Annotated in this window: 53 protein-coding genes and 3 pseudogenes (2 of these 56 only partly in view); 30 read left to right on the top strand and 26 right to left on the bottom strand. The window is 71.1% G+C overall.

Annotated elements, in window-relative coordinates; all coding sequences use genetic code 11:
• On the bottom strand, positions 1-1,230 hold the 5' portion of the coding sequence (locus tag HB370_RS01590) for a glycosyl hydrolase family 18 protein (RefSeq protein WP_078637647.1). Its footprint begins 3,522 nt before the window's first position; only the first 1,230 of its 4,752 coding nucleotides appear in the window; it begins with the start codon at positions 1,228-1,230; its stop codon lies beyond the left edge, outside the window.
• Positions 1,231-1,467: 237 nt separating this feature from the next.
• Between HB370_RS01590 and HB370_RS41600 the strand changes: the two genes are divergently transcribed.
• Entirely contained in the window at positions 1,468-1,734 is a 267-nt protein-coding gene (locus HB370_RS41600; protein ID WP_342450984.1) for a DUF6343 family protein, read from the top strand.
• A gap of 139 nt (positions 1,735-1,873) precedes the next feature.
• Here the strand turns inward: HB370_RS41600 and HB370_RS01595 are convergent, their stop codons facing one another.
• The 5 genes and pseudogenes from HB370_RS01595 to HB370_RS01615 all read right to left on the bottom strand — a co-directional run bounded on the left by HB370_RS01595 (position 1,874) and on the right by HB370_RS01615 (position 6,787).
• A complete protein-coding gene (locus HB370_RS01595; protein WP_030787187.1) occupies positions 1,874-3,067 on the bottom strand; it encodes a trypsin-like serine protease in 1,194 nt (397 codons plus the stop codon).
• Between the two features lie 982 nt (positions 3,068-4,049).
• Positions 4,050-4,345: pseudogene (locus HB370_RS41605) on the bottom strand (hypothetical protein).
• A gap of 54 nt (positions 4,346-4,399) precedes the next feature.
• Complete coding sequence (locus HB370_RS01605) at positions 4,400-4,732, bottom strand: hypothetical protein (RefSeq protein ID WP_208974365.1); 333 nt, start codon at positions 4,730-4,732, stop codon at positions 4,400-4,402.
• Positions 4,733-4,754: 22 nt separating this feature from the next.
• Positions 4,755-5,864, bottom strand: a complete 1,110-nt coding sequence (locus HB370_RS01610) for a transposase family protein (RefSeq protein ID WP_244405348.1) — start codon at positions 5,862-5,864, stop codon at positions 4,755-4,757.
• 188 nt (positions 5,865-6,052) lie between these two features.
• Positions 6,053-6,787 (bottom strand): alpha/beta hydrolase, encoded by a 735-nt coding sequence (locus HB370_RS01615; protein WP_030787198.1) that lies wholly within the window; start codon positions 6,785-6,787, stop codon positions 6,053-6,055.
• A gap of 914 nt (positions 6,788-7,701) precedes the next feature.
• On the opposite strand from HB370_RS01615, the gene HB370_RS01620 reads away from it, so the two are divergent.
• The 3 genes from HB370_RS01620 (at position 7,702) to HB370_RS01630 (ending at position 10,045) form a co-directional block, all read left to right on the top strand.
• On the top strand, positions 7,702-8,892 hold the full coding sequence (locus tag HB370_RS01620; RefSeq protein ID WP_030787201.1) for a cytochrome P450: 1,191 nt from the start codon (positions 7,702-7,704) through the stop codon (positions 8,890-8,892).
• Positions 8,889-9,116, top strand: a complete 228-nt coding sequence (locus tag HB370_RS01625) for a ferredoxin (protein ID WP_037702455.1) — start codon at positions 8,889-8,891, stop codon at positions 9,114-9,116. Before HB370_RS01620 ends, HB370_RS01625 begins: the two co-directional genes overlap by 4 nt.
• Positions 9,117-9,460: 344 nt before the next feature.
• Complete coding sequence (locus HB370_RS01630) at positions 9,461-10,045, top strand: hypothetical protein (RefSeq protein WP_157855617.1); 585 nt, start codon at positions 9,461-9,463, stop codon at positions 10,043-10,045.
• 168 nt (positions 10,046-10,213) lie between these two features.
• Here HB370_RS01630 and HB370_RS01635 read toward each other — a convergent pair whose 3' ends face one another.
• Positions 10,214-10,405: a hypothetical protein gene (locus HB370_RS01635; RefSeq protein WP_157855618.1), complete on the bottom strand. Its 192-nt coding sequence runs from the start codon at positions 10,403-10,405 to the stop codon at positions 10,214-10,216.
• A 77-nt stretch (positions 10,406-10,482) separates the two neighbouring features.
• Here HB370_RS01635 and HB370_RS41610 point away from each other — a divergent pair, with 77 nt between their 5' ends.
• Positions 10,483-11,016 carry a DUF6207 family protein gene (locus HB370_RS41610; RefSeq protein WP_244405991.1) on the top strand — a complete coding sequence of 178 codons (534 nt, stop codon included), beginning with the start codon at positions 10,483-10,485 and terminating at the stop codon, positions 11,014-11,016.
• On the opposite strand, the gene HB370_RS01650 is transcribed toward HB370_RS41610, so the two are convergent.
• The 3 genes from HB370_RS01650 to HB370_RS01660 all read right to left on the bottom strand — a co-directional run bounded on the left by HB370_RS01650 (position 11,006) and on the right by HB370_RS01660 (position 13,437).
• Positions 11,006-11,584: a hypothetical protein gene (locus tag HB370_RS01650; RefSeq protein ID WP_157855619.1), complete on the bottom strand. Its 579-nt coding sequence runs from the start codon at positions 11,582-11,584 to the stop codon at positions 11,006-11,008. The genes HB370_RS41610 and HB370_RS01650 overlap by 11 nt on opposite strands.
• Positions 11,585-12,184: 600 nt before the next feature.
• Positions 12,185-12,868 carry a hypothetical protein gene (locus HB370_RS01655; RefSeq protein ID WP_051815982.1) on the bottom strand — a complete coding sequence of 228 codons (684 nt, stop codon included), beginning with the start codon at positions 12,866-12,868 and terminating at the stop codon, positions 12,185-12,187.
• Entirely contained in the window at positions 12,859-13,437 is a 579-nt protein-coding gene (locus HB370_RS01660; RefSeq protein WP_030787230.1) for an RNA polymerase sigma factor, read from the bottom strand. Before HB370_RS01660 ends, HB370_RS01655 begins: the two co-directional genes overlap by 10 nt.
• Before the next feature lie 154 nt (positions 13,438-13,591).
• Between HB370_RS01660 and HB370_RS01665 the strand changes: the two genes are divergently transcribed.
• The 6 genes from HB370_RS01665 (at position 13,592) to HB370_RS01690 (ending at position 16,952) form a co-directional block, all read left to right on the top strand.
• On the top strand, positions 13,592-14,080 hold the full coding sequence (locus tag HB370_RS01665) for an Asp23/Gls24 family envelope stress response protein (protein ID WP_030787233.1): 489 nt from the start codon (positions 13,592-13,594) through the stop codon (positions 14,078-14,080).
• A gap of 48 nt (positions 14,081-14,128) precedes the next feature.
• Positions 14,129-14,296 (top strand): hypothetical protein, encoded by a 168-nt coding sequence (locus HB370_RS01670; protein WP_030787236.1) that lies wholly within the window; start codon positions 14,129-14,131, stop codon positions 14,294-14,296.
• Positions 14,293-14,697 carry an Asp23/Gls24 family envelope stress response protein gene (locus HB370_RS01675; RefSeq protein WP_030787239.1) on the top strand — a complete coding sequence of 135 codons (405 nt, stop codon included), beginning with the start codon at positions 14,293-14,295 and terminating at the stop codon, positions 14,695-14,697. Before HB370_RS01670 ends, HB370_RS01675 begins: the two co-directional genes overlap by 4 nt.
• A 52-nt stretch (positions 14,698-14,749) precedes the next feature.
• Positions 14,750-15,433: a DUF6286 domain-containing protein gene (locus HB370_RS01680; RefSeq protein ID WP_244405350.1), complete on the top strand. Its 684-nt coding sequence runs from the start codon at positions 14,750-14,752 to the stop codon at positions 15,431-15,433.
• 22 nt (positions 15,434-15,455) lie between these two features.
• Positions 15,456-16,058, top strand: coding sequence for a hypothetical protein (locus HB370_RS01685; protein WP_030787245.1), 603 nt, complete (start codon positions 15,456-15,458; stop codon positions 16,056-16,058).
• 690 nt (positions 16,059-16,748) lie between these two features.
• Positions 16,749-16,952 (top strand): cold-shock protein, encoded by a 204-nt coding sequence (locus tag HB370_RS01690; protein ID WP_030787248.1) that lies wholly within the window; start codon positions 16,749-16,751, stop codon positions 16,950-16,952.
• A gap of 494 nt (positions 16,953-17,446) precedes the next feature.
• Here the strand turns inward: HB370_RS01690 and HB370_RS01695 are convergent, their stop codons facing one another.
• Positions 17,447-17,749: a relaxase domain-containing protein gene (locus tag HB370_RS01695; RefSeq protein ID WP_106980727.1), complete on the bottom strand. Its 303-nt coding sequence runs from the start codon at positions 17,747-17,749 to the stop codon at positions 17,447-17,449.
• A 344-nt stretch (positions 17,750-18,093) separates the two neighbouring features.
• Between HB370_RS01695 and HB370_RS01700 the strand changes: the two genes are divergently transcribed.
• Together HB370_RS01700 and HB370_RS01705 are read left to right on the top strand one after the other, a co-directional pair.
• Positions 18,094-18,726 (top strand): RNA polymerase sigma factor, encoded by a 633-nt coding sequence (locus HB370_RS01700; RefSeq protein ID WP_030787251.1) that lies wholly within the window; start codon positions 18,094-18,096, stop codon positions 18,724-18,726.
• A complete protein-coding gene (locus tag HB370_RS01705) occupies positions 18,719-19,753 on the top strand; it encodes a CU044_5270 family protein (RefSeq protein ID WP_051815984.1) in 1,035 nt (344 codons plus the stop codon). The genes HB370_RS01700 and HB370_RS01705 overlap by 8 nt, the downstream gene beginning before the upstream one ends.
• A 78-nt stretch (positions 19,754-19,831) precedes the next feature.
• Here the strand turns inward: HB370_RS01705 and HB370_RS01710 are convergent, their stop codons facing one another.
• From HB370_RS01710 to HB370_RS01725, 4 genes and pseudogenes are all read right to left on the bottom strand, one after another.
• Positions 19,832-20,119 (bottom strand): hypothetical protein, encoded by a 288-nt coding sequence (locus HB370_RS01710; RefSeq protein ID WP_030787257.1) that lies wholly within the window; start codon positions 20,117-20,119, stop codon positions 19,832-19,834.
• 831 nt (positions 20,120-20,950) lie between these two features.
• Complete coding sequence (locus tag HB370_RS01715) at positions 20,951-22,237, bottom strand: MFS transporter (RefSeq protein WP_157855621.1); 1,287 nt, start codon at positions 22,235-22,237, stop codon at positions 20,951-20,953.
• A 97-nt stretch (positions 22,238-22,334) separates the two neighbouring features.
• On the bottom strand, positions 22,335-22,793 hold the full coding sequence (locus HB370_RS01720; protein ID WP_030787263.1) for a hypothetical protein: 459 nt from the start codon (positions 22,791-22,793) through the stop codon (positions 22,335-22,337).
• 852 nt (positions 22,794-23,645) lie between these two features.
• Positions 23,646-24,118 (bottom strand): annotated as a pseudogene (locus HB370_RS01725) (MarR family transcriptional regulator).
• Positions 24,119-24,264: 146 nt separating this feature from the next.
• Between HB370_RS01725 and HB370_RS01730 the strand changes: the two are divergent.
• The 5 genes from HB370_RS01730 to HB370_RS01750 all read left to right on the top strand — a co-directional run bounded on the left by HB370_RS01730 (position 24,265) and on the right by HB370_RS01750 (position 28,379).
• Entirely contained in the window at positions 24,265-25,470 is a 1,206-nt protein-coding gene (locus tag HB370_RS01730; protein WP_030787266.1) for an MFS transporter, read from the top strand.
• Between the two features lie 56 nt (positions 25,471-25,526).
• A complete protein-coding gene (locus tag HB370_RS01735) occupies positions 25,527-25,961 on the top strand; it encodes a heme-binding protein (protein ID WP_030787269.1) in 435 nt (144 codons plus the stop codon).
• The gene (locus HB370_RS01740) at positions 25,958-26,314 is read left to right on the top strand and encodes a nuclear transport factor 2 family protein (RefSeq protein ID WP_030787272.1); all 357 of its coding nucleotides are present in this window, start codon (positions 25,958-25,960) and stop codon (positions 26,312-26,314) included. Before HB370_RS01735 ends, HB370_RS01740 begins: the two co-directional genes overlap by 4 nt.
• Positions 26,315-26,330: 16 nt before the next feature.
• A complete protein-coding gene (locus HB370_RS01745) occupies positions 26,331-27,164 on the top strand; it encodes an aldo/keto reductase (protein ID WP_030787276.1) in 834 nt (277 codons plus the stop codon).
• Positions 27,165-27,341: 177 nt separating this feature from the next.
• Positions 27,342-28,379 (top strand): TIGR03571 family LLM class oxidoreductase, encoded by a 1,038-nt coding sequence (locus tag HB370_RS01750; RefSeq protein ID WP_037702437.1) that lies wholly within the window; start codon positions 27,342-27,344, stop codon positions 28,377-28,379.
• Positions 28,380-28,945: 566 nt separating this feature from the next.
• On the opposite strand, the pseudogene HB370_RS41620 reads toward HB370_RS01750, so the two are convergent.
• A pseudogene (locus HB370_RS41620) lies at positions 28,946-29,187 on the bottom strand (hypothetical protein); the annotation flags it as partial.
• A 405-nt stretch (positions 29,188-29,592) separates the two neighbouring features.
• Between HB370_RS41620 and HB370_RS01760 the strand changes: the two are divergent.
• Positions 29,593-29,946 carry a hypothetical protein gene (locus HB370_RS01760; protein ID WP_157855622.1) on the top strand — a complete coding sequence of 118 codons (354 nt, stop codon included), beginning with the start codon at positions 29,593-29,595 and terminating at the stop codon, positions 29,944-29,946.
• Between the two features lie 64 nt (positions 29,947-30,010).
• Here the strand turns inward: HB370_RS01760 and HB370_RS01765 are convergent, their stop codons facing one another.
• Positions 30,011-30,178, bottom strand: a complete 168-nt coding sequence (locus tag HB370_RS01765; RefSeq protein WP_157855623.1) for a hypothetical protein — start codon at positions 30,176-30,178, stop codon at positions 30,011-30,013.
• A gap of 270 nt (positions 30,179-30,448) precedes the next feature.
• On the opposite strand from HB370_RS01765, the gene HB370_RS01770 reads away from it, so the two are divergent.
• A complete protein-coding gene (locus tag HB370_RS01770; RefSeq protein WP_030787283.1) occupies positions 30,449-31,870 on the top strand; it encodes a hypothetical protein in 1,422 nt (473 codons plus the stop codon).
• Positions 31,871-33,855: 1,985 nt separating this feature from the next.
• Positions 33,856-36,948 carry an AfsR/SARP family transcriptional regulator gene (locus tag HB370_RS01775; protein ID WP_167345755.1) on the top strand — a complete coding sequence of 1,031 codons (3,093 nt, stop codon included), beginning with the start codon at positions 33,856-33,858 and terminating at the stop codon, positions 36,946-36,948.
• A gap of 396 nt (positions 36,949-37,344) precedes the next feature.
• On the opposite strand, the gene HB370_RS01780 is transcribed toward HB370_RS01775, so the two are convergent.
• The 8 genes from HB370_RS01780 to HB370_RS01815 all read right to left on the bottom strand — a co-directional run bounded on the left by HB370_RS01780 (position 37,345) and on the right by HB370_RS01815 (position 46,507).
• Positions 37,345-38,616, bottom strand: a complete 1,272-nt coding sequence (locus tag HB370_RS01780) for a methylaspartate mutase (protein WP_030787294.1) — start codon at positions 38,614-38,616, stop codon at positions 37,345-37,347.
• Positions 38,616-39,083, bottom strand: coding sequence for a cobalamin-dependent protein (locus HB370_RS01785; protein WP_342450985.1), 468 nt, complete (start codon positions 39,081-39,083; stop codon positions 38,616-38,618). The genes HB370_RS01780 and HB370_RS01785 overlap by 1 nt, the downstream gene beginning before the upstream one ends.
• Positions 39,080-40,402: a histidinol-phosphate transaminase gene (locus HB370_RS01790; RefSeq protein ID WP_030787300.1), complete on the bottom strand. Its 1,323-nt coding sequence runs from the start codon at positions 40,400-40,402 to the stop codon at positions 39,080-39,082. The genes HB370_RS01785 and HB370_RS01790 overlap by 4 nt, the downstream gene beginning before the upstream one ends.
• 27 nt (positions 40,403-40,429) lie before the next feature.
• Entirely contained in the window at positions 40,430-41,704 is a 1,275-nt protein-coding gene (locus tag HB370_RS01795; protein WP_051815987.1) for an ATP-grasp domain-containing protein, read from the bottom strand.
• 67 nt (positions 41,705-41,771) lie between these two features.
• A complete protein-coding gene (gene upp, locus HB370_RS01800; RefSeq protein WP_051815988.1) occupies positions 41,772-42,452 on the bottom strand; it encodes a uracil phosphoribosyltransferase in 681 nt (226 codons plus the stop codon).
• Between the two features lie 13 nt (positions 42,453-42,465).
• Complete coding sequence (locus tag HB370_RS01805) at positions 42,466-43,656, bottom strand: cytochrome P450 (protein WP_030787308.1); 1,191 nt, start codon at positions 43,654-43,656, stop codon at positions 42,466-42,468.
• Positions 43,646-44,467, bottom strand: coding sequence for an alpha/beta fold hydrolase (locus HB370_RS01810; RefSeq protein ID WP_208974366.1), 822 nt, complete (start codon positions 44,465-44,467; stop codon positions 43,646-43,648). The genes HB370_RS01805 and HB370_RS01810 overlap by 11 nt, the downstream gene beginning before the upstream one ends.
• A 6-nt stretch (positions 44,468-44,473) precedes the next feature.
• Positions 44,474-46,507: an amino acid adenylation domain-containing protein gene (locus tag HB370_RS01815; protein ID WP_030787315.1), complete on the bottom strand. Its 2,034-nt coding sequence runs from the start codon at positions 46,505-46,507 to the stop codon at positions 44,474-44,476.
• A gap of 276 nt (positions 46,508-46,783) precedes the next feature.
• Between HB370_RS01815 and HB370_RS01820 the strand changes: the two genes are divergently transcribed.
• The 7 genes from HB370_RS01820 to HB370_RS01850 are packed head-to-tail and all read left to right on the top strand — an operon-like array spanning position 46,784 to position 54,340.
• Positions 46,784-47,674 (top strand): acetaldehyde dehydrogenase, encoded by an 891-nt coding sequence (locus tag HB370_RS01820; RefSeq protein ID WP_030787320.1) that lies wholly within the window; start codon positions 46,784-46,786, stop codon positions 47,672-47,674.
• Positions 47,671-48,744, top strand: a complete 1,074-nt coding sequence (gene dmpG / locus HB370_RS01825; RefSeq protein ID WP_030787323.1) for a 4-hydroxy-2-oxovalerate aldolase — start codon at positions 47,671-47,673, stop codon at positions 48,742-48,744. The genes HB370_RS01820 and dmpG overlap by 4 nt, the downstream gene beginning before the upstream one ends.
• Complete coding sequence (locus tag HB370_RS01830; RefSeq protein ID WP_030787326.1) at positions 48,738-50,018, top strand: DegT/DnrJ/EryC1/StrS family aminotransferase; 1,281 nt, start codon at positions 48,738-48,740, stop codon at positions 50,016-50,018. Before dmpG ends, HB370_RS01830 begins: the two co-directional genes overlap by 7 nt.
• A complete protein-coding gene (locus HB370_RS01835; RefSeq protein WP_030787329.1) occupies positions 50,015-51,184 on the top strand; it encodes an FAD-dependent oxidoreductase in 1,170 nt (389 codons plus the stop codon). The genes HB370_RS01830 and HB370_RS01835 overlap by 4 nt, the downstream gene beginning before the upstream one ends.
• Before the next feature lie 30 nt (positions 51,185-51,214).
• A complete protein-coding gene (locus HB370_RS01840) occupies positions 51,215-52,900 on the top strand; it encodes an AMP-binding protein (protein WP_030787332.1) in 1,686 nt (561 codons plus the stop codon).
• Complete coding sequence (locus tag HB370_RS01845) at positions 52,897-54,129, top strand: cytochrome P450 (protein ID WP_030787337.1); 1,233 nt, start codon at positions 52,897-52,899, stop codon at positions 54,127-54,129. Before HB370_RS01840 ends, HB370_RS01845 begins: the two co-directional genes overlap by 4 nt.
• A 16-nt stretch (positions 54,130-54,145) precedes the next feature.
• Positions 54,146-54,340, top strand: coding sequence for a ferredoxin (locus tag HB370_RS01850; RefSeq protein WP_030787340.1), 195 nt, complete (start codon positions 54,146-54,148; stop codon positions 54,338-54,340).
• Between the two features lie 82 nt (positions 54,341-54,422).
• On the opposite strand, the gene HB370_RS01855 is transcribed toward HB370_RS01850, so the two are convergent.
• Entirely contained in the window at positions 54,423-55,049 is a 627-nt protein-coding gene (locus HB370_RS01855) for a 2OG-Fe(II) oxygenase (protein ID WP_030787343.1), read from the bottom strand.
• A gap of 233 nt (positions 55,050-55,282) precedes the next feature.
• Here HB370_RS01855 and HB370_RS01860 point away from each other — a divergent pair, with 233 nt between their 5' ends.
• A complete protein-coding gene (locus HB370_RS01860; RefSeq protein ID WP_030787348.1) occupies positions 55,283-55,939 on the top strand; it encodes a 2OG-Fe(II) oxygenase in 657 nt (218 codons plus the stop codon).
• 32 nt (positions 55,940-55,971) lie between these two features.
• Positions 55,972-56,908: the 5' portion of a radical SAM protein gene (locus HB370_RS01865; RefSeq protein ID WP_030787351.1), read on the top strand. It continues 428 nt past the right edge of the window; the window shows 937 of its 1,365 coding nt (coding positions 1-937); its start codon is at positions 55,972-55,974; its stop codon lies beyond the right edge, outside the window.

A 56,908-nucleotide genomic window follows, 5' to 3' on the forward strand; every position in this document is an offset into this window, starting at 1 on the left:
CAGATCGGCCGTGCCCGCGATCAGGGTCATCATGTTCGGCCGCAGTGTTGTCAGCGCGGGGATCGTCTGGGCCTTGATGTCGTCGATTCCCTTGCCCACGAACCCCATGTGGTCGGGGTCACCGCGCTTGCCGTTCTTCTGCTCACCGACGAAATCCGTGCGCCCGAAGATGAGACTGAGCGCGCCACCGAACAACGCGGCGATGGTCATGCCCTCCGCCTGGGTGCTCAGTCCGTCCCGGTAGCCGGTCTCGTCGGTGCTGTTCGCGCCGACCGTGATCCCGTCACCGACCGGCATCACCCGGAGCTCTTCGATCGGGCTGGCGGCGGGCGACGGAGTGGGCCCGGCCGCGTTGAGCCGGCCGAACTGGACCGGCCGGTGGTCGGAGTCGCCCTCGGAGCGGACATCGACCGCGGTATCGAGATTCAGGTGGGTGGTGACGAAGTAATCCAGCTCATGACCTCCCTGGTGGGTCGCCCTACCCGAGCTGCGGATCTGCATGCCCTGCGGGAAGTTGGCCCGCGCGGAGAGGTCCTCCGGCTCGACATTGAAGTCGCCACCGACCGTCGCGTGGTAGGTCACACCACGCTGGGTCCCGAGGGCCGTGATCCAGTCGTTGATGGCTCTCAGCATCGGCGCGGAGTCACCGCCACCGCCGGACAGGCCATGGAAGGTGAAGTACCACTCGTTGCCGAACCGCGCCCCGAGCGCGTTCCGGCCGGCGTCGACCGGGTTGCCGACGACTGTCATCTCGTCGGGCCCCTCACTCAGGACGAGCGCGACGTTGACCCGGCCGCCGATCCGGCGCGGGTTGGTCGCGTCGTCGTCGGTCGGCAGGAAGTAGACCTCACGGGTCGGGATGGGATTGCGCCAACTGGAGTCGACGACCCAGGTGTGGTGCAGCACGGTGTGCTGATGCGTGTTGCCCTGGCTGTCGACCGTGGTGAAGGTCTCGTTGGGCTGTGCGGTACTGCCCACTGGAGGCTCCGGGCCGGCCTCCTGAACCATCACGATCGGCACCTGCAACGCGAACTGCCGGACCGTGTTGGTCCACTTGCTGCCCGTCGGTGCGCCGTTGTTGGCCCCCTGCATGTTCCAGGAGACCAAGGGCGTGGTGGCCGCAGGGAAATCGGTGGCGGAGGCCGGAACGACAAGTGCCGTTGCCAGCCCGGCCATCATCACCACTACGGCGATTAATCGGCGGAACAAAGAGTTCCTCCCGTTTCTCATGTCCAACGGATCGGGAACAACCGATCGCTGGTCACTGGTTGAGTTCTCAAGGTACGCTCGGTCGTTCCCGATGCTACGTCGAGTTATCGGTCACTCCTGGGTGTTGAGTGCCGATGGCCTACCGGAGTCGGGGCAGGCTGAGCCCGGATCCACCGTCTTGATTCAGGAGTGGTCATTCCGGGGGGCTCGTCGGCACCTCCCGTCCGCTCCGGAGCGACCGGCCGCCGCTCAGTGCGGGTGCGCACCGGCAGTGAGCCGACGACCGCGCGCAGCCCGCTGGGCTTGCGGATGGCATTGTCCGCCGTCTTCCCGCCCCTCTTCGCCGCCGCTACAGCAGGGCTCGCCGTGTGGGCCGCGCACCAGGGGCCCGGCGACAGCCCGAACCGTGGCCCGCCGACCGTGCTCGCGGTGATCTGTGGAGGGCTCACCTCGGCAGCCGCTGCCGACCTCATGATGGTCAGGACACGAAGGCGGCAGCACGAGCGCACCGACGACAGTGCATGACCGTGACAGCAAGGCACGGCCGCGCGCCCCGCCCGCGCTGCGGCTCGCCGAGGCCGCCGCGACGGAAGCCGGCGTCCTCCCGGCCTTCACGGCCGCCGAGGACGCCGGGCGGGCCCTGGCACGGGCCGCGAGGACGGATCTACCTGTTGATCCAGATGCCGAAGTCCCGCGTGGCCGTGTAGAAGTCCTGGAAGCCCAGGCGCGCCCCCGCACTACGGGTCACCGTGCCCTTGGCGATCGCGCCGCCGGCGGCCGAGGCGGTGTAGATCGGGCCGCCGCTGTCACCGCTGCGGGCCGCCTCCCGGCCGTCCATCTGCTCCGCCTCCACCAGGTCTTCGGAGTCGTTGTAGAAGAAGAGGACCTTCATGTTGCAGACCGGGCCGCCCGTGGCCCGTGCGCTGGTGATTCCGGACTGGCACAGGTACTCACCCGGGAAGACGTGGTCCCAGCCGTCCACCCGCACGCCCGCGTCGCTGTCGGGTCCCCCGGTGTACATGAAGTTGTCGGAGTTCGTGGGGATGAGCATCACGTCGTGGGCGTCACTGGACTTGGTGGAGGTGCCGATGTAGGTGCCCTGCGGGTTGGTGAACCGATTGCCGCTCCGACCGCAGTGCTCAGCGGTGAGCAGGTAGGTCGCGCTTGCGTCACGCACACCGAACCCGGCCGTGCACGCCCCGCCATCGAAGTTTATCTGTGCTCCGCCCGACCACGGCGCACCGTCGTTCACACGCGAGCGTTCCTGGAGAGGCTCCTCGCTGATCGTCTTCACGGACACGCCGGCGATCCGGTCGACCGTGCTGTGGTCCTGCGCGACAGAGGCGGTGCGTGCTGCGCGGGTGGTGTCCTGTGCCAGGACCAGTCCGCTGCCGTCAGTGGGGATCTTGACGCTGTGGCCGAGCGAGGGGTCCTTCTCCAGCCGGGCTTGTAACAGCTCGGAGGCGTCCTTGAGTTCGGCCAGCGAGTGGTCCGCGGCGACGATGTGCACGGGGGCGGTTCTGCGGGCCTGCTCCGCGGCCCGCTGTACGGGCTCGGGCAGGTCGCCCTTCCACCACAGGGTGACGTGGTCCTCCTGAAGGCCGATGCCCGTGTAGCCCTCGTAGTGGCCCCGCTCCTGGGCCTTGGCCAGGATGCTCGCAGCGGCGACGAGGGGTCGCTGCTCGTTCATCTTCCGCAGGTTGTCGGCGCCGACAACCTGTGAGATCGGGACGCTCTTCTCGCTGTTACCGTCGCGCTGCTGCTCGGCGCTGGCGCCCGGGGCGAGGGTGCCGACGAGCGCCATCGCCGCGGCCAGGGCCGAACCCGCAGCCCACAGGCTGGTTCTGCCGTATCTCATGAGTATGCCTTTCCTCTTGGCGTAGCAGTCTGTGATCAGACGGCACAGGCATCCTCATGGGCCCCGATTTACATTCGATCTACAAATGATTAATATCAACCAGATATTCTGGGGTCGGAAGTGAAACACGGAATTGCACGTTGCAGCCGGGTGCGGTGCCGGGAGAGCCACCTTCTCGACGGACTCCGTGAAGACGTACCGCTCGACGTCCACGCACGGCTGGACGCCGACCGGATACCGTCGAACCGAGTGCCGTGCCGGGTCCGGTGCGACCGGCAGGGAGCCCGGCTCCACCGCAGCGTGCTCTCCACCGCCGTCGGCCGGAAGACGGCCGGACCCCACGCCCGTCATACCGACTTCCTGCGCACCTGACGGACGGACAGCCGGATCTCAGGGAGCGCGCCGACAACTCTCTGCGACCCTCTGCGAAAGGGCTTCGGCAAGCGTTTCACCTGCGGCGTTCGGTCATGGCGGCACCGCGACGGATTCCTGTGACGCCTTCGACCGCCAGGCCCGCGTCCGGCATCTCGCAGAGCAGAACACTGCCGACCGGCGAAGCTCGTCACCAATCGACCACTCCCGGCCGCACACCGGGCACACGGCCTTGTCCCCACGCTGTATGGCAGCCACCCGCCGACGCGTCTGCTGCAAAGCCCGCCACCGCCTCGACCTGCACCTACTTGAACAAAACGCTGCTGCCGCCGACTTCGTCGGCGGCAGCAGCACCCCACACTCCCGGCAGTACCGCCGAACCACCCCGCCCAATGCCATAGCACCCAGGACCCAGACCACCGGATCCCCTCGCCAGAGATCTCAGACAGGCACTCACCAACTGACCGGCCACCGGGCCCCCGCCTGGCCGTGCCGGGGGATGCCGCCACTGGATGATGTGGTTCGCCGGACCGGTTTCGCCGCCACGTGCTCGTTCCTCGCAACGGCGCGGCCAACGTGGGTGCGGGACCGCCTCATTCCGTCGCCGTGGTCAGGGCATTCGCCGACAATCGTAGAAGCGACAGCCCACCCCGGGGCCGGGAGAACGCACCTCGCCGGGGCGCGGATCGTACAAGGCCCGGCCGCCTGGCCATCGGGAGAGCTCGGTGGCCAGGCGACACCGTCGTCGACTTCCTTGGTCCGCCAGCCGTGGATGTCCAGCAGCAGACCGTCCAGTGGCCCGCCGACCAGTTCGGCGTAGGTCCGGTGCGGCAGCGGGCCGGGGTAGGGGTAGTCATGATCCGCGCCGTGGACGCGCCGTTTCAGCAGCTGCTCGTCTCCGTTCATGCGATCAGCTTTCCAGCCGCCACCGACAACCACCCCGGCCTTCGAGCCCGTCCGTTACCGGCGACGCCCGATGCGGAACCGGCTGCGGGGCTCCACGGCGGGTGCTTCAGCTGCCGCGCGTTCGGCTTCCTCCGCCCGGCGGCGTGCGACGCGCTCAGCTTCCGCACAGTCGGCGGCTTCCCTCTTGCACGGCCCGCACAGCCGGTCCCATTCGCCAGGCCACGCGGACCGCTTGGTCTCCTGCCGGCGCTCGTCGGTGAACTTGATGCCGCACTGAGTGCACACCGGCCGCTGCGCCTCCCGCTCCGCAGCTTCGCGCTCCGCCTCGCGCCGGCGGACCTCGCGGAGCTGGACCTGATACAGCCGCACACCGTCCGGGTTGTCCACGGCCTCACTCAGCGTCTGCCACTCATCGCGCCCGCGCCTGCGCCACACCGCGCCCGCGGCCCCGGCCGGGTCGGCGGTGATCCGCTCCATCTCGGTGACGACCACGGGCACCGCCTGGTGGTAGTCGACCGACGTGAACCCCTCGCCCCGGTGCGGGGTGCCGACGCGAGTGGCGCCTCGGGTGGAACGGACGGAGTAAGCCTCCGCCAACTTGAAGTCGCAGGTCAAAGGGCTGGTGTGACCGGTTATCAGGGTCCTCACGCTGGTCGCGGGCGGCTGTCTGAGGAGTAGATCGTCTGTCAGCGGTTGACTTCGGGTTCGTCAGAACGAGCAGGGCGCGCAGGAGGTGGGTGGCGCGGGCGGGGTCGGTGCGGAGCTTGGTGAGGATCCGCCAGTTCTTGAGGTGGGCGGAGCCGTGTTCGACCGGTGCGTGTCCGACGGCGAGGACACGGTTGGCGGTCTTCTGGAGGGGGGTGAGCTTGTGGGTGCGGCTGGCGTGGAAGCCTGTGACGACCACGGGGTCGAGTACGTCGTTGTCCAGGCCGCGGAAGCCGAGGTCGGCGAGAGTGCCGAGGCCGGCGGCGCGCAGGTGGGCCAGGATGTGGTCGTGTCGGGCGGCGGTGTTGTCGTGGGTGCGACCGGGCCGGGCTGCGGATATCCAGATCAGCTGGCCCCGCTCGTCGGTCAGGGCGAGGAAGTGCAGGCCGTGATGGTGGTGTTTGCCGGAGTAGCTGCGCCGGTCGGCCTTTCCGGTGCGGCGCTGGGTGGCGAGGAGAGTGCCGTCGATCAGGACCACCTCCCCGCCCTGCTTGGCGACTTTCGTCAGGGCGCGGTCCAGGCGCGGGGCCTGGGCTGTGAGGAGGGCGATCAGCTCGTCGCGCCAGCGGCGGACGGTGGACTCGGACACGTCGTCACCGCCGGCCATGTCGGCCAGGCGCTGGTCGTGGCGCAGCACGGCCAGGACGATCACCGCGATCTTTCCTGGCGGCAGGATCCGCCACCTGGAACGGATCACTTTCAGGTGACGCCGCAGCAGATCGGCAAGGTGGTTGACGGTCCGCGTGGACAGCGGCAGACGGCACTGGTAGACAAGCAGACAGGTGTTCTCGGCGTGCTTTTTGGTTTTCGTCACACAATTCCAACGGCCGCACTCGAAGCTCTGCAGACGTCGAGCAATGCATCGCTTCAGACAGCACGGGCCCCTGCCAAGAGTCTGGCAGGGGCCCGTGGTGCAGAGAACCCAGGAGGGCCGGGACCTGTCCCTAGATGAGCATCCTGGCCAACACGGCTACCGTCTGCCGGTGGCCTGACGGCCCGGCGTCACTTCAGGTGTCGGGTGAAGAACCGGGCCGCGGCATCCCCCGCGAACTGCGGGACGCCGGTGTGCCCGCCCATATTGGCGTGCAGCGTCTTCTCCTTGGAGCCGAAGGTGTCGAACAGATCCAGGGCCGCCTGCCGGTCGTTCCGTTCGTCGTCCCACTGCAGCAGGACATGCAGCGGAATGGTGACCTGGCGGGCCTCCTCGAACATGGCGCGAGGGACGAAACTCCCGGCGAACAGAACAGCGGCCGAGATGCGCGGCTCGACCACCGCCAGCCGGGTCCCAATGGAGATCACTCCCCCCGAGTACCCGACCGGGCCGCCGATCTCGGGCAGCGACAGGAGGGCGTCCAGAGCGGCCTGCCATTCCGGGACCGCCTTGTCGACCAGCGGAAGGATGAGGGCATCGATGATCTCGTCGGTGACCGGCTCGCCGGCATCCATAGCCCGGCGCAGATCGGCGAGGGCCTGCTCGGCGGCGGGCCAACGCGGCCGGTCGCCGCTTCCGGGGAGCTCGATGGTGGCCGTGGCGAAGCCGTCCGCCGCAGCGTGCCGGGCCCGGGCCACCAGCCGGGGGTACGCCTTGCGCAGCCCGAGAGGAGGGGGGCTGAGCAGGATCAGCGGCGCCGGCGCGGATGCGGATCCGGGCGTCCACAGGATGCCGGGGATCTCACCGAGGGTGAACTCGCGCTCGAGGACAGCGCCGTCGAGACGCTGTTCAGAAGTGAAGTGCATGGTCGTGCCTTTCAGGAGTGCCATTGAACGGCGCTCCCGGACGACCTATCGCCCGACCGTGACCCCGGAGGGGAGCACCCATGTCGATACGTTCACGGGTACCACCTCCTCGCTCTCTTGCACGGCCTCCGAAAACGTAGCAGTGGCTGCCGTGGTTCCACCAACGGGTTTTTGCGGAAGCCCTGGGCCGAACACCACGGCGTCGGAGTCACGCCTGTCACTGGTCGGGAAGCGCGCGTCCGCCACCGCTTCGAGCACCCAAGAACCGGCAATCAACCGCTGACAGACGATCTACTCCTCAGACAGCAGCCCACGACCAGCGTGAGGACCCCGATAACCGGTCACACCAGCCCTTTGACCTACGACTTCAAGTTGGCGGAGGCTCACTCCCGTGCATTCCGCCCGGTGCGGTCGGCGGGAGCGCGGTGCTTCGTCGGCCGGCGCACCGTCACCGCCCCGGTGCGCGCGATGAATCGCGCCGCGCTCCGGATGCCGGGATGTCCTGCGCTCCCCCACCGGATGGTGCGCACCGGAGTGGAGTCCACCCGATGCGCACCACCGTGCTCTCCACCCTCCGGGTGGACTCCACTCCCGCGCCGCCGGGACGCACTCTCGACGGCCTTGCCGGCCGGGCGGACGCGCACGGCGGCGAAGCGGGACCGTAACCGGCCGCGCGAGCCCTGCCGCCTCGGAAGCCGATTCTCCGCCAGGGCGACGTGGTCGGCGAGGGCTGGACGGTGGTGGTCCGCAAGGGCTCGTCACGCTGATGTGCAGGCGTCCGGTGGCAGTGACCCCCATCGTCCGGTGGCGCTGCCATGGGGGGCCGTCCGGTGGCTGATAAAGCGCTGTTGCCGACGCCGGTGAGCGGCCGTGATCATCGAGTGACATCCACCGAGCGACCGGGAGGTTATGCCATGACGGTCACGGCCGAACAGCCCGTCCCCTATCCGTTCAACGAGCCCCACGGGCTGAGCCTGGCGGACGCGTACCAGGCGGCGCTGGAGGAGCCGGGCCTGATACGCGTGCGTCTGGCGTACGGGGAGCCCGCCTGGCTGGTCACCCGGTATGCCGACGCGCGCCTGGTTCTGGGTGACCGCCGCTTCAGCAGGGCGGAGGCGCTACGGCACGACGCACCACGTCATTCGGAGGGCAGCCAGGACAGCGGCATCCTCAGCATGGACCCGCCCGGGCACACGCGGCTGCGCACGCTGGTGGCGAAGGCGTTCACCGTGCACCAAGTGGAGAGATTACGTCCGGCGGTCCGGGATCTGGCGCACCGGCTGCTCGACGAGATGGAGGCCATGGGGCAGCCCGCCGACCTCGTGGAACACTACGCACTGCCGATCCCGGTCGCCGTCATCTGCCGCATGCTGGGAGTGCCGGAGGAGGACCGCCCCAGGTTTCGGGCCTGGAGCGACGCGGCGCTCTCCACCAGCTCCCTGTCGGCTGCGGAGTTTGAACGCAACAGGCAGGAACTGCGGGCCTACATGACCGGACTGGTGGCGGACCACCGGCGCAACCCGCGGCCCGACCTGATGACGGGCCTGATCGAGGCGCGTGACACCGGTGACCGGCTGAGCGAACTGGAACTGGTCGATCTGTGCGACGGCATCCTCATCGCCGGTCACGAGACGACGGCCACACAGATCCCCAACTTCGTGCACACGCTGCTCGACCACCCCGAGCAGATGGAGATACTCCGCAAGAGCCCCGAGCTGCTGCACGGCGCGGTCGAGGAACTCATGCGCTTCGTGCCCCTGGGCAGCGGCGCGACGTTTCCCAGGTACGCCACCGAGGACGTGGAGGTCGGCGGTACCCTCGTCCGTGCCGGTGAGCCCGTCCTGGTCGCGATCGGCGCCGCCAACCGCGACGCGTTGAAGTTCACGGACCCCGGCCGGCTCGACGTCACCCGGACCGGCGTCCAGCATCTCGGGTTCGGGCACGGGGTGCACCACTGTCTCGGCGCCCCGCTCGCCAGGCTGGAGCTTCAGGAGGCTCTGGGGGCCCTGCTCGAACGCTTCCCCGGTCTGCGTCTCGCGGGCGACGTGCGGTGGAAGGACCAGATGCTGGTCCGTGGTCCGCGCGAGATGCCGGTGGGGTGGTGAGGGCGGTGTCCTGGACGACCGGGGTGGACCGCGCCCTGTGCATGGGATCGGGCATGTGCGCCGGTATCGCACCCGAGCTGTACCGACTGGACGACGAGGGCCGGGCGGAGCCGCTCACCGCGGACATCCCCGAGGACGAACGTGCACTGGACGCCGCGGACTCCTGCCCGGCGACGGCGATCTCCGTACGTGCCGGACAACGGCTGATCGGGCCACGCCCGTGAGCGGTGCGTCCGGAGCGGGCGGCTATCGAGCGCTGCTCCGTGGAACAGACGTCCAAACGGTGTCGGCGTGTGAAGGGCCGCTGCTCCGACGGCCTGGTCGTCGCAGACTGCCCTCGCGTACCTTCTCCGGTGAGCCCTCTGCTGGAGTTCCGGAGGGTCCTGTGTCCGTCACCGGAAGGCATTCCATGCGTGCGCGAGACCTGGAGAAGAGTCCGAAGAGGCAACACCCGGGGACCCTACCTGCCCACACTGCCGGGCCCGTGGCCTCGCGCCCCCGCCCCGGTCTCCCGATGTCCCCCGCCGACGTACTCGCCCTCCAGCGCACCGCCGGGAACGGGGCAGCGGTGCTGATGTTGCAGCGTGCCCGGCGCCAGAACGGTGACGACCCCGTCGCGGGCTCGGAACAAGCCCGCATGCAAGCACCGCGCCGACCGGGGGAGGTCATCCAGCGGCTTGAGGATCTCACGGACAACGAGTGGAACGGTCAGGCGACGACCTTGTCCGCGGATCTGGAACTGAACGGGCAGCTGGCGCAGGAGCTGTCGAAGTTCCGCAGCGGAGGCGGCCTGCACGCTGAGGACAGGCTCATCGACCGCCTCGGGGAACTCGTCGACCAAGGGAATCTGGCAGCGGGCCACTACCAGTTGGTGATCAATATCAACAGATCCCCGTGCGGCACGATCGGTGGCGGAAAGGGGTGTGCCGAGCGGCTGATCGACCTCGCTCAGCGCGGACTTGGCGGCCCGCCTGCCACGCACACCTTTGCCATCGTGATCCACGCCCGGCACCTCTACGGCAGCTGCAGCGAAGAGAGGGCTTACAGCCAACTGGCCGTGCAACAGATGCAGCATGCGGGCATCCAGCTAGCGCTCGACATCGGCCATTTTGACACAGGCGCGGCCAAGGCGCTCTCCAATCTGGAGACGTGAGACGGGCGGATAGCCCAAGGGGAATCCCACCCTCGGGCCACCTGATCGATGCCGTGGCGGCCCGGCTTCTGGGTCATGCCGTGGGTCGAGATCGGCCTGCCTGGGAGCATGACCATGCCCGGGAAGAGCCATTGAGGCCGGCCCCGGGCGAGCGCGTGAGAGTTGCGGTCACGGCTGAGGCCGTTCGGCGAGTTGCCGAGGGAGTTCGGCGAGTCGTGGAGGCGGCAGCACCCGGTGACGGCCGAGGACCGGGTGGACGTGCTCGTGCGCGAAGTCGAGGCGTCCGGGCATCAGATGGCGGATGCGTTCGGCGGACAGGCCGAAGAGCGAGTTGGACAGGTGCGGGGGCCGACCAGTCACCCACCCCCGGCCCCACACCCTGCGCGCAGCCGTGGAACACGTCGAAGTCACATGTGGCGGTGCTGGGTCTGGCTGTGGTGGAGGTCGCGGCCGCCGATGACGAGACCGCCTTCGCGGTCCAGGAGTTGCTCGCCGCGCGGTGCGCGATCGCTCCGGCGGCCCGCACACGCCGCCGGAGCGGCGAAAAAGGTGACCTGCAGAAGGAGCCGCCCGTCGGGATCTTCGTCGAGCCGGCCGACCACGGCCTCGGACGCTCCCGCGGCGGACTGACCAGCAAGATCCACCTCGCGGTCGAGCAAGGGCAGAAGCCCTTGTCCGTCGTGAACACGGCCGGGCGGCGGGGTGATTCCCCGCAGTTCGAGCCGGTCCTGGAAGCGATCCGGGTGCCCCGGGCCGGGCGCGGGCCGACAAGGCGTACGATTCCCGCAGCAACAGCTCCTACCTGCGTAGACGCGGAATCAAGGCGAGGATCCGCGGTTCCGGCGGACCGCGTGCGCAACCGGTTGGGGCGCGCTCGCGCGGCGGCCGTCCGCCGAAGTTCAACAAGGACGACTACAAGCAGCGGCACGCGGTCGAGTGCGAGATCAATCGCCTCAACCTCTAGCAGTTGACTACCGAACCCACAGGTGTCCAATCCCCATAGGTGTCGTAGCTGCGCGCGCCCGGTGTTGTGTAGACCAGGGTGCCAGCACTGTTGTACCCGCTGTACATCCTCGCCCTCGTACCAGCGGACTGATTATTATCCCACGAGCCCTCGCCATAGAACGGAATGTTGTAGCTGTGGCACGCATACATGGGAATTGAGCTGCCGCCGAAGTACGGGAACTCGTAGGCACAGAAGTACCCGAAATCAGCTGAATTTCCACCACAGGGGTCATAGGTGATCTCGTTGTCGCCAGGCGTCAGGTCTCGGAAGTGAGCCTCACCGGGTACTGCCACGTAGACGGTTCCACCGTCGGCCAGGTTGATCAAATTGGGGGCCACTTGCGTCGCTTTGACCCCTTTCATGAAGGCGTCCACTTTCGCCTGAAGCTCATTGGCCTTAACGCTGCTCAGGTGCGCCGCTCTGGCTTCTGCAATGAAGCCAGCCTTGACGCTGTCGACCTGCGAGGTCTCCTGCGCCTCCGCGGTACCTAACGTCGCGACCGCCAGTATGATCCCTGCGAATACGGCGACCACACGCCACAACTTGCCGCCCCCCAAGGAGGCTTGCACTGCCCTGCGGGGAAGTTGATTCATTATTCCTACTCCACGCCATCAGATCGTTCTCTTAGTCGATCAACGATCACGCTAGGAGCGACCGCGATCGTCGAGCCTGCTGAATCCTGGCAGAACTTCAGACGCGGCAGATAGAAGCGAATAGGCCATTCGCAATATCACGTCATGTGGCTCGGTTCAAGGCGCAATGGACCGATGGGCCGATGCTCTCGGCGGCGGCTTCGGGGACTCCGCTTAGGGCGGTCACCGCGCAGGACTCGGCGGCCCAGCTCATGAACGTGGTGGCTCGGTCCGTGAAGAAGCAGGTGACCGCAGGTCGTCGAGATCGGAGAGGACGCCCCGTTGGCCTGAGCGGTGTTCAGGGAGTTGGACAGCCGCACGACCTGCTGGCGAGCGACCACATCCGCCAGGTGACCACGGGCGGCCTGCGGATCGAGACCCGCCGCTGACGTCCCAGCCCGACACCGCCTCGGCCTCCTCGAGTAGGCGCGGTCGCCCCGGCCGTGCTGCCGTGTGACCCAGTCCTGCTCACCGTGCTCCTGGCGGCCGGCGGGGAAGGCATCACCCATGACCTGGCCCTTGCCGGCCGCGCGAGGTCATCGCACGACGCCGCTCACCGGGCCTGGGTTCGGGGGACGGCTCGGGCGCCAGGAGGTCGACGACGGTGATGTCGACGGCCGTCAGCGCGAGTCCCAGGTCCTGTCCGGCCGAGTGGAGGACCGACCGGCGCACCTCACCGGCCCGGTCGGGCAGCGGGCGGTCCGGGGCGGCGGCCAGGGTCATGGTCACCCGCACGCCGGCGTCTGGGCCTTCGGGCGCGAGCCGGCAGGACGCGGTTCGCGCACCGGGAACCGCGTCCGCCGCGGCCCGCAGCACCCGGGCGGCGGCGCGCTCGGTGATCCGCGAGTCCTGGTCCGGGTCGGCCACGGGCAGCAGCCGTCCCAGCCGTGCCTCCATCCTGACGATGTCCATGACGCGGCGGGCGAGCGCGTGGTGGGCGGCGGCGCCCTCGGCGCGCAGCGCCCGGGTGGCCGCGTCCAGCGTGGCCAGTGCCTCGGCGGCCTCGCGGCAGTGCGGACAGGAGAGGGTGTGCGGGTCGGCGGCCGGCGCCGCGTCCCGCGCCTGTTCCCACACCCGGCTGAGCAGTCGGCCGCAGGGCAGCACCTCGTCACCCACGAACGGCGGCGCGCCGGCGGGGGGTCGGGCGGGTGCGGCGGGGCGCGCCCGCGTGTCGTCTAGCGCCATGGGCCCATCGCCTCCTGGAGGGATCGGCGTGCCCGGAAGAGTCTGCCGCGCACGGTCTGTTCGCTGGTGCGCGTCATCTGGGCGATCTCCTTGTAGGACAGGCCCTGCACCTCGCGCAGGATCCAGCACAGCCGCTGCCCGGTCTGGAGACCGTCGAGCGCGCGGGACAGCGCGGCGACGGCCGCGTCCTGCTCGGCGCAGGGGGCGGGCTGGCTCCGGGCGTCCCGCGCCGCGGGTTCGGGGGCCGTGTCCAGCGGGAGGGGCGGTGGCCGACGCCGACGGCGCGCGGCCAGGCAGCGGTTGACGGTGATCCGGTACATCCAGGTGCGGAACTCCGCGGTGTGGCGGAACTCCGGCAGCCGCCGCCAGGCGCTGACGAAGGCGTCCTGAACGGCCTCTTCTGCGTCCTGCGGGTTGCCGAGCATGCCGCGGGCCAAGGCGAGGAGGGGCCGGCCGTGCCGCTGGACGAGAACGGCGAAGGCGTCCTCGTCACCCTCGGCCGCCCGTACGGCCAGGAATCCGTCCGGCAGGCTGTATTCCGGCGGTGGGTAAGCAGTGCGTTCGGTCATGGCGTTCCCGCGCAGGGCTCGGACCGCCCGGGTACCCGGCCAGTGTTTTGTGATGTGCGTCATACCGAATGGGTGTGAGAGATACCCCGCCTGCCGTATCCAACCTTTTGAGGGCGCCACACCGGTGTCCGACCGACCGATCGAGGCGACCGCCATGACGGAGAACATCACCAGCGTCGGCGGGGGCAGCCGGCCCGACGCGGGCGTGAGCGCGCTGAAGGGTCGTACCGGGGCCGGGGCCCCGGCCGAGACGCGGGGGAAGACCACCATCGCGGACGGCGTGGTGGCCAAGATCGCGGGCATGGCCGCCCGCGAGGTACCGGGCATCCACAACCTCGGGGCGGGCATGGCCCGCGCCTTCGGCGCCGTACGGGACCGCGTGCCCGGCACAGGCGGCGGCACGGGGGTCACGCGGGGGGTGAAGGTCGAGGTCGGCGAGCGGCAGGCCGCCGTGGACCTCGACGTCGTCGTCGAGTACGGCGTCTCCATCGTCGACGTCGCCGGTGACGTGCGTACGAATGTGATCGGCGCCGTGGAGCGGATGACGGGCCTGGAGGTCGTAGAGGTGAACATCGCTGTCGACGACGTCCACCTGCCCGACGAGGAAGAAGAAGCCGAACCGGACGAGGGCCGCGTGCGGTGATCCACCCCCGCGTCCCGGGCGGACGCGGGCGAGACGGGTGAGTGCGAGATGAACGCAGCGACGACGGGCCTCGTGGCCGGCATGGCCCTGGGCTTCGCCGGTTGCTTCGGCGGCTTCTGGGCATTCCTGCTGGTCCTGGTCCTTGGTGCGGCAGGGCTGATCGCCGGCCTCGCCGTGCAGGGCGACCTCGGCCTCGGGACACGGAGGCAGCGGTGAGGAGCCGGACCGGTTCCGCCGACGAGGGGCCGGGCCCGGCGCCGGCCACCGGTCTGCCACCCCCGGCCGAACGGGGCGCCACCGTCATCCCGGACCGGGTGGTCGCGCGCATCGCCGCCCAGGCCGCCCGCACGGCGCAGGCGCGGCGCGCGGCCGTGCCGCCCGGCCCGGGCACGCCGTCGGCGCCGAGCGCCACCGCCGCGGTGCGCACCGGATCGGTGCGCCTGCACCTGGCCATGGACCTGCCCTACCCGGCCGACCTCGCCTACGTCTGTGAGCGCATCCAGCGGGACGTGGCCGAACGGGTGGCCCACCTGACCGGCCTGCGGGTGGGAGAGGTCACCCTCACCGTCCGGCGGCTGGTGACCGCCTCCGCCCCGGGCCGGGGGCGAGTCCGGTGAACAGCCACGCGCCCCGGACCATCCGGGCCGCCGCCCGGGAAGGGAGCCCGCGATGACACCCGACCCCGGCCCGCCCGGCCGTGGCCTCACACCGTCCGAGCGTCCCACCGTGCCGCTGACGAAGGAGCCCGGTCCGTCCGGGCACGCCGGACCCGAGCCGGACACCATGGCCCAAGAGCGCGGCAAAGGGCGCCGGACCCACCGCCCGTGGTCCGCGCGCCGCCTGCCGGCGGCGCTGGTCGCCGCGGTGATCCTGGTGGCGGCGGTCGCGGCGCTGGCCGACGTCGTCGCCGTACGGGCCGGTCGCCCCTCGGCGGCCTGGCGGCGACACCTGACCGACGCGCTGGCCACCCGCCCCGTGGACGACCTGTGGATGGTCACGGGAGCCGCAGCGGCCGGCGCCGCCGGCCTCTGGCTGATCGCTCTGGCCCTCACCCCCGGGCTACGGCACTGGCTGCCCCTGCGCTCCACCGCCGACTGCCCCCGGCTGCTGGCCTCGCTAAACCGCGACGGCGCCGCCGGCCTGCTGCGTGACGCCGCCCTGCGGGTCCCCGGCGTCGGCGCGGCACGCGTCCGGGTGCGCCGCCACCGCGTCAAAGCCCGCGCGGACGTCCGTTTCCGCGACCCCCGCCAGGTGAAGGACGACCTCACCGCCGTCCTCGGCGAGGAACGCGACCGGCTCGCCCTCGCGGCCCCTCCCCGCATCGTCGTACGGGTACGGCGACGCACCGGCTGACGCAGAACCCGGAGCCCGCGCCATGATCCCGCGATCCGTGCTCAACCGCACTCTGCTGGCCCTCGCCGGGCTGGTCCTGCTCGGCGGCGGACTGCTGATCCTCTTCGCCGGGTTCGACCTCTACCGGAGGCACGGCCTGGGGCCGCCCGCCGGCTGGCCCCTGACCGCCCCGGACGACGTCCTGCTCGGCTCCGCCGACCGGGCCCGCTGGAGCAGCCAGGGCTGGTGGTGGCCCGCGGTCATCGCCGCGCTCGCCGTCGTCGCCCTGCTCGCCCTGTGGTGGCTGCTCACCCAGCTGAACCGGCGCCGCCCCGGCGCGCTGCCCGTCGGCGGCACGCCCCCGCGGGAGGGCGTCGAACTGCGCGACAGCGCGCTCAGCGACGCGATCGAGACCGAGGCCGGGGCCCTGCCGGAGGTCCGGCACGCGGCCGTACGCATCACCGGCCGGCCCGCACACCCGCGCACCCGCGTCGGGCTCACCCTCACCGCGCACGGCGCCCCCGGCGCCACCCTCGGCGCCCTGTGCGAGGGCCCGCTGCGGACCGCTCACCGGTCCACCGGCCTCGACATGCCCACCGAGGTCCGCCTGAAGGTCGCCCGCCACCCGCCGCACCGCACGGAGTGAGCCGCAGTCCAACAGGTAATGCTGAGACCGCGCAGTGGCCGCTCGCCGACGGCAACGGCAACGGCAACGGCAACGGCAACGGCAACGGCGGCTACACCCGCGCCGACCGCCGGGTCGCGATACCGGCGACGCGCAGGCACCAGTCGGCGCCACCGGCCGTGAACCGGCCTCCGCCGGCCCCACAGGGCACCGGTAACCTTCAGCGGCGACCGGCGAGCGGACCGCCACGAGCCGAACGATCACGGCGGTACCTCCATCCGGCGGAAGCTTGCCGCCCCACCCCTTGGGCGGGGCTCAACACCGAAGTGCCGGCAGCTTCCCTCTCCACCCGGCCCCCGAGCCGACTGCGGGAGCGGCGCGGCGGAGCTACGCAGAGGCGGCTCTCCAGGGGGAGTCGACCGGCTCAGGGGACGCGGTCACGCGCGGTGGCCCGCCCCGGCTACTGCTGGCTGGACCTGACGGGCCTCGTCCTCGCGGCAGCCGGCACCCTCGCCCTCTCCCGCTTCGCGGAAGTCCGCACTTGACCCCGCCCCTGCCTGCACCGCAGCACGCTCCGGACCTCACCAGCGTGTCACCGGTGGGATAAGCGGGGCGGTCGGGGGTAGAACAGCTGATGGCTCGTGCGGTGCGCGAGCCGGAGCATGCCCGGCAAGAGGGCTGTTCCTGGGCATGACACGAAGGATCACCAGTATGGCCAGCGGTACCGTGAAGTGGTTCAACGCCGAAAAGGGCTTCGGCTTCATCGAGCAGGACGGCGGGGGCCCGGACGTCTTCGCGCACTACTCCGAGATCCAGGGCAACGGATACCGCGAGCTGACCGAAGGCGAGCACGTCACCTTCGACATCGGCCAGGGGCAGAAGGGCCCGCAGGCACAGAACATCACCCGCGGCTGAGCAGGGCACGAAAGCACACGAAGTGAGGCGGCTGACCGGTCCGGCAGCCGCCTCACTCATGTCCGCCAGCAAGCAAGGATCCGCCGGTTCCTCCGGGGCCGGCACGACAGCATGACCGCACCGGCGGCCCGGGGCGGCGGCGGTGGTCTCCTCCCCACCCTGATCGGTGAACTCCTGGTCGGTGAACGTGGCAGGGCCCCTCGCCGTCGGCGACGCCCACGGCCGCCAAGGCGACGTCTACCACGGCGGCGACCCGGGCGCGGTCCGGCGTCGCGGCGCCGGACCGCTCGAGGAGGGAGTTGACGACGTCGACGGCCACCGTGGAGGTGCACATCGCGCTCTCCTTCCCCTTCTTACGCAGTTGCGCGAACAGGCGGGCGTTCTCTTCGGCGAGCGCGTCATCTTCGCGGCCATCCCGTTCAGCTTCGTGTGCGGGCCCGCTCGGAGAGCACGGGCAAGAATCGCGGCTCGCCTACGTCGTCGACGGCGGTGACCTACTCGTCCTCCAGCTCTGCCGGGCAGGCGGCGATCTGGTCGCTGCGCCGGGAGGTCCAGCGGATCAGCTCGTGCGGCACCCCGGCGACGCCCATGACCGGCCGGCGCCCTGGGGTGACTGTCCGCGGCTCGGAGGCCGGCCCGAGCGCCTCGTACGCCTCGGCCATCACGAGTTCGTTGTAGAGCGCGGAGGCGGCCACCGCGTGCTCGTACATGACCGTGGAGTGCGCCGAGCCCCCTACTTGCCATCGGGGCGGTGGGCTTTGACGGACAGAAGGAGATGGTCGTGCAGGAGCGGGCATTCCGGAGGGCGCCGTGCGGTGGTGGAACCGCGCGGAGACCAGACCGTGCACCGGACGGGCCGGGCAGGCGCGCTGGGCGCCGACGCGGATGATCGCGGTCTCCTCCTCGGTTCAGGTGAGCACGGCGGCGATGGCTCGATCGTGCGCGGCCTCGATCGACCGCGGGTCTCTTCATCCCCGAGCGCCCGCAGGGCGGTGAGGGTGGGCCTCGGAGGACGAGGACGACGAACTTCCGGGCGGGGCAGTCGCCCAAGGGGGCTGGGGGAACCGCTTCGGCGCGATCGGCGAAGGAGAGGTGAAAGCCCAGGTATTCGAGCATCGTCCCTTGGACGAGAGGAGCCCCGATGGCCGTCGGACCAGGCGTCGGCGTCGGCACCGCGCGTGCCGACGCGGAGAGCGACGCCTCAGTGATCGCGCGGTCCCGGGACGAGCCCGAGGCGTTCGCCGCGCTCTTCGACCGGCACGCCGACGCCGTGCACCGCTATGCGGCCCGCCGCCTCGGCGTCGAGGTCGCCGATGACCTCATGGCAGAGACCTTCACCACCGCATTCCAGCAGCGGCATCGCTACGACCCGGCCCGCGGCGCGGGAGCCGACGCCCGGCCCTGGCTGTTCGGCATAGCGACCAACCTGGTCAGCCGGCATCGGCGGGCTGAGGCCCGCCGGTTCAAGGCCATGGCCCGGGTCCCGGCCCTCGCCGACCACGACGAGCCGCTGGCCGAAAGGGCCGCCGACCGGGTGGTGGCGCTGGCCGTACGCCGCAAGCTGGCGGCGGCGCTGGCCGCGCTGCCCGCTCGGCACCGGGACGTGCTGCTGCTGGTGGCCTGGGGTGGTCTCGGCTACGAGGAGGTGGCCCAGGCCCTCGGTATCCCCGTGGGCACGGTCAGATCACGGCTGCACCGGGCTCGCGGCAAGCTGCGCGAAGCGTTGGGCGGATCCGATCCGACGTCACTGCGAGAGGTATCCGACCATGAATGACGAACTCGAACTCTTGAGGAAGTGGGACGCGGACGCGGCCCCGCTCACCGGTCCGGCCCGGGACCGGGCCCGGCATCAGTTGCTCAACGCGATGGCCCACGCGGACCAGCGCACCGGCGCCAGCCCGAGTCGCCGTCGTGCACTGCGCTTGGCGGCGGCCGCGGTGGTCGCCACGGCGGCTACGGGGACGGCGGTGCTGATCGGCACGGACGGCTCCGGCGAGGGCGGCGCACCGGGCACCAGCACCCCGCGGATGGAGAACGCCGCCGCGACGGTGCTGAAGGGGGCCGCGGCGTGGGAACGCGGGCGGGAGAAGGAGCCGGTGGCACCGCGCGACGACCAGTTCATCTACTCGAAGCGGGTCATCAAGGAGACGGAGCAGAAGACCGGTGAGGTCAAGACCTACACCGACGAGATGTGGGACTCGGTGGATGTCTCCAAGCCCTCCTTGACCATGGAGCTGGGCCGCGAGATGTGGGAGGAGCCTGCGGGGAAGGGCGGCGGGGTGTGGCCGCCCCGTAAGTGGAGCGAGCTGAAGAAGCTGCCGCAAGACCCGGCAAAGCTCATCTCGGCCATCATCTCCAGCGGTGGTTCCGACGATCGGTCGATCAGCGATCTCGCCGAGTTCGATCGGTTCCAGGCCTACTTCCTGCTCGGCGAGCTCCTGAAGAACCCGGTACTGCCCCAGGGCCTGCGCCCCGCGGCGTACGAGGCGCTGGCCCTCGTACCCGGCGTCAGGACGATCCCTGGGGTGAAGGACTCCGACGGGCGGACCGGAGTGGGGGTCGCCTATACCGGGCGCGGGTCCTACGGAGGCGCGTACCTGATCTTCGACCCGGTGTCGTACGAATTCCTGGGCTTCCGCAACGAGCGGACCTCGGCTTCCGGGAAAAAGAAGTACGTCCAGCTGTCGCACGTCGTGGACTGGGGGATCGTCGACCGGGTGAAACAGCGCCCGTACGCCGCCATCCCGCGACCGGGACCCGCAGGGCCGCCGGCACCGGCAGATGGTCGCCCGTGGCCCTGAGGTCTGCAGCCTTCCGGAACGAGGCGGTCCTGACACCCTGAGCGTGGGTGCGAGGACCGCCTCATTTTGTTGCCGTGGTCAGGGTGTGTCGCCGGAGTGGTGGAAGCGGCAGCTCACTCCGGGGCCGGGTGAGCGCCGTTCGCCGGGGCGCGGGTCGTACAGGGCGCGGCCGCCGGGCCACCGCACGAGCTCGGTGGACAGGGGAACGCCGCCGTCGACTTCCTCGTCCCGCCAGGCGGTGATGTCCGGCAGCGGGCAGCCGACCGGTTCGGCGTAGGTCCGGTGCGAGAGCGGGCCGAGGTCGGAATCGTCGTGGTCGGCACCGTAGGCCCGGCGGCGTAGCAACTGGTCGTCTTCACGATCCATCCCGAGTGCGGGGCCTCGCCGGTCGGTGCAGCCTCCTCGGCCTGGTCCGGAAGCCGCGCCGATCCCAGCCACGATTGCCCGGCCGCGGCCACGTCCCACAGCGTCCGCAGCCGGCCGTCCTCCTGTGCGGCAAGACGACCAAGGGCGTCCACGACCTGCCACGCAGGCATCGTCCGGCCGGACGGACACCTTGCAGAGCGGGTCGGCGCGGGGACCTGTGCCAGTCGTCGGGTGACAGCGTCCTGTGCGGCCGGGGACAGCAGCGAGCCGACCCGCTTGAGCAAGCCGTACGGTTCGGGTCCTTGCTGCCTGGCCAGTTCCGCGTTGTGCGCCAGTGCGTCGAGTTCGTTGGCGGCCGTGATTTCGAGAGACGCCCGCAGGTCGTTGGGCGGGGGCGGTGCTCGCGGCTGGTGAAGCGGTCCTGGAAGGCGGCTTCCGTGGTGCCGTCGATGCGCGGGTGGACGGTCGCGCGGTCGCAGCTGGCGTACAGGTAGACCAGCGCCCCGCCGGTTCGCCGATCAGGGCGACGAGCGTCGGTCGGTCGCTGTGGGGCGGCAGTGATGGTGCGAAGCCGTCGGTTCCGTAGGTCGCATGACAGAGCCCTGCGGTCTGGACGGCGGGACTCGCCCCCCATTCGGCCGGCAGCTGCTGAACGCGCCGTAGGTGCTCCAGGAGCGTGCCGCCCGGATGAGGCGTCCGGGTGGCTCCACGGTCGCGCAGATATGCCTCGATTGCTGCCCGGTCCTTCCCGGCCGGGAACTGTTGCCGGGCTGGTGCCATGGTCGGGTGTCCTCTCACCGGTGGTCCCGGCCGGCCGGTGCGTCCTTGTCGTCATGCTGATCGACGGTGGGGCCCTTCGGCGGGCGGGCCCGGCCGGCGGTGTATACGCCGCAGCAGGAGGCCGACTCCCAGAAGCTGAACCAGGATCTGGGTGGCCAAAGCGATGCGGAAGTCTGCCGGGCTGGGGTCCGTGGAGGGGGCGTGCGTGTGGTCGAGCGTGACGCCGATGAGCATCATGGCCAGCAAGGCAGCTGCGTAGCCGCCGATGTTGGCGATGCCCGAAGCGGCGCCGACACGATGCGGCGGGCTGCCGGCGCGCGCGATGTCCAGACCGAATGCCGCAGCCGGGTTGCCCAGGCCAAGGATCATTGCCAGCAGGAACAGGGCGGGAAGGGGCGCCTGCGCGCCGGGCCACAACAGCACCATGGCCCACGTCAGGGTGGTGGCCGCCACGATGCCGAGCACCATGGGCATGCGCCAGTGGGGACGCCGGCCGGAGATGACGCCGAACACGGGGCCGAGTGCCATGGTGATGACCAGGGGCACCGCGGTCACGTAGCCGGCCGTCGTCTCGGACAGCCCTTGGCCCTGTGTCAGGAAGGGATAGCCCCACAGCAGGACGAACACCTGGACGGGGAAGTGAACCGTGAACATCAGCCACAGGCCAAGCTGCGTCGTAGGCTGCCGCCACGCCTCGGCCAGGCCGGTTCGCAGAGTGCCGCCTGCGACGGCGCCGCGTGGCCCGGACAGCGGACTGCCGGGTGGTGTGTCATGCACGGCCAGCCTTACCACGGCGATCATGCACGCGGTCATCAGCGCGATGGAGGAGAAGACAGGCTCCCACCCGAATGCCCGCAGCGCGGCGGACAACGGGGACGCGGCGGCGAGGCCGCCTGCGCTGCCCGCCACGATGGTGACCTGGGCGAGGACGGGAGTACGCGCAGCAGGGAACCACGCGGCGATCAACCGCAGTACGCTGATCATCACCATGGCGTCACCGCAGCCCAGCAGGGCGCGGCCGATCAGCACCGTGGGAAAATCTTCGCCGATGGCCACCATCGTCTGCCCGGCTGCCATGACCGACAGGCTCGTGGTCAGCATTTTCCGCGGCCCGTAGCGGTCGACGAAGAGGCCGACGGGGATCTGGGTGGCGGCAAAAACGGCGAGTTGTACCGCGCTGAACGTGGCCAGAGCTGTGGCGTCGATTCCGAGGCGGTCTGCGGCCATCGGCCCGGCGACGCCGAGACTGCCCCGATTGAAGATGGCGATGACGTAGGCCAGCGCGCCGGCCGCCCATGCCACCCAGGCTCGACCGAGGGCTCGGGCGACCGGTTCCACGCCACCTGGCGCCGGTGGCTTCCCGGACTTGGTCACCGCATCACCCGACCAGGTCCCCGCCGGAAGCGGTCAGGCTGCGCTTTGCGCGTCGGTGAACTCAACTCTCCTCCCGCACAAGGACACCCTGTGAGGCGAGGAGAGCCGCATGGCCTCCGTCCCCAGCCATCACCGCCTCCTTCTCGTAAAGGCCGAGCTGACGCCGCTGTCGCCTCATGTTCGCCTGCGAGAACAGCCTCGCGCGTTCACCGCCTCGGCCAAAGATGACAAAGGCCGAGATTCGCTCGCGCAGCGCGTCGGGCTCGGGCGAGTCCGGGCGGGGAGCCATGGCACCGGCATGGGTGACGCAGAGCGGGTCCCCCAGGGCTTCGCTGCCGCTGTCCTTGTGCCCGCCCAAGGTAAATCCCTGATGGGCGTCGCTGTGACCGGTGAAGGTGATGTCCCGCGTGCCCAGTGCGGCCCGGGCGACTTCGATGGCCTGAGGATGGGCGTAGAGCCAGGCGAGGCCGGGGGCGAAGTGAGCAGCGCCCGGCTGCATCTTCGCCTCGCTGAGTAACACGCCCTTGCCTGACTGGAAGTTCGTGCGCGGTGATATGGCAGCGGAGGCCCGCGCGGCGGGGCAACACGAGCGGGGCCGGCAGCGCAGCAGTACGTGGCCGGGCGGCACGGCGGTGCCGGAGCGGCACCGGCTGGGCGGGCTGGCTCGGCAGCGGTTCCTCCTCCGGACACCTTGGAGCGCGTGTTGAGCGGGATCGCGGGCCCGGGCAGTACGCGGACGCGGGCAGCCAGCGGCACGGCGGCGGCCGGGCGGGCCGGGCCTGGCCGAGCACTCGCAAGCGCGCTGGAGGCCCCGTCGGCCGCATCCGCCGAGCCCGCTCCCCTGGGTGGCTCATGGTCGGTCACGTCACCCGGACGACTGCGTACTTCGCTGGTGGCGCCGGCTGCCGACTTCACCCGGGATGGAGCCTGGGACAGCAGACGGGCTGGCTCGAGGACTGTGGACCGGTGACGGTGGCGGCCGGGCGAGCGACTCAACGTCCCGATTCCCGGGGTCGTGGCGGTGTGGCTCATGTCCAGGCTCGACAGGTCCCAAACATCCTCGGACATGCCGTTGATCGAGCCGATGGCCTGGGCCTCTGTCGCACACCAGCCCCTCGCGGCCCGCGTCAACGAGTAACGGCGCCCAACCGACGAGATCAGTAAGTGAAGGATTCCGCCGAGGCCCCGGGGCCACCACCTGTTGGACGTTGCCTGGGCCCGGACCCGTCGGGGCCGGTACGCCGCGGCGGCGGCCACCCTCCACGGCGGCCCGTGCACGGATCAGGACCTCGCCGTGCGCGGCCTCGGGTCGGGCGGCTCGGTGTACCGCAGATCGTCCGGGCCGCGCCGTATGTGTTCAGGGCGATGGCCTTCACGCTGTGGCCATCACCGCCGGCGTGGGGATGGCCTCGACCACCTGGACAAGGGGCGTGAGCTGCGGGTCCTCGGCGGCTTCGGTGAGGGCTTCGCGCAGTGCGGCCTCGTTGGTGGGGCGCGCCTCCTCGAGGAGTGTCAGGCCCTCCTGGGAGACGTCGGTGTAGATGCCCCGGCGGTCGGTGGGGCACAGGTAGCGGGCAAGCAGGCCGCGGGCCTCGAGGCGGGTGACCAGGCGGGTCGTGGCGCTCTGACTGAGTACGAGGGCGTCGGCGACCTGCTTCATCTGCAGGTGACCGCCGTCTCCGTCGTGCTGGCGGCTGAGCACGTCGAGCAGGGAGTACTCGCGCACGCTCAGGCCATGTCCGGTCTGGAGGGCGTGCTCCAGGTGGGACTCGATCCGACCGTGCAGCAGGGAAAGGGCACACCAGCCGTGGGCCAGGCGGTGAGTGCGGGGGTGGTGGCGGTCATCGGGTCTCCTTCGTCGGACCATTCTCTCAATAGTTGCACACGCCGACTAATGCACACCATGGTTGACCCCGTTTGCACTTATCCCGCGTCTGCAACTATTGTGATGTCACGTAACCGCCGCCCGCAATCATCTGGAAGGTACTCCCATGCCCCTCGCGCTCCTGGCCCTTGCCATCGGGGCCTTCGGGATCGGCACCACCGAATTCGTGATCATGGGTGTGCTGCCCCAGGTCGCAGGAGATTTCGGCGTCACCATCCCGACGGCCGGCTATCTGGTCTCGGGCTACGCGCTCGGCGTCGTGATCGGCGCCCCGCTGCTGACGGTCCTCGGAACCCGGGTCTCCCGCAAGAAGATGCTCATGTTCCTCATGGGCCTGTTCATCGCCGGCAACGCCCTCTCCGCCGCCGCCCCCAGCTTCGGCCTCATGCTGACGGGACGGATCGTCGCCTCCCTCGCGCACGGCGCGTTCTTCGGCATCGGCTCCGTCGTCGCCGCCGGCTTGGTCGCCCCGCAGAAGAAGGCCTCCGCGATCTCCCTGATGTTCATGGGACTGACCGTGGCCAACATCGTCGGCGTCCCCGGCGGCACCTACATCGGACAGGCCGCCGGCTGGCGCGTCACGTTCGCTCTCGTCGCCGCGCTGGGCGTGATCGGCCTGCTGGGCGTGGCCAAGCTCGTCCCCGAGACCGGCCGCCCGGAGTCGGTGAGCGTCCGCGGCGAGTTCGCGGCCTTTCGAAACGTCCAGGTCTGGCTCGCGATGGCGATGACCGTCCTCGGGTACGGCGGTGTGTTCGCCGCGATCACCTACATCACGCCGATGATGACCGAGGTCGCCGGCTACACCGAAGGCGCTGTGACCTGGCTGCTCGTCCTGTTCGGCGTCGGCATGTTCCTCGGCAATCTGCTCGGCGGGAAGTTCGCCGACCGCGCCCTGATGCCGATGCTGTTCACCGCGCTGGCCGCCCTCACCGCCGCCCTGCTGCTGTTCACGGCCACCGCGCACAGCAAGATCCTCGCCGCGATCACCCTCTCCCTGATCGGTGCCCTCGGCTTCGCGACCGTACCGCCACTGCAGAAGTGGGTGCTCGACCAGGCCTCCGCAGCCCCGACCCTCGCCTCCGCCGCCAACATCGGCGCCTTCAACCTCGGCAACGCCCTCGCCGCCTGGCTCGGCGGTGTCGTGATCGCCGCGGGCCTCAGCTTCACCGCGCCTAACTGGGTCGGCGCCATCCTCTCCGGTACGGCGCTGCTGCTCGCCTTCCTCGCGGCCTACCTGGACCGGCGCACCCGTACGGCGAACCGCGTCGTCACCGGCTCCGCGGCGGCCGAGCCCGCCCCGGCAACGGTCTGACCCGCTCCCAGTCCTGTCCCCGAGTTCCCCGATACATCCCTCCCAGAAGGAATTCCGTGAGCACCACCACCGCACCGGCCCCTGTCGCCCCGCTGACCACGCGGGACGCCGAGCTGCTGGTCGACTCCGCCCGGCGCGCCGCCGAGGCCGCCGGAGTCACCGTCTGCGTCACCGTCCTCGACGCGGGCGGCCACCTGCTCGCCTTCCGCCGCGACGACCGGGCCGTCCTGATCTCCGGCGAGACCAGCACCCGTAAGGCGTACACCGCGCTGCAGCTCGACGCCCCCACCGCCGACCTGGTCGACCTGGTCAAGCCCGACGGGCCGTTCCACTCGCTGCCCACCGCCCTCGACAAGCCGTTGCTCTTCATCGCCGGCGGCATCCCCGTCCACCGCGACGGCCGGCTGATCGGCGCGATCGGTGTCGGCGGCGGCGCCCCCGAGCAGGACCACGGCTTCGCCACCGCCGCGCTCACCGCACTCGCCCGGTGAGCCGCACCCCGCAGGAGGTCTTCGCCGACCACAGCGACCGGCTCGGCACCGGCGACCTCGACCTGATCAGCCAGAACTACACCGAGGACGCCGTCTTCCTCACCCCCGAGGGAACCCTCACGGGACGCGAGGGAGCACGGCGGGGCATCAGCGCCCTGCTCGCCGATCTGCCGGACGCCGACTGGCAGCTGACCCCGCAGTTCGCCGGTGACGTGCTGTTCCTTCAGTGGCGCGCCCTCACCGACACCCACGAGGTCACCGACGGCGTCGACACGTTCGTCTTCCGCGACGGACTCATCAGCGCCCAGACCGTCCACTACACCCTGACCCCCCGTACGACCCGTACCGTCTGAAAGGCCACCCGCACCGATGGCATCGCTCAGCAGCGTCCCCACCGTCACCCTCAACAACGGCGTCGAGATCCCGCAGCTCGGCTTCGGCGTCTTCCAGGTCCCCGACGCGGAGACCACCGCCGCGGTGAGCTCCGCCCTGGAGGCCGGCTACCGCAGCATCGACACCGCCGCGATCTACGGGAACGAGTCCGGCGTCGGCCGCGCCCTCGCCGACTCCGGGATCGCCCGCGAGGACCTGTTCATCACCACGAAGCTGTGGAACGCCGACCAGGGCTACGACGCCACGCTCAAGGCTTTCGACACCAGCCTGGCCAAGCTCGGCCTGGACCACGTCGACCTGTACCTGATCCACTGGCCCGCCCCCGCCCGCGACCTGTACCGCGAGTCCTGGAAGGCCATCGAGAAGCTCGTCGCCGAGGGCCGGATCCGTGCCGCGGGCGTGTCGAACTTCCAGCCCGACCACCTCAAGCGCCTCCTCGCCGACTCCGAGCTGGTCCCGGCGGTCAACCAGATCGAGCTGCACCCCGGCCTGCAGCAGAGCGAACTGCGCGCGGTCCACGCCGAACTGGGCATCGCCACCGAGGCGTGGAGCCCGCTGGCGCAGGGTGCCGTCCTCAAGGACGAGGCGATCACCACGATCGCGGCCCGCCACGGCAAGTCGCCCGCCCAGGTCGTCCTGCGCTGGCACCTCCAGCTCGGCAACGTCGTCATCCCCAAGTCGGTGACGCCCGCCCGCATCCGCGAGAACCTCGACGTCTTCGACTTCGCCCTCACCGACGACGAGATGGCCGCGATCGCCGGACTCGACCGCGACCTGCGCACGGGCCCGCACCCCGACCAGCTCAACTGAACCGGCTCCCACCGGCCGGCCCGGGCGGGGCGGCGCCCCTTCGCGCCGCCCCGCCGGGTTGCCCCGGCTCGCGCGGGCGCGGAGGGCAGGTCCCGCCCGCGCGGGCCGTCCCTCCCCGCCTCGTGCGCGCCCCCACCCGCTCCTGCCTCCTCGCGACGCTGAAAGACTCCCTTGGCCATGTCCCCCTCCCCTACCGCCCTGGACCGGCTCGTGAACCCCGCGGGCCTGCCGACCCTGGGTCTCGAACTGCCCCTCGACAACGACTGGGGCGCCACCCGGCTGCGTGCCGGCCAGGCCGCCGGCAAGCCCTTCGGCGTCCCCGACCTGACCCGTCACACCGAACTGGCCCGCCTCGCCGACACATCGGGTTTCGCGGGCCTGTGGGTACGGGACGTGCCGCTCTACGACCCCGAGCAATTCGGCGACGCCGGCTCGGTCTTCGAGACCTTCACCCACCTCGGGCACCTGGCCGCCGTGACCCGGCGGGCCGTGCTCGGCACCGCGGCCGTCGTGCTGCCCCTGCGCCGCCCGCTGCTGGTCGCCAAGGCCGCGGCCACCGTCGACGTCCTGTCCGGCGGCCGGTTCGTCCTCGGCCTGGCCAGCGGGGACCGGCCCGTCGAATACCCCCTGTTCGGAGAGGACTTCCACGCCCGTGGCGAGCTCTTCCGCCAGGGAGTGAAGACGCTGCGCGCCGCCTGGGCCCGGCACGCCGACGGCGCGGGCATGGCACTGCCCGAACTCGGCCTCGAAGCCGGACGCCGACTCGACGTCCTGCCCAAGCCGACCGGCCCGACCGTGCCGATCGCCGTCGCGGGACATGCCCAGCAGTCTTCCGAGTGGATCGCCCGTAACGCGGACGCCTCGCTCAACTACCCACGCCCCCTGGGAGCTCTGCGCCTGAAGACACGGCAGTGGCGGGAGCTGACCGGCGACACCCCCAAGCCGTACCTGACGCCCATGCAACTGGACCTCACCCGTGACCCGGCGACGGCCGCGACCCCGATCCGGCTCGGCCTGCGCACCGGGAGCCGCGCCCTCGTCGAGCATCTGCGCGCGATGGGCGAACTCGGTGTCGCCCACGTCTCGTTCAATCTTCGCCCGGGCGACCGGCCCGTGGAGGAGGTCCTCCAAGAACTCGCCGAGACGGTACTGCCCCACTTCCCTTCCCCCAACACCACCACCGGGACGGGAACGGCCGGCGTGCCCGCCCCCTGAGGAAGGCCACGGCAAAGGCCGGGTTCAGCGCAGCGGGTCGTACGGCGACAGCTCGATCCCCGCGTCACCCGCCGGGCGAGACGGGCCGCGATCAGGTCGGCGTACGGTCCGACCGCGAGTTCGGACGCGCCGAGACCGTTGACGGCGACCAGCCCGTCGATCTGCGGCACCGCCCCGAGCGACGGCCGGATGTCGGGACCGACCGGGCGGAAGCCGACACGGGTCTCCACGCGGGCGGCGCCGGCCGGTCCGGGAGCTCGCCGACCTCGGCGCCCGGCGCGCAGAGCTGCTACAGCAGGCCAAGGCTCTGATGCCGACGACCCAGGCGACGGCACCGGAGGCCGGCCGCCGGCGGAAGGAACTCGGCCAGCCTGTCACCGGCGCCACTCTCTCCGCCACCGCCGGAGTCAGCCGCCGGACCGTCCTGGCGCTGAGCCCCCACACCCCTTTTTGCCGTGCGCCCAGCCCGCTTCTGTCTGCCTCCGGACGGGCGCACCCGTGTTCTCCGCGGCTCTCGCCGTCGAAGCGGCCGGCCTCGGACCGGCGGCCGCTCGGGCGTCCGTGCAGGGCGTCAGGGCGAGTACGCGGACCGGCTCACCGATCCACCGGTCGGGGCAGTGGTGGCGATGATCGCCCGGTCCGGGCGATCCGGGGGCGGCCGGGCCGCGTACTGGCAGTGTGCCGCCGCCCGGGTTTCGTGCCGGACTACGGCCGGAGCGGCCGGGAGGTCCAGGTCGAGCACGGTGATGCCCGGCAGCGCGGCCAGGTGCTCCGCCGTGCCCGACCGGGCGCGGTCGGCTTCGACGAGCCCCCGAACAGACCTGGCTCACCGACGACCAAGGCCGCCGCTATGCCTCCGGACTCCGCCTCGTCGCCGTGACGGACTGAACCCGCGGCACGGCCGCGCCCCGACTCGCATGGGCGGATTCCGCGGATCGTCGCGACACATGATCACTGACGTGTGGTGGCGAGCAGTGTATGCAGGCGCTCGGCTGGGAAACCCCAGCCGAGCGTTTTGAGTGGGCCGTTGTCGAGTTCGGCCGGCAGCAGCGTCCAACTCCTGGCGGCTGCACGCGGCCGACGAGTCTCCAGTTCCTCAACCACGAGCTCACGTTGAGAACAGGTCAACCTCATACAGGGCGCTTGACGGGGTGCGGAGCTCGGGCGCTACTTGTCGGTACTCACTGCATAAATGCCGATCAAAGGGGGCTCAATGGGAAAGACCGTGCGATCGAGGCTGACTGTCACGCTGGCGGTTGCCGCCGCCGTCGGCCTTGCCCTTCCGGGAGTCGCCGGTGCGGCAGATGGCTCGACCCAGCCCAGGTCCAACACGGCCTGTAACGACGGCAAGGCGACAGCAGTGGAAAACGTGGCCATCCGCACCAGTACCAGTACCAGTGCCGCTCTGGTGACCACTGCCCTGAAAGGACAGACGTGGGCCTGTGGTGCAACCAGCGTCATCCTGGGCGGCCGGTATACCGCTTGCGGGACATCGAACGGCAACGGTTGGTTCTACGTCTACAACGACAACTACGCGGGCTATACCGTGTCAGGTTGTTGGGGGTGACGCCACCCGCGTGACACCTCCCACCGCCGAGAGGCGCGTTCCGGCGGTCGTCGCGTCACAGTGATCAACTGGCTGTCTCCAGGAGCTTTGCGAGGCGCTCGGCTGGGGTGTCCCTGCCGAGCGTTTTGCTTGGCCGGCTGTTGATTTCGGCGGCGACGGCGTCCAAGTGCGCACGGGTGTAGACGCCGCCGGTGGCGGCGAGCGGCTGCGCGGTGCGCTCCCGCTCAGCCACTTCGGTGGTCCCGTGTTCGCTGCCAGGCGGGATCGGGGAACAGGGGTGCTCACGCAGTCTCCCAATCGTCGCGGAAACGCGGGTGACGGAATTCCCGGCTGTCGGGCGGGGCTGCGGCAGCCGTAGATGTGCCGAAGCACGGTAGTTGTCACTATTGACATACCCTGGCCTACGGCTTCAGTAGGGCAAAGCATCACGGGCCATATTTCCCGCGCCCTATGCGAACCCCGCCTCCTACGATCACCCGGTACGACTGCTGGAGGAGCGGGAATGCTTGAGACCATCGAGGACGGGACAGCGGCAGCGCAGCGGCTCGCAGGTGGTGCGCCGCTTCAAAGCACGCTGGATGTCACTGACCCCGCTGACTGGCTCGCGCTGGACGCAGGAGTGCGTGAGGTGGCCTGGCACCGCCCGCAGTTCCTGCCCGGGTGGGGGCACTCCGCCCCACTGCCCGCCGACCTGACTCGGGTCGGCGAGTCCCGGCTCGCACTCGCCCTCTGCCACCGCGACGGGCGGATCCGTCAGGAAGCGGTGCGTCAGTCGGTGCGGTACCCCAGTCTGCTGCCGTTGGTCGTGATCCGTTGCGCCGACTGGGCCGACCCGGTGCGCGAGCACGCGCGGCGGCTGCTGTGCGAGGCCCTGAATGTGGACTCCGCCCTCGACCTCGCGCCGCTCATCCTCCGCGTCGGCCGCCGCGACAGAGGTGCCTTCGGCGTCGATGTGCTCAGTCAGATCCTGCGCCAGGCATCCCCTGGGCAGCTCTCGGTTCTCTTCGCTGACCCCGACCGCGTCGTGCGGCGGTTCGCGTACCGGCTGGCCATCGAGGACCGACTGCTCCGTCCCGCCGAGCTGGCCCGCGCGGCCGCCGGGGACCGGGACACCGTGGTCCAGGACCTGTGTGCCACAGCGGCGCTCACGGCTCTGGGGGATGAGGACGATTACGAGGGTGTGCTGCTTCCACTGCTGTCCGCACGCAACCCGCGTGTCCGTTCGGCCGGCGTCACCGCGCTGAGACGGGCGGGGCGACCGAAGCAGGCGGAGCCGTTTCTCAGCGACCGTTCCGCGCTCGTGCGCGCTTGTGCCCGGTATGTCGTACAACAGCAGGGTGGTGACCCGGCGGCCTGGTATCGGGAGCGGTGCACGGCGCCTGACGACCCCGAGTTGCCGCCCGGTGCGGTCATCGGGCTGGCCGAGTGCGGGAACCGCGCGGACGCCGGGTTGCTGCGGCCGCTGCTCGCGCACCCGGCGGCCGGGGTGCGGGCGCGAGCGGTAGCAGGGTTGCGGGCGCTGGACTGCGCGGATGCGAAGCAGTTGCGGCCGCTCCTCGACGACCCTGCCGCCGGAGTCGTCCGCGAGACCGCCGCCGCCCTGCTGCCCTCGGCCAGGGAACTGCCTGCCGACTGGCTACTGGAGCGCACCAGTTCCGAGCGGCCGCGGCACGTCCGCGTCGGTGCGTTCCGGCTGCTCGACGCGCGCGGCGGCGTCGCGGCGCTACGGGCGGCAGTCGGTCTGCTGGAGGACCCCGATGTGAAGCTGCGCACCTGGGCCGCGCAATCAGTGCAGCGCTGGCATCCGTCCCCGGACGGGCGGCGCGGCGACGCGGAGGTGGGTGAACTGCTCGACCGGAGCCGGCATCTCTTCAGCGACCACATGCTGCGCCGGCGCAAGTGGGAAGCCGGGCTGGACATCTGAGGCCGCACCGCGGCCCGGAACTCCGCTCAGCACTCGCCGCCCGGTGGCCCTGGTGACAACACGCCTGCCTTGGTAACAACTATCCAGCAGGTCTGGAATTCGGCCGGGGCAGAACCGGAACTCAATTTCCGAGACGTGCGTGAAGCCTGCGCGCAGGCCAACGGCGCGGGCGCCCCATTGCGTGAAATACGACTCGGATGCTGCGCTCGCGACCGTCGTCCGAGCTGTCCGTGCAGGTGAATCCGAAGTACGCGGTGACCTCCACCACATGCCGCTGAGGGTGGCCACCTGGTGCCGTTCCTGTGCTCCGACCTGCGGCTGCCACTCGGCTGCGGTCCGGCTCAGCAAGGCAGTTGCGCAGACATCGCCCACGCCCGCCAATCAGGGCTGGCCAGGCTCCTGGACGGCGGGCTCGCGCTGGAGGTCCTCGCGGATGCCGGCTACCAGGACCTCGGCGCCGAGACCGGCGGGCGCGTAGTGACGCCACCGCACCGCAAGTTCAAGACCCTCACGCCGTATCCGCGTCGAGAACGGCATCGCGCATTTGAAGAATTGGCAAACTCTGACCCGCACCTCGGCCGCCGTGAGCACATCAGCGACACCGTCCAGGCCGTCCGTCGCCGGCCTGCTGTCCCACCCGCAGACGACGGACCTGACTTTCGGCACGGCAGAAGTGAACACCGAGCCCAGCCACCGTCCTCGACGCCTCACCGCCTGCCGGGCACGAGCTCGCTGGGGCCGGCCGGGCCGGCTTTTACGCCTGCAACGCCCTGCAACACCCCCGAAGGGCAGTCGGACATCCAAAACAAGAAATATCCGCATTTATTCCACTTTGCGCTTCCCGGTGTGTCAGCTCATCCGAATGGCCAGGTGGCGGATACATGGAGCCACTTTGAGTCACGTGGCTCATTCGCGTTCGCCCAGCTCAAGAGAATGCTCGTTACACTGATTCCGGCGAGGCACACCAGCCTCAGAGCAGCAGGGACATCGCGAACACCATGAACGCAGACATGTCCGAACGGAATGGAAACACCAGCCGACTCACCACAGCCGACCCGACCGTCCGTACCGCAGCCCGCCCCCATTTCCCCCCTTCCACCCCCGAGGGGAAGAGAACGCGCAAGGCAACCAGGACACCACAGGAACCCAGGCCGTCCGGGCCCTCCGTACCCGCCCAGAACCAGGCCGCCGCAACGGACGCCACCTTCACGACCGCGCCCCTCCCCCTCTCGCGCGGCGTAATGACCGGCAGTTGCAGAGTCCGCTGCGGCCTCCTTATCGCGATGCGGTTCGGCATCGGCAATGGTTGCCATTGCCTGTGCTCGGGTGCGGACGTCGGCGCATTAATCGTCTCCGGAAATGCCGGTTCGGCCAACCGAAATTCGCGAGCTGTGTCGCCGCCGCTCCGGGCGGCAGTAGGCGGCCTTTCGGCCATTTCAGCTCATGAGCTGATCGAGCGGCTCGTCGCCCAGGGTCGCGTTCGGATCACCGGCCCTGATGATGACGAGGTCGCGGAGGAATCGGCGGACAAGCGCATTGAGAAGGTTCCGTACGGCGGGTCGGGGCTGGAACTCGTCATAGGGGGTCGTTCCGGTCACCGCGGGTCGGCCGGAAGCAGAACCAGGCGGCCCGGGTGTCCCGCGAGCCCGGGCTCCGCGCACATCAGGCCGTCCCTGCCCTCCGCGCCCGCCGGTCCCTCCAGCCGAGATGGCCGCGCCCCTCCGGAACGCGGGACCGGACGAGCGGGCACGGCCAGCTCACTGGCCGGCATGGAAATCGCCGTGTCATGGCGTGTTCAGCGCGTCACTTGATCGGCCCTGTTTCAGCACCTGCCCCGCCCTACGACCGACCGCCCGTCAAGTGACCGTCGAAAGGCAAGAGCCCCCCACATGGCGTACACAGCTCAAGAGCAACAAAGCGCGTCCCTGGCAGATCTGTCGTTCGAGGCTTTCGGTGTGATGACGGCTCGGCGCGGAGCCGAGCAGGTGCCTCTCGGTCCCCCACGGCACCGGGCCGTGCTGGGACTGCTGCTCATCCGGCTGGGCCAGGTGGTGCCCGCCGATCAGCTCATCGACGAACTGTGGGGCGACAGCCTCCCCAGACGTCCGCAGGCCACCCTGCAGACGTACCTGTCCCACCTGCGGCGGGTGCTGACGGGGCGGCACGGGCCGATCGCCCCGCTGCGCTACCAGGCCCCCGGGTACGTCCTGACGGTGGAGTCGGACACGTTCGACCTGTCCCGGTTCGAGAGCCTCGTCTCCCAGGGGCAGCGCCATGTGGCCGACAGCCGGCTCCAGGACGCCCGCGGCGCGTTCGACAACGCACTGCGGTTGTGGCGGGCGGACCCCTTCCTGGACCTCGCGGCCTACACCCCGCTCGCGGAGGAGGCCGCCCGCCTGGGCCTCCTGCGGACCACCGCCGTCGCGGCCCAGGCCGACACGCTCCTCACGCTCGGCGAGGCCGGTGCCGCCGTCGCGCTGCTGCGCCGCGAGGTGTCCCTCCAGCCCGTCGACGAACGCCTGGTCGGCAGCCTCATGACGGGCCTGTACCGCCTGGGCCGGCAGGCCGAGGCGCTCCAGCTCTACGACCGGACGCGCGCCTACCTCTCCGAGGAACTCGGGGTCGCCCCGGCCCGCGAGCTCCAGCGCGTCCACCTCGCCCTGCTGCGCCACGAACTCGACGACCAGACGTCCGCCCCGGCCGCCGTCGAGGTACGCGGCCGGCCCGACACCGCGGCCGAGCGGGAGGCGGAGGGGCCCGCGCCGGCAGACGGGCCGGTGGCCGTCCCCGAGGACGGACAGCGGGGTACGGCACCGGCGCCCTGGTCCGCCTTCCCCTGCCGCGGCGACGCCCTCGACGCCCTGCGGTCGTCCATCACCGGCGCCCTGCGCGGCAGCGGGCACACCACCGCCGTCGTCGGCGAGGCGGGCGTCGGCAAGACCGAACTGGTGGCACGGGCCACGGATCAGGCGCAGCCGCCGCTGCCGCAGGCGGAGGTGATCCGCGTCAACTGCCGCAGCAGCGAGGGGATGCCCGTCGGCTGGGTGTGGCAGCAGGTACTGCGCCGGCTCGACATCCCGTTCGGGACGTCCTTCGACGACCTGCGCAAGCAGCGCGCCGAACGGCATCCGGTGACAACGCTGTCGCAACCCCCCTCGGACCGGATGGACTTCCTCGCCCAGGACGCGCTGTGCGAAGCGATCCTCCAGTACGCCGACGGCAGCCCCCTCCTGCTCGTCCTCGAAGACGTGCACCTGGCGGACCGCCTCACGCTCGACGTGCTGGGACTGTTCTGCAGCCGCACGCAGGGGCGGCCCGTCAGCGTGGTGATCACGGTCCGCGAACCCGGTCTCGGGGCCGGGCCCGAGACCGACGGCCCGCTCGTCGACCTCCTGGCCGACTCCCGCACCAAGGTCGTGCACCTGGACAACCTCACCGAGGACTACGTCCGGGCCGCGGTCACGGCCCAGGCCGGGCCCGGCGTCGACGCGTCCGTCGTACGGGCGCTGTACGAGCGCAGCGCCGGAAACCCCTATCTCCTCGACCAGTTGCTCGCCGACGCCGGCGGGGCGCGGCGCCTGAACGATCCCCGTGCGGCCGACGTCGTCCGCGCCGGGATCCCGACGGGCGTCCGCAGCATGCTGCGCCGGCAGTTCGCCGGGCTGCCCCCGCGTGTCCTGCGCCTCCTCCAGTGCTGCGCCGTGCTCGGCGGCGAGGCGACGCTGGCCTCGCTGACCGCCATGCTGGACGACGACGGCGCCGGCCACGACGTCCTGGAAGAGATCCTGGCGACCGGGCTCATGCGCAGCGACCCCGACGACCCGCACCGGCTCGTCTTCCGCTGCGGCCTCATCCGCGACGTCCTCCTGGCGGAGCTGCGCTGCCAGGAGCGGGCGGCCCTCCACGCGCGCGCCGTCGGCGTGCTCGGTGCCCGCCACGGCGACTCCCCCGAGGCGAGCGAGCAGATCGCCGAGCACGCCTGGCAGGCCGTGCTGGCCCTGCCGGCCGAGGACGTGCTGCCACACCTCAGGCGCGCCGGCGAACAGGCCATCGTCGACGGCGACTACCGGCGCGCGCAGACCTGGTTCGAGCACGCGCACACCTTGCTTGGCGCCCTGCCCCGGGACGGTGGCGCGGCATCGGAGCAGACGCTGGACCTGCGCAGCAAGCTCCTCTACACGGCGAGCATCACCCGCGGCTACAGCAACCGGCAGGTGGCGGCCGAGGCCGGGCGCGTCCGGAAGCTGTACGCCGCCACGGCGGGCCGGTCCGTCGAGCAGGCTGCCTTGCTGCTGTGGCAGTTCGGGGCCGAACTGATCACCGGCCGGCACGCCGAGTGCGTCCGGCACGCGGAGCAACTGCGCGTTCTCGCCGAGCGGTCCGACGCCCCGGAGGTCCGGTTCTACGAGCGGATCGCCCGCGGTATGCTCCAGTTGCCCAGCGAGACCGCCGACGCGCTCGCCGCCCTGACCGAGGCGGAGCGGATCGCCGAGAAGCTGACCCCCGAACAGCGGGAGCGCATGACCGGCCGCTCCCAGCACGGCCCGCGGTTCATGGCCGCGAACCATCGCGTCCTCACCCTGTGGCTGCTCGGCGCCACCGACGAGGCGCGGGCGCTGTGCGAGGAGCTGCTCGTGGCCACCGGCCTGGACGGCACGCCGGTCGACCAGGCGAGCGCGCACTACTTCCACTCTCTGACAGCGGCCCTGGACGAGGACCCCGACGGGGCGGCGGCCTCCAGCGGCCGCGGCCTGGACATCGCCCGCGCCCACGGCCTGAGCCACTGGACTGCCATGCTCCAGGTGTGCCGGAGCTGGGCACTCCAGCAGAGCGGCGAGGCCGGCGCGCTCGACAGCCTGGAATCGGCCATCGCCGAGCTGCGCGAGCGGCGGCTGCTCATCCGGCTGCCGCTCCACATGGGCCTGCTGGCCCACGCCCAGCACAGCAACGGGGCGACCGAAGACGCCAGACGGACGCTGCGGTCGTCGACCGCGGAGGCCAGATCACGCGGGGAGCTCGCCTATGTGGGCCGCGCCCTGCCGTTCACCCGGCTGTGTCCCCTGACGCCCGCTTCGTAGCGGCCGGGTCGTCGGTTCCTCCGCCTCTCAGCCGGGCGCGGGCCTGGCCGGCCTCGGGGCGGCCGGGTCCGTCGGGGGTCCGCGCCGCCTCCCGCCGCGGGGGCAGGGCGGCGGCGCGGTCTCCGCGGGGGGCCTTCCCATCTCGTCGAGGACGAGCGCCTGTCCGGTGAGGTTGCCGGCCGCCCGGTACGGGTCGGGGGCCTGCGCGTGGTGGCGCAGGGCCGCGTCGTGGTCCTCGCGGCCGTTGGCCGGGAAGGCCGGCGACCGGTGGGTGCGGTCCTGGCCGCTCTGATCGCCGAGTGCGGTGAAAGGGCCGTCGCTTCCTGGAGCCCGGTGCGGGTTCGGTCGTCCTGGGTGAGGCGCACTAGTTCGTGATCTTCCTCGTCGTGCGGCCCGTCAACGAGGGTGGCTGGTCCGGGGCGGGTGGTCGTAGCGCCGTTCGTTGTAACTGAGCATGTCGAGGAGGCCCCGGGCGGTGAGCCGCTGCCGGTTCCCGGGCAGAGCGCGGGCCCGGGGAATCGGCACCCCTGCGGGGTCGGCCCAGGTGAGCCGGCCACGGTCGTCGATGCGGGCCCGGCAGCGGTTCGCGTTGTCCTGGTGCAGGCAGAACGGGATGTCGAGGTGTCCGAGGGCGAACGCGCGGACGAGCGCCTTTCCGACATCGCTGCCGAGGGTCAGCGTGTGCGTGATGATCGCCTGGGCCTCCTCGTAGATCCCGGAGTCCGGGATTCCGGCCGGTTCGGCCACCGCCTCCCGCTCGGCCGCCCTCGCGGCGCGTTCCAGGGCGTCGACGTTCTCCGTGATCGACGGGATTCTGCTGGCCTCCACCGCGGTCTTGACGATCAACCGCTCGGTCCCGGATCTGGCGGCGAGCCTCGCACTCTCCTCGAGGAGCCTGTACGCCCCCTGCCGGGTGCGGGGATAAACGCCCATGTAGGTGTACAGGACGGCGTGCCAGTCGGTGTCTCCGAGCCATTCCTTCGCCAGGGCGCGCAGGGCGTGGATCGCCTCGAGGTCCTGTTGCTGATTCGTCTGCTGGGCGTAGCTGACGGAAATGTCCCGCAGTCCGTGTTCGCGGAAGAACAAGCCTTCCAGAATGCTCAGGGAGATCAACAGGCTCGGCGGGCACAACTGTCCCAGCATACAGCCGCCGAAACTCTCCAGATGCACCGGTTCGCTGGTTCCCGCGAGCATCTCGCAGCATTCCGCCCAGGCGTCGACGGCTTGCGCCAGAGGGACGCGGCTATACGGCAGGCAGTAGGAGACAGGGCCGCCTTCGGTGGCGTCGATGCCGGCCGCCACCAGTCCCTCGAACAATGCGCCGGGCAACGCCGAGCCGTGCCTCACCTGCACCGGGAAGTCGTCGCCCGCGATTCCGGCGAGCAGCTCGCGGGTGGCCGCCGCGCCGTGGGCCACCAGCGGGAACCCGTTGAGGTCCGCGCCCTTCTCCAGAGCGAGAAGGGCCGAGGCGTGATCGTTCACCCGCGTGTAGCTGTCGACGGTGATGGTGCCCACCGTGGCCGCGTCGACGATCCTGACCGCGTCGAGTCCCGCGCGCATCTGCTCGACCGTGCCGAACCCCATGCGCGGCTGGACGACCAGTTTCCCTTCGCTCGACGCCCGCCGGACGAACCGGGTGAAGCGTCCGGGGCCGGTGGGAGGTGCCATCAGGTGCTCCGGATTTCCGTGGAGGCGACGCGTTGCGGCGCGGGCGTGCCCAGGCCGAGGCAGTCGAGGAACCGGTCGAGATCGGCGTCCGCCTCGAACACCGCGTCGAAGCCGTTCGCGACCAGTTCCGCCCGGGATCCCGCCTGCCGGGAACCGTGGACGCCGAGCTTTCCGCCGATGACGACTTTCATGGAGGCGAGCACCGCATGCCCGCGAATCCTTCTGATCAGCCGTAGGCCGTCGATGTGGCCGTGTCCGTTGACCGTGCTGATGACCAAGGCGTCCGGCCGGATTCTGAGGCATTCGGACATGACCAGTTCGTCCGGAGTGCACGCGCCGAGGTTGATCACCTTCCCGCCGTTCTCCTCGAGCAGCAACTGGAGGAAAACGAGGTTCCACATGTGGGAATCCGACGACACGCTGGTCACGACGAATGTCCTGCCGTTTCCACGGGAAGCGGAATTCACGGGCGGTTCATCTCGGCCGCTGCCAGGAACGCGTCGTTGTCCTCCGCGGCTCCTGTCGTCACGCGCACGCCGTCACCCGGATAGGGCCGTACGGCGACTCCGGCCGACGCGCACGCGGCGGCGAACTCCTCGGCGCGGGCGCCGAGCGGCAGCCAGAGGAAGTTCGCCTCCGAGGGCGGCACGTCGAATCCCAGGGCGAGCAGCGCGGCGCGGACGCGGTCCCGTTCGGCGGCCGTTTCCCGGACGCGGCCGAGGAGCTCCTTCTCCGCCGCCAGCGACGCGACGGCGGCGGCCTGGGCGACGTCACTGACGCTCAACGGCATGACCATGCTGTGGACGCGGGAGATCAGGCCGGGTTCCGCGAGCAGATAGCCGACGCGCATGCCGGCGAGGCCGTACGCCTTGGAGAAGGTGCGGGCGACGATCAGGTTCGGCCACGAGGTGAGGAGGCGGGCGCCGAGGCCGGGGTCGCGCGCGTATTCGCAGTACGCCTCGTCGAGCACGACCAGGCACGTGCGCGGCACGGCGTCGAGGAACCGCAGGAGGTCGGCCTCGCCCGACGCGGTGCCGGTGGGGTTGTTGGGGTTGCAGAGCAGCACCAGGCGGGTGTGCTCGTCGACCGCCGCGGCCAGGGCGTCGAGGTCGTGCCCGTCCTCGGCCAGCGGGACCCGTACCGTGCGGAATCCGGCGAGGTCCGCGAGCACCTCGTAGCCGTCGAAGGACGGCCACGAGTAGGCGACGGCTGCTCCCGGTCCGGCGGTCACCGTGAGCAGTGCCTGGAGGAGCGTGATCGATCCGGCGCCCACCGCGACGCGGTCCGGGGAGAGGCCGTAGTGCCGGGCGAGCGCGGCGCGCAGCGCTCCGCAGGCCGGGTCCGGGTACCGGTTGGCCTCGGCGGCGGCGCGGGTGATCGCGTCCAGCACGGACGCTGGGGGCTGGAACGGGTTTTCGTTGCGGGCGAGTTGGTGGGCGGGGGCGGGCCCGCCGGGGTGGACGCCGTCCCCGGCGCCGAGCAGCCGGGTGAGCCCGGCGTGCTCGCGGCCCTCGGCCTGGTCCGCCGCCGGAGATCCGGATGTTCCCGGGGAGCCCGGCAGGCCGGCGGTGCGCTTCTCCAGGAACTCGGCGATGTCCGCCAGCGTCCTGAGGCCGAACAGGTCCTCGTCGGCGATGGTGACGCCGAGGCGCTGGCTGAGCGCCAGGGAGAGTTCGAAGGTGGCGAGGGAGTCCAGGCCGGCGTCCTCGCGGCTCGCGTCCGGGGACACCTGGCCGGCCTCCACCTCCAGCTCCTCGATCATGATCGTCTTCAGCAGTTCGTACACGGGTCCTCCGGTCCGATTGCCGGGCCGCTACGCGTCGGCCGGCTTCCTTCGGGGCGTCTTCCAGCGGTCGGGCACCGCGTTGGTCCGGTGCTCCCAGACGACGTTGTCGTCCCACCACTCCTCGATCCGCCGCAGCTCCGCCCCGGTGTCCGGCTCGGTGAGCCGGAAGACCATCTCGGCGATGGGCCGGCCGAGTCCGGAGGAACTGCCGTAGCGGCGTCCGATGTCGCCGCAGGGCCGGTAGCTCACCGTCCCCGGCAGCGGGCACGTGTCGGGCAGCGCGCGCAGGACTCCCTTGGCCGGCGGGAACCAGACGAAGCCGAGCCGTTCGCCGGTCGGCCGGATCTCGACCTGGTCACCACGTCCGGCCTGGCCGAGCAGGCTCGCGCCGTGGAAGTTCACGCCCAGCACCGCTTCGTGGACGTCGCTGACGAGGGCCGCGCCCGCACGGCAGGCGATCTCGCAGACGACCACGCGGTCGTCGGCGGTGTGGAACAGTTCGAGGTGGAAGGCGCACAGGTCGGGTACGGCGGGAAGCGCGGCCACGACCTGCCGCGCGGTACTGCGCAGCCGCTCGGACAGGGGGTGGTCGTCGGGCATCATCCCCGTCATGGTCGGGGCGTCGTAGGCGACCGAGAACCAGTCGGAGTACAGGTTGCGGGAGGGCACCGCGAGCACCACCTCGCCGTCCTTCATGAGGCCGTTGACGTGATAGAAGTCGCCCTCGACCCAGGCTTCGGCCAGCCGGGGCGCCGCGGTGGCACGCTCCGGGAGGGCGCGCAGGTCCTCCTCGTCCATCAGGACCACCGTGCCGTTCGACGCGCCGGAGTCGAGTTCCTTGACGACGACCGGGAAGCCGACCTTCCACGCGAACTCGGCGAGGTCGTCGTTGGTCCGGAACTTGCGCATGGGGGCGACGTCGATGCCCGCCGCCGCCAGGGTCGACTTCATGACGTGCTTGTCCCGGTACGCCGTGGCCGAGGCGAGGCTCTGGCCGGGCAGGCCGAGTTCGGCCCGTATGCGTGCCGCGCGCAGCACCTCGCGCTCGCCGAGCGACAGGATCCGGCGTACGCCGAACCGCCGGGCGAGGGCCAGGAGTTCGTCGTCCGACAGCTCCCAGAGGTTGGGCACCACCTCCAGGTGGAGGAAGCGTCGTGCGTACGCGGGGATGTCGGCGGAGGGGATGTCCGCTTTCGTGGTCACCACGACCAGCTCCCGCGCCGCGTCGGGGAACCACTCGTGCAGGCGCGAGACGATCTTCTTGGTGTTCAGCAGCAGAAACGGCCCCTGTTCGGCCTTCATGTGCATCCTTCGGTCAGTCGTCGTTTCACGGTCTTCCAGCCGGCCGGGGAAGCCGGCCGCGCACACGTCAGTCGTCCGTGCCGAAGTAGCGGTCCCCGAAGTCCCCGATGCCGGGCAGCATCCACGCGTCCTCGGTCAGCCGCTCCTCGATGGCGGAGGTCACGATCCGCACCCGCGGGTACTGCTCGCAGAAGGCGGTGATGCCCTCGGGGACGGTGATGAAGTTGACGAAGACGATGTTCTCCTCGGGCACGCCGAGGTCTGTCAGCACGCGCAGCGCCGCCAGCGCGGTCCCGCCGGTCGCCATGACCGGGTCGAGGAGCAGCACGTGCCGCCGGGCGATGTCGGCGGGCAGGGAGGTGTAGTAGAGGCGGGCCTCTTTGGTCGTCTCGTCCCGCTGGATGAGGATCTTCCCGATCCTGATCCCCGGGCAGACGTCCCGCAGTTCGCCCTCCATGCTCTCCCCGGCGCGCACCACGGTGACCCCGCACAGCCCGGAGGCGAAGCGCAGCCCCTGGTAGGCGGCGCCGGTCGGGGTGCGGACCTCATGCGGCTCGAAGGGCAGCAGGTCCATGCCCGCCTCGATCAGCAGGCGGATGATCCGGCGCGAGTAGCGGACGAAGTCCTCGTGGCTGGCGTCCCGGTCGCGGATCGCGGTGTGCAGGGCGCGCAGCTGGTCGGTCTGGGGCAGCAGACGGACATTGGTGCCGAGGTATGTGTCGGTCGAGGGGGCGGTGGGCGCGGTCATGGGGCAGCTCTCCTCAGGCCCTCGGAACGAATTTCACGGGAAGCGAGTCGAACCCCCACAGCAGGTTCGAGCGCAGGCGGCGGACCTGGCCGGCGAGTTCGGCGACCTCGACCCGCGCCAGGAGTTCCTCGAACATCACCGTGAGTTCGAGCTTGGCGAGCGAGGAGCCGATGCAGTAGTGGTTGCCCTGGATGAAGCCCAGGTGGCGGTTGGGTTCGCGCTCGATGTCGAAGCGGTCGGGGTCGTCGAAGACCTTCTCGTCGCGGTTGGCCGAGGGCAGCCAGGCGACGACGTGGTCCCCGGCGCTGATCCGCTCCCCGCCGAACTCGACGTCCTCGGTCGCGGTGCGCAGCGCGTGCATGACAGGCGAGGTGTAGCGCACGATCTCCTGGATCGCCGAGGGCATGAGGGCGGGCTCGTCGCGCAGCCGGTGCCACTGATCCGGGTTGTCGATGAGGGCGAGCAGCCCGCCGACGGTGGCGTGCCGGGTCGTCTCGTTGCCGCCGGAGACCAGGGCGTCGCAGTTGTAGAGGATCTCCTGGTCGGTCAGCGGGGCGCCGTCGATCTCGCCGCACACCAGGGCGCTCATGAGGTCGTCCTTCGGCTCCCGCCTGCGCTCCGCGGCGAGGTCCTGGAAGTGGAGCAGGATCTCGGTGTGGGCCCGGACCTTGCGCGCCTCCTCCGCCTCGTCGAGGGCGGTGGAGCTCCAGGCGAAGCGGGTGCGCTCGACCATGAAGTCCCAGTCGGCGGGCGCGACGCCGAGCATGTCGCAGATGACCGAGACCGGCAGTTTCTGGGCGACGCGCGTGAACTCGCACTCCCCCGCGGCCAGCGCCTCGTCGATGGCTTTGGCGGCCGTCTCGCGCATGGTGGCCTCCAGCCGGCTCACCATGCGCGGGGTGAACGCCGAGCTGACGACCTTGCGGATCTTGTCGTGCCGGGGCGGGTCGGTGATGTTGAGCATCTTGCCGGCCGCGGCGGCGAGGACCTGCGGGTCGGAGTCGAGGCGCATCCCGTTCTGGGAGCTGAAGACGCGGGGGTCGGTCAGCATGTCGGTGCACAGGCCGTGGGTCATCACCGCCCAGAAGTGCTCTCCGTTGGCCCGCTCGTTGCGGTAGACGGGGTGTTCGGCGCGCAGCCGCGACCAGACCGGTGCGGGGTCGGAGTCCCGGTACAAGAGCGGGTCGGACAGGTCAACTCTCATCGGCTCTCCCGGTGTCGATCGTGGTGGCGGAAAGGAGGACCTCGCGCAGGGCGTGCAGGACGTGGTCCGGGTGTTCTCCCAGGTAGAAGTGGCCGCCGGGGAAGGTGCGGAGCGTGAAGCGGCCCAGGGTCGCGCCGGCCCAGGCGCCCGCGTCGCCGACGCCGACCGCCTCGTCCTGGCGGCCCACGAACGCGGTGACGTCGGTCCGCAGGAGCGGGCCGCCGGCGCGCGGGACGTAGGACTGGACGATGCGGTAGTCGTCGCGGACCGCCGGCAGGAAGACCGAGCGCATGTCCGGGTCGTCGAGCAGGCCCGCGTTGCCCGAGCCCAGCTCCTTGAGGAGGGCCACGAGCCGGTCGTCGTCCAGGAGGTGGGCACCTTCCTGCCCGGCGAAGGGGCGCACCCGCTGGGGGGCGCCGCACCCCGAGACCACGAGGTGGAGTACGGCGCCGCCCCGGCCGTCGGCCGTGAGGCGGCGCAGGACCTCGTAGCCGACGACGGCGCCCATGCTGTGCCCGAAGAAGACGGCGGGCCGGTCGAGGAGTCCGCGCAGCTCCTCGGTGACCTGGTCGGCGAGGGTGTGCAGGTCGGGCGGGAACCCCTCCCGGATCCGGTTCTCGCGGCCCGGGTACTGGACGGCCCACACCTCGGCCCCGGCGAGGTCACGGCCGCCCCAGTCCCGGAAGTAGCTGGCCGCGCCCCCGGCGTGCGGGAAGCACACGAGCCGGGCCGGGGCCGCAGGCCGCGGCGGGCCGAAGGTGCGCAGCCAGGGGCTGTCCGGGCGCGTGGCGGCGGCCTGTCGCGGTGCCACCGCCGGTCAGCTCCGTCCGGCGCGGGCCGCCGCGCCGTCGCCGGTCGCCCGGGTGACGGCTTCGGCGAGCCCGGCGATGGTCGGGGACTCGAACAGCACGCGGGCCGTCATGGCGACGTCGAACCGGGCGCGGATGCGGGCGATGAGGCTCGCGGCGAGCAGGGAGTGGCCGCCCACCTGGAAGAAGTCGGCGTCGACGCTGATGCCGCGGCGGCCGAGGATGTCCTCCCAGATGTCGGCCAGGACCGCTTCCTCGGGGGTGCGCGGCGCGATGTGGACGGCTTCGCCGTCGTCGTCGGGTTCGAGGGCGAGCAGGGCGGCCCGGTCGATCTTCCCGTTGGGGGTCAGGGGGAAGGCGTCCAGGACGTGGACGGCCGTCGGGATCATGTACCAGGGCAGCCGGCCGCGCAGGTGGGCGATCAGTTCGGCGGCCGGCGGCGCGGCCCGCCCACCCGCGGTCACGAAGCACACGAGGGCACTGTCGGGGCCGTCGTCGGTCACCAGGGCGACGCACGCCCGGACGTCCTCGTGCTCGGTGAGCACGGCCTCGATCTCGCCGGGCTCGATGCGGTAACCGCGCAGTTTCACCTGGTGGTCCCGGCGGCCGAGGAACTCCAGGCAGCCGTCGGCGTCCGCGCGCACCAGGTCCCCGGTGCGGTAGAGCCGGCTGCCGGGCACGCCGGAGAAGGGGTCGGGCAGGAACCGCTCGGCGGTGGTCTGCGGCGCGTTCAGGTAGCCGACGGCCACGCCCGCCCCGCCGATGAACAGCTCGCCCGGCTCTCCCGCCGGGACCGGCCGCAGGGCGTCGTCGAGGACGTACGTGCGGACGTTGTCGATGGGGCGGCCGATCGGGACGGAGCCGTACTCGCCGGTCTCCCAGTCGGCGCCCGGCTCGTGGACCGTCGTGGTGATGGTGCCCTCGGTGGGGCCGTAGACGTTGAACCAGCGGATGTCCTCGCCGACCCGTTTCTTCCAGGTCAGCAGGGCCTGACGGGCCGCCTTCTCGCCGGCCACGATCATCGTGCGCAGCGCGGACTCCGTGGCCAGCCGCAGCAGGCAGTCCTCCTCCGCGACCCAGCTGTGCCAGAAGGCCGTGGGCACGCTCAGGAAGGTCGTGCCGGTGTCGATGACCTGCTGGGTCAGGGCCCGGAACGTCTGGCGCAGGGGGTCGCTGCCGAGGACGAGGGCCGCGCCGTGCAGGAGCGGCGGGAAGATCTCCTCGGCAGCGGCGTCGAAGCTCAGCGGCCTGCACTGCAGGACGCGGTCGCCGGGGGCGAAGGCGAAGTACCGGTTCACGGCAGAGCTGTGGTTCGCCAGGGAGCGGTGCGTCACCAGGACGCCCTTGGGGCGGCCCGTGGAGCCGGAAGTGTGGATGACGTAGGCGGTGTCCGACGGCAGCGGGACGGGGCTGTCCGGTGCGGGCGCGGCGGACAGCGCGTCGATGTCCTGCCGGTGCTGGTCGAGGCAGAGGATCTCGCCGTCGTGGTCGGGGAAGAGCGGCCTCAGCGGCTCCTGGGTCAGGAGCAGGCGTGCTCCCGTGTCGGACAGGACGTACCGCAGCCGCTCGACCGGGTACTCGGGGTCGAGGGGCACGTAGGCGGCGCCGGTCTTCAGGACGCCGAGCAGGGCCGTGATCATCTGCGGCGACCGCTCGACGCACAGGCCCACGAACGCGCCGGGCCCCACGCCGCGCAGCCGCAGGTATGCGGCCAACTTGCTGGAGTCGTCGTCGAGTTGACGGTACGAGATCTCATGGTCCCGCCAGATCAGGGCCGGCGCCCCGGGGGTGCGCGCGACCTGGGCGGCGAACAGGTCGTGCAGGCAGGCACCCGCGTCCTTCCCGGTGTCCGGGAGTCTGGCGGGCCGGATGTCCGGCCAGTGGGCGCCGATGTACTCCAGGCACTCCCGGCGGCCGGCCGCCCGGTGCGCGACGCGCCAGCCCGGTGGTACGTCGGGGCCGTCGGCCCACAGAGCGTGCCGGTTCTCGCTGTTCACCAGGACCAGGCAGGCACCGTTGTCGTCATGAATCGGGTTGACCACGGATCGCAGTCCCCTTCGGATGCTGAATGTGCGGCGTGCGCACTGGCGTTGTAGCGGGGGAAGCCCCAAGGTGGTGCCCGCACAGCATGTCGCCGCGTCCCTGCAAGGACCTCGCCGCCTCGCTTGCCCCGCCCGCGGCGCCGGCCGGTCAGTGCACGGCAAGCCGTCGGCAAGGCCCCGGTTCCAGGCTGGGCCGCGTAGGGACCACCGCGGCCGGCCTCCGCGGGCCGGTCCCCCTGCGGATCACGCCGCACCTTGACGGAAAGGCGACCGTACATGCAAGCAACTGGACGGCTGTCCGTATCGGTCCTGGGCGCCGGACTCATCGGTATGGACCTGGCGACCAAGATCATGCGCTCGGACTGTCTCGACCTGCGGCTCGTCGCGGGGCGGCACGACGCCGCCGAGCTGCGGCGGGCTGCCCGGCGCGGGATGCCGGTGGCGACCGGGGGCATCCAGTCCCTCGTCGACGCCGAGGAGGACTTCGACGTGGTGTTCGACGCCACCAACGCGTCGTTCCACGCCGAGCACGCGGAGAAGCTCGCGGCGTCCGGGGCGATGATCGTCGACCTGACACCCAGCAGAGTCGGGCAGATGATCGTCCCGAGCGTCAACCGGGAGGACATCGGCTCCCACCGCGACATCAGCATGGTGACCTGCGGCGGGCAGGCGTGCGTACCGATCCTGCACGCGATCGCGAGAGCGCACGAGATCGACTGCGTCGAGGTCGTGACCACGGCCGCCACCCTGAGCGTGGGCCGCGCCTCACGCCTGAACCTCGACGAGTACGTGCAGACCACGCAGGACGCGATCCGCTGGTTCACCGGCGTCGAGGACGTGAAGGCCCTCGTCAACATCAGCCCGGCCCGGCCCGCGGCCACCTTCCGGGTCGCCATGTACCTGCGGGGCCGGGACCTCACCACCGACTCGGTGCGCGCGCTGGTGACGAGAGCCGCTGACGAAATCCGCACGTACGTCAAGGGGTTCGGCGTCAGCGTGTGCACCGTCAACGACTCCACGGCCTTCGTCTCCGTGGAGGTCACCTCGTCCGGCGACCGGCTGCCGCACTACGCCGGGAATCTCGACATCATCAATTCCGCCGCGATCCAGGCCGCCGAGTGTTACGCGGCGGGCCGGCTCGCACTGGCAGGCAGGGAGACGGCATGAGCCAGGAAGCGGCCCGGGACGCCGCCGCGGGCAGGCCGGTCCAGATCCACGACCCGACGCTGCGCGACGGTCAGCACGCCGTGCGGCACAGCCTCGGCGCGGAGCAGTTCCGCGCCTATCTGAAAGCCGCGGACGCCGCAGCCGTCCCGGTCGTCGAGGTCGGCCACGGCAACGGGCTGGCCGCCTCGTCCCTCCAGGTCGGCCGGGCCCGGCTGAGCGACGACGAGATGATGTCGATCGCCCGGGAGACCCTGACGACCAGCAAGCTCGGGGTTCTCATGTTCCCGGGCTGGGCCACCACCCAGGACATCAAGAACGCCCTCGCGTACGAGGTCGACCTGGTGCGCATCGCGACGCACTGCACCGAGGCCAGCGTCGCCGAGCGCCACCTCGGCTTCCTGCGCGACGAGGGCGTGGAGGCGCACGGCATCCTCCTGATGACGCACATGGCGAGCCCCGACCAGCTCGCCGAGGAATGCGCGCGCCTGGTCGGGTACGGCGCCACCGGTGTGGGCATCCTCGACTCCTCGGGGCACTTCCTGCCCTCGGACGTCACAGCCCGCATCGGGGCCATCTGCGCCGCCGTCGACGTGCCGGTGATGTTCCACGGGCACAACAACCTCGGCATGGCCGTGGCGAACTCGATCGCGGCGGCTCAGGCGGGGGCGGGCATCCTCGACGCGTGTGCGCGGGGCTTCGGCGCCGGCGCCGGCAACACCCAGCTGGAGGTCCTGGTGCCGGTGCTGGAACGGCTGGGGTTCCGGACGGGCATCGACCTGTACCGGCTCCTGGACGCGGCGGACATCGCCGGGCGGGAGCTGATGCCGGCGCCGCCCACCATCGACTCCGTCTCCATCGTCAGCGGGCTGGCCGGGGTGTTCTCCGGGTTCAAGAAACCGGTGCTCGACATCGCGGCGCGGGAAGGGGTCGATCCGCGCGACATCTTCTTCGAACTCGGCAGGCGTCAGGTGGTCGCGGGCCAGGAGGACCTGATCGTGGAGGTGGCGCTGGCCCTGCGCGCCGCCCGGGACGGTGCAAGCCCGGCGAGCAGTGGGACCGGCCCATGCTGACCGTGAACGAGAACTCCCGGTACTTCGTGCCGGCCCCCGCGGTGGGAAGCATCCTCGGGGGCGCCGAGCTGGCCGCGCTGGGCGAGGTCGTCCGGTCCGGCGAGAGCCTCTCCCAAGGGCGGTGGCGGGACGCATTCGAGCAGGCGATGCGCGAGCACGTCGGCAGCCGGTACGCGATGACCGTCACCAGCGGAACCGTCGCCGTCGCGCTCGCCGTGCACCTGCTGGACCTCGCCCCCGGTGACGAGGTCATCGTGACCCCGCAGACCTTCAAGGCCACCGTCGACCCCCTGCTGGCCCACGACGTGACGGTCCGTTTCTGCGACGTGGAGCCGGACACCCTGAACGTGGACGTCGACTCGTTCGAGTCGCTGATCACCCCGCGGACCCGGGCCCTGATCCTGGTCCACTACGGCGGCCGGCCGGCCCGCATGGACGAGATCATGCGGGTGGCCCGCCGGCACGGCGTCCGGGTGATCGAGGACTGCGCGCACGCGCTGGGCGCCCTCTACCGCGGCCGGCGGCCGGGCGCGCTCGGCGACATCGGGTGCTTCAGCTTCCACTCCAGCAAGAACATCACGACCCTCGGCGAGGGCGGCATGCTCACCTTCGACGATCCCGAGTGGGCCGAGCGCCTCGACCGCATCCGCTCCAACGCCGCCGACGGGGTCCTCATCCCGTCGCCGCTGTCGGCCGGGCCGTACCAGCACTCGGAGCCCTGGATGATGTGGGCGGGGGACTCGTACGAGAAGGAGTGCCTGCGCATCCGGCACCCCGGGAGCAACGCCACGCTCAGCGAGGCCGGGGCGGCTGTGGGGCTGGTCCAGCTGGAGCGTCTCGAGGAGCTGGCCGGGCGGCGGCGGTGGATCGCCGGACGTCTCGCCCGGACGCTGGCGGAGTTGCCGCAGGTGCGGCTGGCCGACGTGCCCGAGGACATCCACCACCCCTACCACCTGTTCACCTTCTTCGTCCGGCCGGGACAGGGCGTGAGCCGCGACGAGGTCATCCACGCCCTGGAGGACGCCGGGGTCCAGGTGCAGGTGCGTTACTTCCCCCTGCACCTGCGCCCCGAGTGGCGGGGCCGGGGCCACCGGCTCGGCGAGTGTCCGGTCACCGAGCGGCTCTGGTTCCACGAGCAGGTCAACCTGCCCTGCTACCCGTCGATGACCGACGGCCAGGTGGAGCACCTGGTGCTGGCCCTGAAGTCCGCGCTCACCGGACGGCGGGACACCGGCGAGCGCGGCACGTCGAGTTACGAGGAGGCCCGGGCATGACGGAATCCTATGACGTGGTGGTCGTGGGAGGCGGGCCCGTGGGCCTGGCCACCGCCTGGCAGGTCGCCGAGCGCGGCCACCGGGTACTGGTCCTGGAGCGGCACACGTTCTTCAACGAGAACGGGGGCACCAGCGGCGCCGAGCGGCACTGGCGGCTCCAGTACACGCAGGAGGACCTGTTCCGCCTGACGCTGGAGACCCTTCCGCTGTGGCGCGCGCTGGAGAGCCGCTGCGAGCGCCGCCTCATCCACGAGATCGGCAGCCTCTGGTTCGGGGACACCGACGTCGTCACCAACGAGGGCCAGATCTCGGGGACCGCCGCGATGATGGACAAGCTCTCGGTGCGCTACGAGTGGCTCAAGGCCACCGACATCGAGCGGCGGTTCGGATTCCGTGGCCTGCCCCGGGACTACGAGGGGTTTCTCCAGCCGGACGGCGGGACGATCGATGTCAGGGGAACGCTGGCGGCGCTCTTCACCCTCGCCCAGGCGACCGGCGCCACCCTGCGCGCCGGGGAGACGGTGACGGAACTCGTGCCGGACGCGGACGGGGTGAGCGTCACCACCGACCGGGGCACCTATCGGGCCGGCAAGGTGGTGCTGGCCTGCGGCCCCTACACCAACGACCTGCTGGAACCGCTGGGCGCGCGCCTCGCGTACTCGGTGTACGAGATGGCCATCGCCGCCTACCGGCAGGCCACGCCGGTGACGGAGGCGCCGTTCTGGTTCGCCTTCCAGCAGCCGGCGCCGCAGGACACCAACCTGTTCTACGGGTTCGGCCACAACCCGTGGGCGCCCGGGGAGTTCGTGCGCTGCGGGCCGGACTTCGAGGTGGACCCGCTCGACCACCCCTCGGCGGCCACCGGCGTCGCCGACCGGCGCCAGATGGACCGGCTCTCGGGCTGGCTGCGGGACCATCTGCCCACGGTCGATCCCGACCCGGTGCGGACCTCGACCTGCCTGGCCGTACTGCCCACGGACCCCGAACGGCAGTTCTTCCTCGGCACCGCCCGGGACCTGATGACGTACGGAGAGAAGCTCGTCGTCTACGGGGCGGGCTGGGCGTTCAAGTTCGTCCCGCTGTTCGGCCGGATCTGCGCCGACCTTGCTGTGGAGGACTCCACCGCGTACGACATCTCACGGCTCGCCCCGCAGTCGGCTCTCTGACGTGGCCGCCGGAAAGGAAGGTGACAGGGCGTGAGTTCATTCCGTCCCGAGGATCCGGGCCTCCCGAGGATTCCGCCGGAGCGTGCGCGGGAGTACCGCGACCGCGGGTGGTGGCGTCCCGAGCGGGTCGACCGGCTGGTGCTGCGGCACGTGGCCGAGGATCCCGAGAAGGAGGCCGTCCGCGGCCCCGGCGGCCGGCTGACCCGGCGCGAGCTGGCGGACGCGGTCGCCGGCGCCGCCGCCCGGCTGGCCGGCCTCGGGATCGCGCGCGGGGACCGTGTCCTGGTCCAGCTCCCCAACGACCTGGAGCTGGTCGTCCTGCCGCTGGCGCTGATGCGGCTGGGCGCCCACCCGGTGATGGCGGTGCCCACGCTGCGCCGCCGCGAGCTGCTGGCGGTCGTGGCGGCCACCCGGCCCACGGCCGTGGCCGTACCACACCGCTGGCAGCGCTTCGACCATGTCGCGCTGGCGAGGGAACTGCGGGAGAGCTGCCCGGGCATCCGGCACATCCTGGTCGCCGACCGCGCGGCGGACGCCGTTCCCGAAGGCACCGAGGACCTGGTCGAGCTGTGCCGACCGGACCCCGGGGCGAGGCCCCTGCCCGATCTGGGGCCGCCGCTGGCCGATGAGCCCGCCGTCTTCCTGCTGTCCAGCGGGACCACCGGCCCGCCGAAGGCGATCGCGCGCGCCCACGAGGGCTACGGCTACATGATCCGCACGGCCGCCCGGTGGGCCGGGCTGTCACCGGACACGGTGTACCTCGCCGTCATGTCGGGGGCGCACGGGTTCGTCCTCAACTGCCCCGGCATGTTCGGCGCCCTGGCCTTCGGCGGCCGGGTCGTCCTGGGCTCGCCGGGAGATCCCGGGGCGGCGCTCGACCTCATCGACCGGGAGGGGGTGACGCACACGACGCTGGTGCCCGCGCTGATCACCCAGTGGCTGAGCGAGGCCGGACGGCGGGGGCGCGGGCCGACGTCGCTGCGCGTGCTCCAGGCCGGCGGCGCCCGTCTGGAGCCCGCCCCGGCGGCCGAGGCGCACAAGCTGCTCGGCTGTACGGTGCAGCAGTGCTACGGCATGAGCGAGGGGCTGCTGACCTACACCGCGCTGGACGACCCCGATGACGTCATCGCCCACACCCAGGGGCGGCCCGCCTCACCCGGCGACGAGATCCGCATCGTGGCCGAGGACGGCACCGAAGTGGCACCCGGCGAGACGGGAGAAGTGCTGACCAGGGGCCCGTACACGGTCGCCGGGTACTACGCGGCGCCGGACGCCGACGCGCGCGCCTTCACCGACGACGGCTTCTACCGCACCGGCGACCTGGCACGGCTCCACCCATCGGGCGGGCTGGTGGTGGAGGGCCGGATCGGTGACGTCATCAACCGCGGCGGGGAGAAGATCTCCGCCGGGGAGATCGAATCGCTGCTCGCCGAGCACCCCCTGCTGCGGGCGGTCGCGGCGGTCGCGATGCCGCACCCGGTGTGGGGGCAGACGGTCTGCGTCTTCGCCGTCCCCTCCGACCCGGAGAAGCAGCCGACGCTGCTCGGCCTGCGCCGCTTCCTCACCGAGCGCGGCATCGCCACGTACAAACTGCCCGAGGACATAAGGGTGGTCGACGCCCTCCCGATGATCGGCGTCGGCAAGATCAACCGGGTCGCGCTCCGTGCGGCGGCAGCGGACCGGCAGGCCCGAGAGGAACGGGAACCCACCCCATGACCGAGACGTTCGGCCACGACATCCCGTCGTTCCCCATGGCCCGCGAGTGCCCCATGCACCCGCCCGCCGAGTATCGCAAGCTGCGCGTGCAGGAGCCGGTCAGCCGGGTCCGCATGCCCGACGGTCAGGTGGCCTGGCTGGTCCTCAAGCACGATCTGGCCCGCAAGCTGCTCGCCGACCCGCGGGTCAGCGCCGACCGCCTGCACCCGGCGTTCCCGGGCCGGCTGACCGCCGAGCAGCGCACGGCGACCGAGCGCGTCCGCCGGCTCAGCACCCGGCGGTCCATGATCCACCTGGACGGGGACGAGCACGGGGCTCACCGCAAGATCCTGACCGGCGAGTTCTCGCTGCGCCGGATCGCCGCTCTGCGCCCGCGGGTCCAGGAGATCGTCGACCGGAGCATCGACGAGATGCTGGCCGCGCCGCAGCCGGCCGACCTCGTCGAGCACGTGTCGCAGGCGGTGCCGTCGCTGGTGATCTGCGAGCTGCTGGGCGTGCCCCACGAGCAGCGCCGTGACTTCCACGAGTGGGCGGGCATGCTGGTCAGCCGGTCCGTCTCGATACGGGAGCGCGCCGCGGCCTCCGACGCGCTCAACGACTTCCTGGAGGACCTCGTCACCGAGAAGGAGCGGGGCGAGCCCACCGACGACCTGATCGGCCGGCTCATCGCGCGCAACCGGCGGACGCCGGTGATGACGCACGACGAGATCGTGGGCACCGCCGTCATGCTGCTGATCGCCGGGCACCAGACCACCGCGAACATGATCTCGCTGGGCGTGGTGGCGCTGCTGGAGAACCCGGAGCACAAGGCACGGATCGCCGCCGACCCCTCGCTGCTGCCCCCGGCGATCGAGGAGATGCTGCGCTACTTCAGCGTCGTGGAGAACGCGCCCGCCCGGGTCGCCACCGAGGACATCGAGATCGGCGGCGTGACCATCCGCAAGGACGAGGGCATCGTCGTGTCCGGGCTGGCCGCCGACTGGGACGACGAGGTCTTCGAGCACCCGGACCGGCTCGACTTCGAACGCGGCGCGCGCCACCACGTCGCCTTCGGGTACGGAGTCCACCAGTGCCTCGGGCAGAACCTGGCCCGGGTGGAGCTGGAGATCGTGTTCGAGACGCTGCTGCGCCGGGTTCCGGGCCTGTCGCTGGCCGTGCCCGCCGAGGAGCTGCCGTACAAGGACGACGCCGGGATCTACGGCATCTACCGGGTGCCGGTGAACTGCTGAGGAGAGGGGCACGCCCGTGCACATCACCGCGGACAAGGGGCGGTGCGTCGGCGCCGCCCAGTGCGTCCTGGCGGCGCCCGCCGTCTTCGACCAGGACGAGGAGGGGCTGGTCGCGCCTGTGACGGTGGATCCGGCCGGGGCGGATTGGCCGGCCGTCCGTCAGGCGGTCCACCTGTGCCCGTCGTCGGCCATCCGGATCGACGGGGAGTGACCGGCAGAAGCCGCCGTCCGAGACGACTCGGGCGGCGGCTTCCGTCCTGTCCGGCCGTCGGTGTCGGGCCGGGGTTCGCCGCTTACTCGAAGAAGGCCATGGTGACCCACCGCCGCACCAGGCCCCGCCCAGCGCTGACCGGCGCCATCTGGTGCCAGGACGAGGGCGACGGCGAGTAGAGCCAGGCGGTGCCTCCCGTCGGAAGCATGGTCGAGACAGGCCCGGCCGACCTGTCCGGGCCGGACCAGCACTCCTGTTCTCCGCCGCCGTCGGCCGGCCAGTGCTCGTTGGTGTGCAGTGCGAAGGACAGTCTCTTGTGCTGTTTGCCGACGCTGAGGTCCTCGAAGTCGCCGTCGTAGTGGTGGTAGATCTCGGCCCGGCGGTGGAGCCCGGTGGTGTCCACCCCGGTCTCGCGACGGAGCCAGCCGGTGAACTCGTCGGACAGCAGGTCGGTGACCAGTTCGCGCCAGGGCGCCGCCAGAGGGATCTCATCGGGCGTGATGCCGGTCCTGTTGTCGGAGATCGGCAGGACGGACGAACGATAGCGGCGCCGTACCTCACCGGTCGAGGTGTCGATCCGCCGGAACAGGCCCTCGTCCGGCGCGGTGGCGCCGAGGTCGGCCAGGTGGCGCGCGGACAGCAGACCGGCGCCGCGGAAGTGCCGGAAGGGGTGGTCCCACGTTTCGAGCCGGACGGCCAGGTTGATCAAGACTCGCACCTCTCGGCGGCCGGCGTGTGCGCCGGTTCGGGTATCAGGGCTGCCCCGCCAGTGTCACCCTGCCGCTTGCCGTGCGATGGCTCGCCGGTTTGCGAAGACCTTGCCGATCCCCGGCAGCGGCCGGGCAGCGAACCGACGAGGGGTCGGCAGGGGCCCGCGGACAGGCTGTGGCCAGGTCAGGCCCGGGCCGTCCCGGGCCCACGCATCGACCCCAAGGAGACACCGTGGTGCTGACGCTCGACTCGGCGCTGGAGGAGCGTACCCAGCCGTTCCAGCTCTTCCGCGGCCGTGACCTGCTCGACGACGGGCAACTGGACGAGCTGCTCGCGACCATGCCGACCGCCGACGTCGCGAAGATCGCGGTCGAGGACCCGAAGCACGAGAAGCAGTACCGGATGAACCTCGTGGACCTCATCGTCCTCGAAGAGGAAGCCCCGGTCTTCCCCCGCCTGCCCGCGGTCTGGCGCGACCTCGTGGAGGACCTGCGCGGCGCCGAGTTCACCGCCTGGCTGGAGAAGTCGACCGGGATCGAACTGGCCGGCCTGCAGCGCAGCATCGGCCTCTACACCCACCGCAACGGCGACTACCTGTCGGTACACAAGGACAAGCCGACCAAGGCGATCACCGTGATCCTCTACCTGAACCGTGACTGGCCCGTCGAGGCAGGCGGGCAGTTCCAGATCTTCGCGTCCCCCAAGGAGGGTCCGACGGAGGAGATCAGCCCGGTCGGCGGCCAGCTGCTCGCCTTCCCGCCCACCGACAAGTCGTGGCACGCGGTCTCGAAGATCGAGCACCCGGAGGGGACCGAGCGGATCACGGTCCAGATCGAGTACTGGCTGACCACCGGGCTCGCCGGCTCCGCGTACCGGCCGCAGAACTGACCGTCCGGCGCCCGGCACCGAAAGGACCCCCCATGGGAGAGATTGTGGACGAACCCCGGAAGATCCTCGTGATCTGGCCGCCGCAGGTGCTCAGCTACTTCAACGCGGGGCACCACCTCGCGCTCTACCAGGTCACCGGTCACCTGCGCGCCGTCTACCCGGGCGCCCAGGTCACCGCGATCGACGCCAGTGTCGAGCGGCTGACGTGGAAGGACCTCGGCAGCAGGCTCTTCCAGGAGCGGTACGACGTGATCGCCGTGATGAACGAGTTCGACGGCATCGACGGGCTGCGCCGGCTCGTCTCCTACGCGCGGGCGCTGAACCCGGACGCCCCGATCGTCACGTTCGGCAGGCTGTCCGGGGTCAACCCCCGCTTCTTCGAACGCTTCGACATCGACGCGATCGTGGAGAACGGCGACTTCGAGTCCGGCGTCGTCGCCGCGATCGAGGCCTTCCGTGGCCGGGCGGCCGACGCGCCGGGGGTGCACCTGCGCCGCGACGGCTCCTGGGCCGCTCCCAAGCGCCGCGGCGACCTGCTCCCGGCAGAGGACTGGTACCTGCCGACGCCCGACGAGATCCCGTACGGGCACTACGACGCCCTCTACTTCGACGACGCCAACAAGTTCTGCGGCATCCCGCGCCGCCGTGAACTGGTCGTACCGGCGGCTCGCGGGTGCCCGGTCGGCTGCTCCTACTGCGAGGTGCCACTGATCTACACGCGGAAGGAACGGCGGCTCACGGTCGAGCGGACGATCCAGTACATCGAGGAGTCGTTCGCCGCGGCGCCGTTCGAGTACGTGGCGTTCTACGCGCCGACGTTCACGCTGGACAAGAAGTGGATGGAGGAGCTGTGCCGGGAGCTGACCGGCCGCGGTTCCCCGTACCCGTGGAAGTGCGCGACGACGGTCCACCACCTCAGCGAGGGGATGATCCGGTCGATGGGGGCGGCCGGCTGCGTCCGGATCAGCG

The sequence above is a fragment of the Streptomyces sp. DSM 40868 genome, assembly GCF_011820545.1.
Taxonomy (GTDB): domain Bacteria; phylum Actinomycetota; class Actinomycetes; order Streptomycetales; family Streptomycetaceae; genus Streptomyces; species Streptomyces eurythermus.

Excerpts from the sequence above, each read along its gene's own strand:
- HB370_RS01595 (WP_030787187.1), bottom strand. The coding sequence starts at position 3,067 with ATGAGATACGGCAGAACCAGCCTGTGGGCTGCGGGTTCGGCCCTGGCC.
- HB370_RS01615 (WP_030787198.1), bottom strand. The coding sequence starts at position 6,787 with ATGCACTTCACTTCTGAACAGCGTCTCGACGGCGCTGTCCTCGAGCGC.
- HB370_RS01620 (WP_030787201.1), top strand. The coding sequence starts at position 7,702 with ATGACGGTCACGGCCGAACAGCCCGTCCCCTATCCGTTCAACGAGCCC.
- HB370_RS01655 (WP_051815982.1), bottom strand. The coding sequence starts at position 12,868 with ATGGCGCTAGACGACACGCGGGCGCGCCCCGCCGCACCCGCCCGACCC.
- HB370_RS01660 (WP_030787230.1), bottom strand. The coding sequence starts at position 13,437 with ATGACCGAACGCACTGCTTACCCACCGCCGGAATACAGCCTGCCGGAC.
- HB370_RS01665 (WP_030787233.1), top strand. The coding sequence starts at position 13,592 with ATGACGGAGAACATCACCAGCGTCGGCGGGGGCAGCCGGCCCGACGCG.
- HB370_RS01670 (WP_030787236.1), top strand. The coding sequence starts at position 14,129 with ATGAACGCAGCGACGACGGGCCTCGTGGCCGGCATGGCCCTGGGCTTC.
- HB370_RS01680 (WP_244405350.1), top strand. The coding sequence starts at position 14,750 with ATGACACCCGACCCCGGCCCGCCCGGCCGTGGCCTCACACCGTCCGAG.
- HB370_RS01685 (WP_030787245.1), top strand. The coding sequence starts at position 15,456 with ATGATCCCGCGATCCGTGCTCAACCGCACTCTGCTGGCCCTCGCCGGG.
- HB370_RS01690 (WP_030787248.1), top strand. The coding sequence starts at position 16,749 with ATGGCCAGCGGTACCGTGAAGTGGTTCAACGCCGAAAAGGGCTTCGGC.
- HB370_RS01695 (WP_106980727.1), bottom strand. The coding sequence starts at position 17,749 with ATGCCCGCTCCTGCACGACCATCTCCTTCTGTCCGTCAAAGCCCACCG.
- HB370_RS01700 (WP_030787251.1), top strand. The coding sequence starts at position 18,094 with ATGGCCGTCGGACCAGGCGTCGGCGTCGGCACCGCGCGTGCCGACGCG.
- HB370_RS01705 (WP_051815984.1), top strand. The coding sequence starts at position 18,719 with ATGAATGACGAACTCGAACTCTTGAGGAAGTGGGACGCGGACGCGGCC.
- HB370_RS01710 (WP_030787257.1), bottom strand. The coding sequence starts at position 20,119 with ATGGATCGTGAAGACGACCAGTTGCTACGCCGCCGGGCCTACGGTGCC.
- HB370_RS01730 (WP_030787266.1), top strand. The coding sequence starts at position 24,265 with ATGCCCCTCGCGCTCCTGGCCCTTGCCATCGGGGCCTTCGGGATCGGC.
- HB370_RS01745 (WP_030787276.1), top strand. The coding sequence starts at position 26,331 with ATGGCATCGCTCAGCAGCGTCCCCACCGTCACCCTCAACAACGGCGTC.
- HB370_RS01750 (WP_037702437.1), top strand. The coding sequence starts at position 27,342 with ATGTCCCCCTCCCCTACCGCCCTGGACCGGCTCGTGAACCCCGCGGGC.
- HB370_RS01760 (WP_157855622.1), top strand. The coding sequence starts at position 29,593 with ATGGGAAAGACCGTGCGATCGAGGCTGACTGTCACGCTGGCGGTTGCC.
- HB370_RS01770 (WP_030787283.1), top strand. The coding sequence starts at position 30,449 with ATGCTTGAGACCATCGAGGACGGGACAGCGGCAGCGCAGCGGCTCGCA.
- HB370_RS01780 (WP_030787294.1), bottom strand. The coding sequence starts at position 38,616 with ATGGCACCTCCCACCGGCCCCGGACGCTTCACCCGGTTCGTCCGGCGG.
- HB370_RS01795 (WP_051815987.1), bottom strand. The coding sequence starts at position 41,704 with ATGAAGGCCGAACAGGGGCCGTTTCTGCTGCTGAACACCAAGAAGATC.
- upp (WP_051815988.1), bottom strand. The coding sequence starts at position 42,452 with ATGACCGCGCCCACCGCCCCCTCGACCGACACATACCTCGGCACCAAT.
- HB370_RS01805 (WP_030787308.1), bottom strand. The coding sequence starts at position 43,656 with ATGAGAGTTGACCTGTCCGACCCGCTCTTGTACCGGGACTCCGACCCC.
- HB370_RS01820 (WP_030787320.1), top strand. The coding sequence starts at position 46,784 with ATGCAAGCAACTGGACGGCTGTCCGTATCGGTCCTGGGCGCCGGACTC.
- dmpG (WP_030787323.1), top strand. The coding sequence starts at position 47,671 with ATGAGCCAGGAAGCGGCCCGGGACGCCGCCGCGGGCAGGCCGGTCCAG.
- HB370_RS01830 (WP_030787326.1), top strand. The coding sequence starts at position 48,738 with ATGCTGACCGTGAACGAGAACTCCCGGTACTTCGTGCCGGCCCCCGCG.
- HB370_RS01835 (WP_030787329.1), top strand. The coding sequence starts at position 50,015 with ATGACGGAATCCTATGACGTGGTGGTCGTGGGAGGCGGGCCCGTGGGC.
- HB370_RS01845 (WP_030787337.1), top strand. The coding sequence starts at position 52,897 with ATGACCGAGACGTTCGGCCACGACATCCCGTCGTTCCCCATGGCCCGC.